The 56,164-nt window shown below is 66.4% G+C and carries 46 protein-coding genes and 3 tRNA genes (2 of these 49 cut by a window edge); 29 read left to right on the top strand and 20 right to left on the bottom strand.

The genetic code is table 11. The annotated features are described in order from the left end of the window. The 7 genes from lolA to J7U46_RS01715 form a co-directional block, all read left to right on the top strand. Positions 1 to 162 carry the 3' end of an outer membrane lipoprotein chaperone LolA gene (lolA, locus tag J7U46_RS01745; protein WP_282823097.1) on the top strand. 459 nt of this gene lie to the left of the window's left edge, so only the last 162 of its 621 coding nucleotides appear in the window; its start codon lies off the left edge, out of view; the stop codon is at positions 160 to 162. 34 nt (positions 163 to 196) lie between these two features. Further along, positions 197 to 1,879 (top strand): cation:proton antiporter, encoded by a 1,683-nt coding sequence (locus J7U46_RS01740; protein ID WP_282823096.1) that lies wholly within the window; start codon positions 197 to 199, stop codon positions 1,877 to 1,879. A gap of 55 nt (positions 1,880 to 1,934) precedes the next feature. Then, positions 1,935 to 3,296 (top strand): replication-associated recombination protein A, encoded by a 1,362-nt coding sequence (locus tag J7U46_RS01735; RefSeq protein WP_282823093.1) that lies wholly within the window; start codon positions 1,935 to 1,937, stop codon positions 3,294 to 3,296. A 204-nt stretch (positions 3,297 to 3,500) separates the two neighbouring features. Continuing rightward, positions 3,501 to 4,430, top strand: a complete 930-nt coding sequence (locus tag J7U46_RS01730) for a branched-chain amino acid ABC transporter permease (protein WP_282823092.1) — start codon at positions 3,501 to 3,503, stop codon at positions 4,428 to 4,430. A 13-nt stretch (positions 4,431 to 4,443) separates the two neighbouring features. Further along, positions 4,444 to 5,526 (top strand): ABC transporter ATP-binding protein, encoded by a 1,083-nt coding sequence (locus tag J7U46_RS01725; protein ID WP_282823091.1) that lies wholly within the window; start codon positions 4,444 to 4,446, stop codon positions 5,524 to 5,526. A gap of 12 nt (positions 5,527 to 5,538) precedes the next feature. Then, positions 5,539 to 6,312 (top strand): ABC transporter ATP-binding protein, encoded by a 774-nt coding sequence (locus J7U46_RS01720; RefSeq protein ID WP_282823090.1) that lies wholly within the window; start codon positions 5,539 to 5,541, stop codon positions 6,310 to 6,312. Between the two features lie 19 nt (positions 6,313 to 6,331). Beyond that, positions 6,332 to 7,060, top strand: coding sequence for an ABC transporter ATP-binding protein (locus J7U46_RS01715; RefSeq protein WP_282824933.1), 729 nt, complete (start codon positions 6,332 to 6,334; stop codon positions 7,058 to 7,060). 60 nt (positions 7,061 to 7,120) lie between these two features. Here J7U46_RS01715 and J7U46_RS01710 read toward each other — a convergent pair whose 3' ends face one another. The 3 genes from J7U46_RS01710 to J7U46_RS01700 all read right to left on the bottom strand — a co-directional run bounded on the left by J7U46_RS01710 (position 7,121) and on the right by J7U46_RS01700 (position 10,163). Next, positions 7,121 to 8,227, bottom strand: a complete 1,107-nt coding sequence (locus tag J7U46_RS01710; RefSeq protein WP_282823089.1) for a Glu/Leu/Phe/Val dehydrogenase dimerization domain-containing protein — start codon at positions 8,225 to 8,227, stop codon at positions 7,121 to 7,123. Positions 8,228 to 8,391: 164 nt separating this feature from the next. Beyond that, complete coding sequence (locus J7U46_RS01705; protein WP_282823088.1) at positions 8,392 to 9,120, bottom strand: 2OG-Fe dioxygenase family protein; 729 nt, start codon at positions 9,118 to 9,120, stop codon at positions 8,392 to 8,394. 5 nt (positions 9,121 to 9,125) lie between these two features. Then, positions 9,126 to 10,163, bottom strand: a complete 1,038-nt coding sequence (locus J7U46_RS01700; RefSeq protein WP_282823087.1) for a CDP-6-deoxy-delta-3,4-glucoseen reductase — start codon at positions 10,161 to 10,163, stop codon at positions 9,126 to 9,128. Between the two features lie 95 nt (positions 10,164 to 10,258). On the opposite strand from J7U46_RS01700, the gene J7U46_RS01695 reads away from it, so the two are divergent. Next, positions 10,259 to 11,149: an NAD-dependent epimerase/dehydratase family protein gene (locus J7U46_RS01695; RefSeq protein WP_282823086.1), complete on the top strand. Its 891-nt coding sequence runs from the start codon at positions 10,259 to 10,261 to the stop codon at positions 11,147 to 11,149. A gap of 4 nt (positions 11,150 to 11,153) precedes the next feature. On the opposite strand, the gene J7U46_RS01690 is transcribed toward J7U46_RS01695, so the two are convergent. Next, positions 11,154 to 11,750, bottom strand: coding sequence for a rhomboid family intramembrane serine protease (locus J7U46_RS01690; RefSeq protein ID WP_282823085.1), 597 nt, complete (start codon positions 11,748 to 11,750; stop codon positions 11,154 to 11,156). 125 nt (positions 11,751 to 11,875) lie between these two features. After that, positions 11,876 to 11,960 (bottom strand) — tRNA-Leu (locus J7U46_RS01685). 75 nt (positions 11,961 to 12,035) lie between these two features. Between J7U46_RS01685 and cysM the strand changes: the two genes are divergently transcribed. From cysM to J7U46_RS01670, 3 genes are read left to right on the top strand one after another with little or no spacing between them, the layout of a single operon-like run. Further along, a complete protein-coding gene (gene cysM / locus J7U46_RS01680) occupies positions 12,036 to 12,956 on the top strand; it encodes a cysteine synthase CysM (RefSeq protein ID WP_282823084.1) in 921 nt (306 codons plus the stop codon). After that, the gene (locus J7U46_RS01675; protein ID WP_282823083.1) at positions 12,953 to 13,498 is read left to right on the top strand and encodes an NUDIX hydrolase; all 546 of its coding nucleotides are present in this window, start codon (positions 12,953 to 12,955) and stop codon (positions 13,496 to 13,498) included. Before cysM ends, J7U46_RS01675 begins: the two co-directional genes overlap by 4 nt. A gap of 31 nt (positions 13,499 to 13,529) precedes the next feature. Next, positions 13,530 to 13,757: a sulfurtransferase TusA family protein gene (locus J7U46_RS01670; protein ID WP_282823082.1), complete on the top strand. Its 228-nt coding sequence runs from the start codon at positions 13,530 to 13,532 to the stop codon at positions 13,755 to 13,757. Positions 13,758 to 14,132: 375 nt separating this feature from the next. On the opposite strand, the gene J7U46_RS01665 is transcribed toward J7U46_RS01670, so the two are convergent. The 3 genes from J7U46_RS01665 to trxA all read right to left on the bottom strand — a co-directional run bounded on the left by J7U46_RS01665 (position 14,133) and on the right by trxA (position 16,437). Then, positions 14,133 to 14,384, bottom strand: a complete 252-nt coding sequence (locus tag J7U46_RS01665) for a type B 50S ribosomal protein L31 (RefSeq protein WP_282823081.1) — start codon at positions 14,382 to 14,384, stop codon at positions 14,133 to 14,135. Between the two features lie 224 nt (positions 14,385 to 14,608). After that, positions 14,609 to 15,871, bottom strand: a complete 1,263-nt coding sequence (gene rho / locus J7U46_RS01660) for a transcription termination factor Rho (protein WP_282823080.1) — start codon at positions 15,869 to 15,871, stop codon at positions 14,609 to 14,611. Between the two features lie 236 nt (positions 15,872 to 16,107). Beyond that, on the bottom strand, positions 16,108 to 16,437 hold the full coding sequence (gene trxA / locus J7U46_RS01655) for a thioredoxin TrxA (protein WP_282823079.1): 330 nt from the start codon (positions 16,435 to 16,437) through the stop codon (positions 16,108 to 16,110). Positions 16,438 to 16,534: 97 nt separating this feature from the next. On the opposite strand from trxA, the gene J7U46_RS01650 reads away from it, so the two are divergent. The 5 genes from J7U46_RS01650 (at position 16,535) to J7U46_RS01630 (ending at position 24,806) form a co-directional block, all read left to right on the top strand. Beyond that, positions 16,535 to 19,156 (top strand): PD-(D/E)XK nuclease family protein, encoded by a 2,622-nt coding sequence (locus J7U46_RS01650; RefSeq protein WP_282823078.1) that lies wholly within the window; start codon positions 16,535 to 16,537, stop codon positions 19,154 to 19,156. After that, positions 19,156 to 22,365, top strand: a complete 3,210-nt coding sequence (locus J7U46_RS01645; RefSeq protein ID WP_282823077.1) for a UvrD-helicase domain-containing protein — start codon at positions 19,156 to 19,158, stop codon at positions 22,363 to 22,365. Before J7U46_RS01650 ends, J7U46_RS01645 begins: the two co-directional genes overlap by 1 nt. Positions 22,366 to 22,379: 14 nt before the next feature. Further along, positions 22,380 to 22,456 (top strand) — tRNA-Pro (locus J7U46_RS01640). A gap of 238 nt (positions 22,457 to 22,694) precedes the next feature. Further along, complete coding sequence (locus tag J7U46_RS01635) at positions 22,695 to 24,674, top strand: OPT family oligopeptide transporter (RefSeq protein ID WP_282823076.1); 1,980 nt, start codon at positions 22,695 to 22,697, stop codon at positions 24,672 to 24,674. Between the two features lie 55 nt (positions 24,675 to 24,729). Then, positions 24,730 to 24,806: transfer RNA gene (locus tag J7U46_RS01630), tRNA-Arg, on the top strand. 74 nt (positions 24,807 to 24,880) lie between these two features. On the opposite strand, the gene J7U46_RS01625 is transcribed toward J7U46_RS01630, so the two are convergent. After that, positions 24,881 to 25,723 (bottom strand): PEP-CTERM sorting domain-containing protein, encoded by an 843-nt coding sequence (locus J7U46_RS01625; protein ID WP_282823075.1) that lies wholly within the window; start codon positions 25,721 to 25,723, stop codon positions 24,881 to 24,883. Positions 25,724 to 25,878: 155 nt separating this feature from the next. Then, complete coding sequence (locus tag J7U46_RS01620) at positions 25,879 to 26,571, bottom strand: glutathione S-transferase N-terminal domain-containing protein (protein WP_282823074.1); 693 nt, start codon at positions 26,569 to 26,571, stop codon at positions 25,879 to 25,881. A gap of 85 nt (positions 26,572 to 26,656) precedes the next feature. Between J7U46_RS01620 and J7U46_RS01615 the strand changes: the two genes are divergently transcribed. Beyond that, a complete protein-coding gene (locus J7U46_RS01615; RefSeq protein WP_282823072.1) occupies positions 26,657 to 27,409 on the top strand; it encodes a hypothetical protein in 753 nt (250 codons plus the stop codon). Positions 27,410 to 27,415: 6 nt separating this feature from the next. On the opposite strand, the gene J7U46_RS01610 is transcribed toward J7U46_RS01615, so the two are convergent. Continuing rightward, positions 27,416 to 28,522 (bottom strand): phosphotransferase, encoded by a 1,107-nt coding sequence (locus J7U46_RS01610; RefSeq protein WP_282823070.1) that lies wholly within the window; start codon positions 28,520 to 28,522, stop codon positions 27,416 to 27,418. A gap of 84 nt (positions 28,523 to 28,606) precedes the next feature. Further along, the gene (locus J7U46_RS01605; protein ID WP_282823069.1) at positions 28,607 to 29,314 is read right to left on the bottom strand and encodes a Crp/Fnr family transcriptional regulator; all 708 of its coding nucleotides are present in this window, start codon (positions 29,312 to 29,314) and stop codon (positions 28,607 to 28,609) included. 88 nt (positions 29,315 to 29,402) lie between these two features. On the opposite strand from J7U46_RS01605, the gene J7U46_RS01600 reads away from it, so the two are divergent. Next, on the top strand, positions 29,403 to 30,176 hold the full coding sequence (locus tag J7U46_RS01600) for a class II aldolase/adducin family protein (protein WP_282823068.1): 774 nt from the start codon (positions 29,403 to 29,405) through the stop codon (positions 30,174 to 30,176). 75 nt (positions 30,177 to 30,251) lie between these two features. Next, positions 30,252 to 32,369 carry a hypothetical protein gene (locus J7U46_RS01595; protein WP_282823067.1) on the top strand — a complete coding sequence of 706 codons (2,118 nt, stop codon included), beginning with the start codon at positions 30,252 to 30,254 and terminating at the stop codon, positions 32,367 to 32,369. A 2-nt stretch (positions 32,370 to 32,371) separates the two neighbouring features. On the opposite strand, the gene J7U46_RS01590 is transcribed toward J7U46_RS01595, so the two are convergent. The 5 genes from J7U46_RS01590 to lptF are packed head-to-tail and all read right to left on the bottom strand — an operon-like array spanning position 32,372 to position 37,075. Beyond that, complete coding sequence (locus tag J7U46_RS01590) at positions 32,372 to 33,517, bottom strand: pyridoxal phosphate-dependent aminotransferase (RefSeq protein WP_282823066.1); 1,146 nt, start codon at positions 33,515 to 33,517, stop codon at positions 32,372 to 32,374. A 13-nt stretch (positions 33,518 to 33,530) separates the two neighbouring features. Then, positions 33,531 to 34,475 (bottom strand): CysB family HTH-type transcriptional regulator, encoded by a 945-nt coding sequence (locus tag J7U46_RS01585; RefSeq protein ID WP_282823064.1) that lies wholly within the window; start codon positions 34,473 to 34,475, stop codon positions 33,531 to 33,533. Positions 34,476 to 34,488: 13 nt separating this feature from the next. Then, positions 34,489 to 34,884, bottom strand: a complete 396-nt coding sequence (locus tag J7U46_RS01580; protein WP_282823062.1) for a CbiX/SirB N-terminal domain-containing protein — start codon at positions 34,882 to 34,884, stop codon at positions 34,489 to 34,491. Positions 34,885 to 34,892: 8 nt separating this feature from the next. Then, on the bottom strand, positions 34,893 to 35,981 hold the full coding sequence (gene lptG / locus J7U46_RS01575) for an LPS export ABC transporter permease LptG (RefSeq protein WP_282823061.1): 1,089 nt from the start codon (positions 35,979 to 35,981) through the stop codon (positions 34,893 to 34,895). Then, the gene (lptF, locus tag J7U46_RS01570; RefSeq protein WP_282823060.1) at positions 35,978 to 37,075 is read right to left on the bottom strand and encodes an LPS export ABC transporter permease LptF; all 1,098 of its coding nucleotides are present in this window, start codon (positions 37,073 to 37,075) and stop codon (positions 35,978 to 35,980) included. The genes lptG and lptF overlap by 4 nt, the downstream gene beginning before the upstream one ends. Positions 37,076 to 37,108: 33 nt before the next feature. Between lptF and J7U46_RS01565 the strand changes: the two genes are divergently transcribed. From J7U46_RS01565 to J7U46_RS01520, 10 genes are all read left to right on the top strand, one after another. Then, positions 37,109 to 38,569, top strand: coding sequence for a leucyl aminopeptidase (locus J7U46_RS01565; protein ID WP_282823059.1), 1,461 nt, complete (start codon positions 37,109 to 37,111; stop codon positions 38,567 to 38,569). Positions 38,570 to 38,583: 14 nt separating this feature from the next. Next, positions 38,584 to 39,009: a DNA polymerase III subunit chi gene (locus J7U46_RS01560; RefSeq protein WP_282823058.1), complete on the top strand. Its 426-nt coding sequence runs from the start codon at positions 38,584 to 38,586 to the stop codon at positions 39,007 to 39,009. Between the two features lie 165 nt (positions 39,010 to 39,174). Then, on the top strand, positions 39,175 to 40,323 hold the full coding sequence (locus J7U46_RS01555) for a branched-chain amino acid ABC transporter substrate-binding protein (protein WP_282823057.1): 1,149 nt from the start codon (positions 39,175 to 39,177) through the stop codon (positions 40,321 to 40,323). Between the two features lie 473 nt (positions 40,324 to 40,796). Then, a complete protein-coding gene (locus tag J7U46_RS01550; protein WP_282823056.1) occupies positions 40,797 to 42,179 on the top strand; it encodes a TIGR03013 family XrtA/PEP-CTERM system glycosyltransferase in 1,383 nt (460 codons plus the stop codon). A 95-nt stretch (positions 42,180 to 42,274) separates the two neighbouring features. Beyond that, the gene (gene prsK / locus J7U46_RS01545) at positions 42,275 to 44,371 is read left to right on the top strand and encodes an XrtA/PEP-CTERM system histidine kinase PrsK (RefSeq protein WP_282823055.1); all 2,097 of its coding nucleotides are present in this window, start codon (positions 42,275 to 42,277) and stop codon (positions 44,369 to 44,371) included. Then, entirely contained in the window at positions 44,368 to 45,729 is a 1,362-nt protein-coding gene (gene prsR, locus J7U46_RS01540) for a PEP-CTERM-box response regulator transcription factor (RefSeq protein WP_282823054.1), read from the top strand. The genes prsK and prsR overlap by 4 nt, the downstream gene beginning before the upstream one ends. Then, positions 45,726 to 48,542 (top strand): XrtA/PEP-CTERM system TPR-repeat protein PrsT, encoded by a 2,817-nt coding sequence (prsT, locus tag J7U46_RS01535; protein WP_282823053.1) that lies wholly within the window; start codon positions 45,726 to 45,728, stop codon positions 48,540 to 48,542. The genes prsR and prsT (J7U46_RS01535) overlap by 4 nt, the downstream gene beginning before the upstream one ends. 163 nt (positions 48,543 to 48,705) lie before the next feature. Continuing rightward, a complete protein-coding gene (locus J7U46_RS01530; RefSeq protein WP_282823052.1) occupies positions 48,706 to 49,998 on the top strand; it encodes a GNAT family N-acetyltransferase in 1,293 nt (430 codons plus the stop codon). Then, positions 49,998 to 50,786, top strand: a complete 789-nt coding sequence (locus J7U46_RS01525; protein ID WP_282823051.1) for a serine protease — start codon at positions 49,998 to 50,000, stop codon at positions 50,784 to 50,786. Before J7U46_RS01530 ends, J7U46_RS01525 begins: the two co-directional genes overlap by 1 nt. A gap of 96 nt (positions 50,787 to 50,882) precedes the next feature. After that, positions 50,883 to 51,884, top strand: coding sequence for a hypothetical protein (locus J7U46_RS01520; protein WP_282823049.1), 1,002 nt, complete (start codon positions 50,883 to 50,885; stop codon positions 51,882 to 51,884). A gap of 129 nt (positions 51,885 to 52,013) precedes the next feature. Here the strand turns inward: J7U46_RS01520 and J7U46_RS01515 are convergent, their stop codons facing one another. From J7U46_RS01515 to J7U46_RS01505, 3 genes are all read right to left on the bottom strand, one after another. Next, positions 52,014 to 52,895 carry a PEP-CTERM sorting domain-containing protein gene (locus J7U46_RS01515; RefSeq protein WP_282823048.1) on the bottom strand — a complete coding sequence of 294 codons (882 nt, stop codon included), beginning with the start codon at positions 52,893 to 52,895 and terminating at the stop codon, positions 52,014 to 52,016. 181 nt (positions 52,896 to 53,076) lie between these two features. Continuing rightward, the gene (prsT, locus tag J7U46_RS01510) at positions 53,077 to 55,866 is read right to left on the bottom strand and encodes an XrtA/PEP-CTERM system TPR-repeat protein PrsT (RefSeq protein ID WP_282823047.1); all 2,790 of its coding nucleotides are present in this window, start codon (positions 55,864 to 55,866) and stop codon (positions 53,077 to 53,079) included. A gap of 110 nt (positions 55,867 to 55,976) precedes the next feature. Next, a protein-coding gene (locus J7U46_RS01505) for a ThiF family adenylyltransferase (RefSeq protein ID WP_282823046.1) crosses the window boundary here: on the bottom strand, positions 55,977 to 56,164 show its 3' portion. It continues 685 nt past the right edge of the window; 188 of the gene's 873 nt are visible here — the last part of the coding sequence; the start codon falls outside the window, past its right edge; its stop codon occupies positions 55,977 to 55,979.

Here is a 56,164-nt window from a genome sequence, read left to right as displayed (position 1 = left end):
CGCATCGGCTTCAAGGGCGGCGAGCTGGCGGCCATCGAGATCCTCGATGCTTTTGGCCAGAAATCGCTGCTCGAATTCGCGGGCGTTGTCTCCAACCCCAGCATCCCGGCCGAGCGCTTTCGCTTCCAGCTGCCGGCCGGTGCCGACCTGATCGAACAGTAAGCAATCCACTCACCTACAAGGAACCCCAGCGACGATGCCCCATGACGTCAGCCTGATCGCCACCCTGGCCGCCGGTTTCGGTCTGGCCTTGATCTTCGGTTATGTCGCACTCAAGCTGCGGCTGCCGCCCTTGGTGGGCTATCTGCTGGCGGGGGTGCTGATAGGCCCGGCCACGCCGGGCTTCGTGGCCGACATGGCCCTGGCCAGCCAGCTCTCTGAAATCGGCGTGATGCTGCTGATGTTCGGCGTGGGCCTGCATTTCTCGATGGGCGACCTGCTCTCGGTCAAGCGCATTGCCGTGCCGGGTGCCATGGTTCAGATCCTCGTGGCCACGGCCATGGGGGCAGGTCTTGCGCTGGCCTGGGGTTGGAGCTTCGGTGCCGCTCTGGTGTTTGGCCTGGCGCTGTCGGTGGCCAGTACCGTGGTGCTCTTGCGTGCCCTGGAAGATCGCGGCCAGTTGGAAACGGCCAACGGCCGCATCGCCGTGGGCTGGCTGGTGGTCGAAGACCTGGTGATGGTCATGGTGCTGGTCCTGCTGCCGCCACTCGCTGGCCTCCTGAGCGGCGAGGCGCTCGGCCCGGGCCTGGCGATGACGGTGTTCATCACGCTGGCCAAGGTCGCTGCCTTCATCGCCCTGATGCTGATCTTCGGCAAGCGCGCCTTGCCGCGCCTCTTGTGGGCCGTGGCGCGCACCGGCTCGCGCGAGCTGTTCACGCTGGGCGTGATCTCGGCGGCGGTGGGCGTTGCCTTTGCGGCGGCCAAGCTCTTTGATGTGTCCTTCGCGCTCGGTGCCTTCTTCGCCGGCATGATGCTGCGCGAGTCGGAATACAGCCACCGCGCGGCCGATGAATCGTTGCCGCTGCGCGATGCCTTCGCCGTGCTGTTCTTCGTGGCCGTGGGCATGTTGTTCGACCCGCGCGTGCTGCTGGACGAGCCGCTCAAGGTCTTGCTGGTCAGCGCGGTCATCATCGTCGGCAAGACGCTGGCAGCCCTGGCCCTGGTCCTGATGCTGCGCTACCCGCTGAACACCGCGCTGACCGTGGGCGCCAGCCTGGCCCAGATCGGTGAGTTCTCCTTCATCCTGATCGGCCTCGGGCGTGGCCTTGGCCTCGTCGGTGCAGAGGCGCAAAGCCTGGTGCTGGCCGGGGCGCTGATCTCCATCGCGCTGAACTCGGTGCTGTTCTCGGCCATCGCGCCGGCCCAGGCCTGGATACTGAAGCGCTCGGCCCATGCCCGCAAGCTGGAGCAGCGCGACGATCCGCTCGCTGAGCTGCCCACCTCGGTGGACCCGGCGCTCTTGCAGAACCAGGTCGTGCTGGTTGGTCATGGGCGCGTTGGCGCGCCGCTGGCTGCAAGCCTGCGTGCCAAGGGCGTGGCGGTTGTCGTGGCCGAGATGCAGCGCGAGCGCGTCGAGGCCTTGCGCGAGCAGGGCCTGCCGGCCGTTTGTGGCGATGCCAGCGAGCCGGCCGTGCTGATCCAGGCCCATGTGGCGCGCGCCGCCATGTTGGTGATCACCGCCGGCGACAGCCTGCAAGCCAGCCGCATGGTTGATACCGCGCGCCAGCTCAACCCCGGCATCCGCCTGCTGCTGTGCGCACGCAGCGAAGACGAGGCGAACCTGCTGCGTGAATCTGGCCTCGGCGAGGTCTTGCAACCCGAGCAGGCGCTGGCCGAAAGCCTGAGTCAGCGCGCCCTCGCGCAGCTCGTCAAGCATTGAGCCAGCACTGAACCTGCGCTGAAGGCAGGGCACGGCGGCTGCGACAATCGCCGCCATGTCCGATGCCATGCCTTCGCTGTTCCCTGACCTGCTGCCCGAGCCTCCATCCGGAGCCGGATCGCGCCCCTCGCCGCAGCGCCCGCTCGCCGAGCGCCTGCGCCCGGCCACGCTCGATGAGGTGATAGGCCAGTCCCATCTGCTCGGCGAGGGCAAGCCGCTGCGCCTCGCGTTCAAGTCGGGCAAGCCGCATTCGATGATCTTCTGGGGGCCACCCGGCGTCGGCAAGACCACGCTGGCGCGGCTCACGGCCACGGCCTTCGGGCGCGAGTTCATCGCGCTGTCGGCCGTGCTTTCGGGTGTCAAGGACATCCGCGAAGCCATGGAGCGGGCGCAGCAGTTTCTCGCCCAGGGCAAGCACACCATCCTGTTTGTGGATGAGATCCACCGCTTCAACAAGTCGCAGCAGGATGCGCTGCTGCCGCATGTGGAATCCGGCCTGTTCACCTTCATCGGCGCCACGACGGAGAACCCGAGCTTCGAGGTCAATTCGGCCTTGCTCTCTCGCGCCCAGGTCTATGTGCTCAAGTCGCTGAACGAGCAGGAATTGCGCCAGCTGCTGAAGCGGGCTCAGGCCGAGGCGCTGGCGCATCTGACTTTCGATGAACAGGCCGTCGCCACCCTGGTCGGCTATGCCGACGGCGATGCGCGGCGCTTCCTGAACCTGCTGGAGCAGTGCAACACGGCAGCCGATGCGAGCAGCATCACGGCGATCACGGCCGAGTTCATCACCAATGCGCTGAGCCTCAACGCGCGCCGCTTTGACAAGGGCGGCGACAACTTCTACGACCAGATCTCGGCCCTGCACAAGTCGGTGCGCGGCTCCAGCCCTGATGGCGCGCTGTACTGGCTGACGCGCATGCTGGACGGTGGCGCCGACCCGCGCTATCTGGCGCGCCGCATCGTGCGCATGGCCTGGGAAGACATCGGCCTCGCCGACCCACGCGCCATGCAGATCGCCAACGATGCGGCCCTCACCTTCGAGCGCCTGGGCAGTCCCGAAGGTGAACTGGCGCTCGGGCAGGCCGTGATCTACCTGGCGATGGCCGCCAAGAGCAACGCCGGCTACAAGGCCTACAACGCGGCCCGCGCCTTCGTGAAGCAGGACAGGAGCCGCGAGGTGCCCGTGCATCTGCGCAATGCGCCCACCAAGCTCATGAAGGAGCTCGGCCATGGCCACGAGTACCGCTATGCGCACGACGAACCGCATGCCTACGCCGCCGGCGAGACCTACCTGCCCGACGGCATGGCCGAGCCGAATTGGTACCAGCCCGTGCCGCGCGGGCTTGAACTGAAACTTGGCGAGAAGCTCAGCTTTCTACGCAAGCTGGATGAAGAAGCCGGGCAGGGCGATTCCTGAGCGGTTACCCCGGGTTACCACCAGGTTCTGACGAACGGGATGGGCCGCAGGCCCTTCTACAATCCCCCCGCCTGCAGGACTGAATGAAGGCTGAGCTGGGCCCGCGCCATACCGAAGACGCGGGCCTTTGTTTTAGGCCCAACCGGCCTGCTTGTGAGAATCTGAGGAGCGGCCACACGAGGGCTGCTCCGTTGGGAGAGTTCGATGGATACCTTGATCCAGCAGGTCATCAATGGCCTGGTACTGGGCAGCATGTACGCCCTGGTGGCCCTGGGCTACACCATGGTGTACGGCATCATCAACCTGATCAATTTCGCCCATGGCGAGATCCTGATGGTCGGGGCCCTGGTGAGTTGGAGCGTCGTCGGCGCGCTGGCCGAGAGCGGCCTGCCGGGCTGGGCCATGATGGCGGTGGCCCTGTGCTGCGCCATCGTCGTCTGCACGATCCTGAACTTCGTGATCGAGAAGATCGCCTACCGCCCGCTGCGCAATGCACCGCGCCTGGCGCCGCTGATCACCGCCATGGGCGTTTCGCTGCTCTTGCAGACGCTGGCCATGATCATTTGGAAGCCCAACCCCAAGGCCTTCCCGCAGCTGCTGCCCGATGTGCAGTACCAGGTCGTGGGTTCGGGCGCCGTGATCACGCTGACGCAATGCGTGATCTTGGGCCTGACCGTGGCCATCCTCGCTGCCCTGCTGTGGCTGGTCCACCGCACCAAGCTCGGACGCGCGATGCGCGCCACGGCGGAGAACCCGCGCGTCGCCGCGCTGATGGGCGTCAAGCCCGACTTCATCATCTCCATGACCTTCGTCATCGGCGCGGCGCTCGCTGCCGTGGCCGGCCTGATGCTGGCGGCCAAGGACGGCTCGGTCACGCACATGATGGGCTTCACGCCCGGCCTCAAGGCCTTCACGGCGGCCGTGCTCGGCGGCATCGGCAACCTGGCCGGCGCCATGCTGGGCGGCCTCTTGCTCGGCCTGCTGGAAGCCATTGGCGGCAACTACCTGGGTGACCTGACCGGTGACGTGCTGGGCAGCAACTATGTCGACATCTTCGCCTTCATGGCCCTGATCCTCGTGCTGACGCTGCGGCCCTCGGGCTTGCTCGGCGAGCGCGTGGCGGACCGCGCCTGAGGAGGCCAGCATCATGCAAACCAAGAACAAATTCGTGCTCTACGCGGTGGTGGCCGTGGCCCTGCTGCTGATGCCCGGTATCTGCGCTTCGCTCGGCCTCGGCAATGGCCCGATGCGCATCATCGATTTGGCCCTGCTCTACGTGATGCTGGCCCTCGGCCTCAACATCGTGGTCGGCTATGCCGGTCTGCTGGACCTGGGCTATGTGGCCTTCTATGCGCTCGGTGCCTACATGTTCGGCCTCTTGGCGAGCCCGCAGCTGAGCACGAACTTCGAGACCTTTGCCGCCGCCTTCCCGAACGGCCTGCACATGCCGCTGTGGCTCTTGATACCAGCCGGCGCGGCGCTCGCGGCCCTGGCCGGTGCGCTGCTGGGTGCGCCCACCTTGAAGCTGCGCGGCGACTACCTGGCCATCGTGACCCTCGGGTTCGGCGAAATCATCCGGGTGTTCATGAACAACCTGGACACCGTCACCAACGGCCCGCGCGGCATCGGCGAGATCGACGGCATCCACTTCTGGGGCTACGACCTCAGCAAGCCGCTGGAGCTGATGGGCTTCACGGTGCCGCCGATCACGCAGTACTACTACCTGTTCCTGGCCTTGGTGCTGGGCAGCATCCTGATCTGCTACCGGCTCGAGACCTCGCGCATCGGCCGCGCCTGGATGGCGATCCGCGAAGACGAGATTGCCGCCAAGGCCATGGGCATCAACACCCGCAACATGAAGCTGCTGGCCTTCGGCATGGGCGCGACCTTCGGCGGCGTGGCTGGCTCGATGTTCGCGGCCTTCCAGGGCTTCGTCTCGCCCGAGTCCTTCAGCCTGCAGGAGTCGATCATGATCGTCGCCATGGTGGTGCTGGGCGGCATCGGTCACATCCCCGGCGTGGTGCTCGGAGCGCTGCTGCTGGCGGCCCTGCCCGAGGTGCTGCGCTACGTGGCGGGCCCGCTGCAGGAGATGAGCGATGGCCGCCTCGATGCCGCCATCCTGCGCCAGCTCTTGATCGCACTGGCCATGATCAGCGTGATGCTGCTGCGCCCGCGTGGCCTGTGGCCCGCGCCTGAGCATGGCAAGGCCGCCCCCAAGGCACAGAACTGAGGGCCGAGAGTCATGACTGAACTTGTGTTGAACGTGAGCGGCGTGTCCAAGCGCTTCGGCGGCCTGCAGGCCTTGTCGGGTGTGGCGCTGCAGATTGGCCGCGGCCAGGTCTATGGCCTGATCGGCCCCAACGGCGCCGGCAAGACCACCTTCTTCAATGTGCTGACCGGTCTCTACACGCCGGACGCCGGCACGTTCGAGCTGGGTGGCAAGGCCTACAAGCCGCAGGCCGTGCACCAGGTGGCCAAGGCCGGCATCGCCCGCACCTTCCAGAACATCCGCCTCTTTGCCGAGATGACGGCGCTGGAGAACGTGATGGTCGGCCGCCATGTGCGCAGCCACTCGGGCATCCTGGGTGCGATCTTCCGCACGCCCGGCTTCAAGGCCGAGGAGGCCGCCATCGCCACCCATGCACAGGCAATGCTGGACTACGTCGGCATCGGCCACCTGGCCGAGTTCAAGGCACGCACGCTGAGCTATGGCGACCAGCGCCGCCTCGAGATCGCCCGCGCCCTGGCCACTGATCCGCAGCTGATTGCACTCGACGAGCCGGCCGCCGGCATGAACGCCACCGAGAAGGTGGTGCTGCGCGAGCTGATCGACCGCATCCGCAAGGACGGCCGCACCATCCTCCTGATCGAGCACGACGTGAAGCTGGTGATGGGCCTGTGCGACCGCGTGACCGTGCTGGACTACGGCAAGCAGATTGCCGAAGGCACGCCGGCCGAGGTGCAGCGCAACGAGAAGGTCATCGAGGCCTACCTGGGCGCCCATGCGCACCACTGACGAGAAGAAGATCAGCAAGATGGCAATCGACGACAGCAACATCCTCCTCGCGGTCAACGGGCTCAAGGTGGCCTACGGCGGCATCCAGGCCGTCAAGGGCGTGGACTTCGAGGTGCGCCAGGGCGAACTGGTCAGCCTGATCGGCGCCAACGGTGCCGGCAAGTCCACCACGCTGAAGGCCGTCACCGGCCTGCAGCCCTGCGCTGCTGGCGAGGTGCGCTACCTGGGCCAGCCGATCAAGGGCCAGGGCGCCTGGGACCTGGTCAAACAGGGCCTGGTGATGGTGCCGGAAGGTCGCGGCACCTTCACGCGCATGACCATCACCGAGAACCTGCAGATGGGCGCCTACATTCGCAACGACAAGGCCGAGATCGAGGCCGACATCGAGAAAGTGTTCGCCCTGTTCCCGCGCCTGAAGGAGCGGGCCAAGCAGCTGGCCGGCACCATGTCGGGCGGCGAGCAGCAGATGCTGGCCATGGGCCGCGCGCTGATGGCCCGTCCCAAGGTCTTGCTGCTGGACGAGCCCTCGATGGGCCTCTCGCCCATCATGGTCGACAAGATCTTCGAGGTGGTGAACGACATCCACCAGCAGGGCGTCACCGTGCTGCTGGTCGAGCAGAACGCCAGCCGCGCCTTGCAGCTGGCCAATCGCGGCTATGTGATGGAGTCGGGCGAGATCACCATGACCGGTGCCGGCGAGCAGTTGCTGAACGACCCCAAGGTGCGCGCCGCTTACCTGGGCGAGTGATCGGCGTCAGCAACAAAAAAGGCGGCCGAGGCCGCCTTTTTGCTTTGCTGACCCGAAGGCTCAGGACGGCTTCACGAGCAGCGAGCGGGCCCAGGCGTCGGCCACGCGGCCGGGCGTCGAGCCTTCGCTTTTCACGCGATCCAGCAGTTCGGCCACGCGGTTGGCGATCAGGGCGACCTCGGCCATCACGGCGTTTTCTTCGCCTTCGCCACGGTACTCGCGGGCCACGCTGATGATGCCGCCGGCATTCACCAGGTAGTCGGGCAGGTAGGTGATGCCACGGGCCTGCAGCGCGTCGCCATCGGCGGCGGTGGCCAGCTGGTTGTTGGCGGCACCGGCGATCAGCTTGGCTTGCAGCGTCGGGATCGACTGGATGTTCAGCGAGGCGCCGAGTGCGCAAGGCGCCAGCACATCGACATCGGCCGACAGGATCTCGTTGATGCCGACGGCCTGTGCGCCCAGTTGCTCCTGCGCACGCTGCACCTTGGCCGCGTCAACGTCGGCCACGACCAGCTTGGCGCCGGCCTTGTGCAGGTATTCAGCCAGATGCCAACCCACGGCGCCGAGGCCCTGCAAGGCCACGCGCACGCCTTCCAGCGAGTCGCGGCCCAGCACCAGCTTCACGCCGCGCTCGATGGACACGAACACGCCATAGGCGGTCTTGGGGCTGGGGTCGCCACCGAAGGCGCCGGCACGCGGGATGCCGGAGACGTACTGGGTCGTGGCCTGCATGCCGAGCATGTCAGCCGTGGTTGTGCCCACGTCTTCAGCGGTGATGTAGGCTCCTGCTAGCGACTGCACGGCGCGGCCGAAGGCGGCGAACAGTGCCGTGCGGTCCTTGATGGCGGCCGGCTTCAGGATCACGGCCTTGCCACCGCCGAAGGGCAGGTTGGCCAGGGCGTTCTTCAGGCTCATGCCTTGCGAGAGGCGCAGCGCGTCGTTCAGCGCGGCCAGCTCGTTGTCGTACGACCAGAAGCGGCAGCCACCGAAGGCCGGGCCGCGGGCGGTGCTGTGCACGGCCAGGATGGCCTTGAGGCCGGTCTCTTCGTCGGCCGCCAGCAGCACGCGCTCATGCGGTTTCTGGTCGGGCAGGCCGAACAGCGAGGAGGGCAGGGAGGCGGTGGGGGCGGTTTGCAGCGCGCGGGCGAGGTCGGAGACGGCGTTCATGGTCGTGCTTGGCATTCGTGATGCGTTCGTGGAGCCAGCCGGGGAGGCCGGGCGGGAGCCGCTTGTGGCAGCGCGCAAATTTTAGGTGCGCCAGGCCCCGACAGCCTTCGCCAGCTGTGCATCAAGCCATGCCAAGCCGGCATGCCTTCACGCAGGACGCGGACTCACGGATCCTGGAAGCCGCCCGCACGCAGGGTCACGACCAGGGTGTCGCGATGGCCATGGCCGCCCTCCGGCTGGATGGGCGTGGTTTCGTGGATCACCCGCTCGTCGTCCAGCAAGAGCAGGGTCCAGGGCTCGGTCATCGTGAAGCGCTGGCCCTGCGGCCCGGCTGCCTCGAAGACACGCGACTCGCCGCCCTTGATCTGATGGCGGCCGATCAGGAACACGGCCACCAGGTCCACGCCGTCACGGTGCGCCCCTTCGGGTGTGGGCCGGCCAATGCCGTCGGTGGTGTCGATGCGGAACTGGTGCGCTTCGACGAACCAGGGCTTGGCACCCTTCAATCCGGAGGCGATGCCGCCAAGACCGCGCAGCAGCTGCTGCCAAGCGGGTAGGGAAGTTGCGGCCGGATCCATGGGCTCAAACAGGCGCTCGATGCCGCCGTGCAGCGCGTTGTAGTCCAGCGGCTGCCAGTGGGCGCGGTGCGGGCATTGGGTGACTGCATCGCCCTCCACGACGAAGCTGCTGTGGCGGCGGAAGCGATAGCGGCCGCCGTCTTTCAGGTAGTTGTCGGGGGGGAGGTCGTTCCAGAAGCCAGCCAGGTCGCTCAACTCGCCCGCCCCGCAGCCCATGGTGGCGGGAAGACTTGCGGGCGCCAGCACGGCATGTCCCAACGCACGCAACTGCTCGGCGCAGTGCGCGGCATCAACATACGGAGGGCTGAACATCATGGCTCTCAGCCCCCGTGCTTGTCCGCTTCCGAGGTGAACGAGTCCGCATAGAACTCGTCCTCGGGCAGTCCGCACTTCGCAATGAAATCGCGCTGGGCCGACTCGACCATGATGGGCGCGCCGCAGGCATAGACCTGGTGGCCGGAGAGGTCCGGCAAGTCGGCCATCACCTGCTGATGAACAAAGCCGGTGCGGCCCGTCCAGCTGTCTTCGGCCTGCGGCTCGGACAGCACCGGGATGTACTCCAGCGTGTCCATCTTCGCGGCGGCGTTCAGCGCCCAATCATGCAGGTAGAGATCGGCCTTGCTGCGGCAGCCCCAGTAGAGCTTGACCGGGCGCGTGAGGCCCAGGTGCTGGATGCGCTCGATGATGGCCTTGATCGGCGCGAAGCCGGTGCCGCTGGCCAGCAGCACGATGGGCTTGTCGCTGTCCTCGCGCAGGAAGAAGCTGCCGAAGGGGCCTTCCATGCGCAGGATGTCTTTCTCTTTCATCGTGCCGAACACATGGTCGGTGAACTTGCCGCCGGCCATGTGGCGGATGTGCAGCTCGATGGCGGCGGGCGTGCCCAGGTTGTGGGGCGCGTTGGCCATGCTGTAGGAGCGGCGTGCGCCATCGCGCAGGATGAACTCCACGTACTGGCCGGCATGGAACTGGAAGTTTTGCGTGGCCGGCAGCTGCAGCTTGATCACGGCCACGTCGGCGGCCGGCTTCTCCATGCTCAGCACGCGGCTCGGGAGCTTCAGCACGGCGAACTCACCGGCGCCCGGCACGGTGCGGGCTTCCAGCACGCAGTCGGTCTGCGGCTTGGCGCAGCAGGTCAGCACGAAGCCGGCGGCTTCTTCCTCGACGCTCAGGGCCTTGTGCTGGTGCTCGCGGTGCACGACCTTGCCTTCCAGCAGCTTGCTCTTGCAGGAGCCGCAGGCGCCGTCGCGGCAGCCGTAGGGCAGGCCCACGCCGGCACGGATGGCGGCGGCGAGCAGGGTTTCATCGCTGTCGACTTCGTAGACGCGGCCGCTGGGCTGGACGGTGACCTGCAGATTCATGGCTGGATTTGTGGAGGCGGTAGGACAGGAAAAACGGCGGCCCGCGCTGGATGCCACGGGCCGTACACTCGGGCGCCATTTTGCCTGAGCCGCCAATGCCCTTGCCCCCGTCTGCCTCGCGCCGGCCGCGCCTCCTGATCATTGGCTGCGGCGACGTGGGCCTGCGCGTGCTCAAGCTGCTGGGCTCGCGCTGGCAGGTGTTTGCATTGACGTCAAACCCAGGGCGGTTTGCCGAGCTGCGCGAAGCAGGCGCGGTGCCGCTGCTCGGCAATCTCGATGAACCGGCGAGCCTGGCGCGCCTGGCCGGATTGGCCGAGTACGTGCTGCACCTGGCGCCGCCGGCTTCGAATGGTGCCGAGGACAGGCGCACCCGCCATCTGCTGCAGGCCCTGGCCTTGCGCCGTGCGCCGCAGTGCCTCGCCTATGTCAGCACGACGGGTGTGTACGGCGATTGCGACGGTGCTCGCTTCGATGAAACGCGGGCGCTGGCGCCGGCCACCGAGCGCGGGCAGCGGCGGGTGGATGCCGAGCAGCAGATCCGCTTGTTTGCGCGGCGCTTCGGCAGCCGCGTGAGCCTTTTGCGTGTGCCCGGCATCTATGCGCCGGACCGAGAGGGTGGACATCCGCGCGAGCGACTGCAGACCGGCGCGCCGGTGCTGCGCCGCGAGGACGATGTCTACACCAACCACATCCACGCCGACGACCTGGCGCGCGCCTGCGTGGCGGCGCTCTTCCATGCGCTGCCGCAGCGGGCCGTGCATGTGTCGGACGACACCGAGCTCTTGATGGGCGACTACTTCGACCTGGCGGCCGATCTCTGTGGCTTGCCGCGCCCGCCGCGCATCAGCCGTGCCGAGGCGGCCGCGCAGATGAGCCCCGTGCGCCTGTCCTTCATGAGCGAGTCGCGCCGGCTCTTGAACACGCGCCTCAAGCGCGAGCTGCGATTGCGGCTGAGCTACCCGACGGTGCGCGAAGGCCTGGTCTGAGGGTTCAACGCAGGCGGCGCGGGCCGCGCGTGCGCCAGTAGCGGATCAGCACATAGGCGCCCAGCATGCCGCCCAGGTGGGCGAAGTGGGCGACATTGGTCGGACCAAAATCGAGGATGCGCGTGCCGAGCAAGAGCTCCAGCGTGCCGAAGATGGCGACGAAGTACTTGGCCTTCATCGGGATCGGCGGTATCAGCGGCGTGATGATGCGGTTGGGGAAGAGCATGCCGAAGGACAGCAGCAAGGCGAACAGCGCGCCTGAAGCACCGACGGTGGGTGCATTCGAGTGCATCAGCACAGAGAACACCAGCTGCGCCAGCGCTGCGGTCAGCGCGCCGGCGAGCAGCAGCTGTGCGTAGCGGCGGCGGCCCCAGACGCGCTCCAGCTCCGAGCCGAACATCCACAGGCCCAGCATATTGAACAGCAGGTGGGTGAAGCCGCCATGCAGGAAGGCATAGGTCAGCGGCTGCCAGGGCATGAAGTTGCCGGACTGCAGCGGCCACAGCGCGAACCAGCCGGCGCCGGGGATGAGCTCGAACAGGAAGAACACGCCCACGCAGGCCAGGATCAGGGCTTTGGTCAGGGGCGGCAGTTGGGGCATGGGTCTCGCTGGCGTGGCTACGTGTGCGTAAGGCCCGAGTGTATGCGGCAGGCGTTCTCGGTACGGGCGCAAAAAAGCCCCGACCTGCGGGGCGTCTTGCACAACACGTTCAGCCGATTCTGTCCTGGTGCCCGGGGCCGGACTCGAACCGGCACACCTTGCGGCGGGGGATTTTGAGTCCCCTGCGTCTACCGATTTCGCCACCCGGGCCGGGAGCAAAACCTGCTGAGTGGCTGGATTATGCCATGCGCGCAGGGGCTTCCCGGGGCTGCCACAATGCGCGCCATGGACAGACCGCAGCACGCCCCCTACCCGACCCTCGAAGACGTGATCGGCAACACGCCGTTGATCCGATTGCAGCGCCTTCTGGGCCCCGATCAGGCCGCGCGCGGCAACGTCATCCTGGCCAAGCTGGAAGGCAACAACCCGGCCGGCTCGGTCAAGGACCGGCCCGCCATCAGCATGATCCGGCGCGCCGAGGAGCGCGGCGAGATCAAGCCCGGCGACACGCTGATCGAGGCCACCTCGGGCAATACCGGCATTGCCCTGGCCATGGCGGCGGCGGTGCGCGGCTACCGCATGGTCCTGATCATGCCGGAGGACCTGTCGATCGAGCGGGCCCAGACCATGAAGGCCTTCGGCGCCGAGCTGATACTCACGCCGCGTTCTGGTGGCATGGAATATGCCCGCGACCTGGCCGAGCAGATGCAGCGCGACGGCAAGGGCCGCGTGCTGGACCAGTTCGCGAATGCAGACAACCCCCGCGTCCACTACGAGACCACCGGCCCCGAGATCTGGCGTGACACGGGCGGCCGCATCACGCACTTCGTCAGCGCCATGGGAACGACCGGCACCATCACCGGCACCTCGCGCTTCCTGAAGGAACAGAACGCAGCCGTGCGCATCATTGGCGCCCAGCCCTCGGAAGGCTCGCGCATCCCGGGCATCCGCAAATGGCCTGAGGCCTACCTGCCCAAGATCTACGACCCGAGTACGGTGGACGAGCTGATCCATGTGAGCCAGGCAGATGCCGAGGACATGGCGCGACGTCTGGCCCGCGAGGAAGGTCTGTTCGCCGGCATCTCGGCCGCCGGTGCCTGCTGGGCCGCGCTGCAGCTGGCGCGCACGGTCAGTGATGCCACCATCGTCTTCGTGGTCTGCGACCGCGGCGATCGCTACCTCTCCACCGGCGTCTTTCCTGCATGAGCAGTGGCGGCGACTACCGCTTCTGCCCGCAATGCGCGGGACCGCTCGCCTGGTTGAGCCAGCTCGAGGACGGTGGCCCCAAGGAGCGGCTGCGCTGCGCCGCCTGCGGCTTCACTCACTGGAACAACCCGACGCCGGTGCTGGCCGCCGTGGTCGAGTGCCTGGACCGCGAGGGTCAGGTCTTGCTGGCCCGCAATGCCGCCTGGCCGGGCCGCTTCTTCGGCCTGATCACTGGCTTCATGGAGGCCGGAGAAACGCCCGAGGCCGGCATCGCCCGCGAGCTGCTTGAAGAGACTGGGCTGGCGGCCGCGGCCGCCCCGACGCTGATCGGTGTCTACGATTTCCAGCGCATGAACCAGGTCATCATTGCCTACCATGTGCCAGCGTGCGGCGAGATTTGTCTTTCGCCCGAGCTGGCCGAGTACAAGCTGCTCGCGCCGGCCGAGGTGCGCTGCTGGCCCGCCGGCACCGGCCAGGCGATGGCGCAATGGCTGCGCTCGCGTGGCATCGAACCCCAGTGGCTGGAGCTGCCCAAGCCATAAAATCCGCAGCAAACCACCGAGACGCCAGCCCATGCAAATCCACAAGGAAATCGACACCCGCGGCCTCAACTGCCCGCTGCCCATCCTCAAGGCCAAGAAGGCCCTGGCCGAGATGGAGAGCGGCCAGTTGCTCAAGGTGGTGGCCACCGACCCCGGCTCCATGCGCGACTTCCAGGCCTTCGCCCGCCAGACCGGCAACGAACTGGTCGAGCAGGCCAGCCAGGCCGATGAATTCATCCACGTGCTGAAGCGCCGTTGAGCACGTAGCGCTGGCAGACCTGTGGCAAGGCTGTTGCGCGTTGCAGCGGGCAAGGTTGATCTGTGAGCTCCCGGTGAAGCTGCAGGCGCTGATGAGGGAGTTTCCGGTAGTAGCGGTTCAGCTCGCGATGGAGGTGCCCGAGGCCAAGACCGTCAGTAACTGCGCTCTGGCGGGCCACTACGTCAGGCGAGCTGACCAAATGTGAGTGAAGCTGGGGTTGTTGCAAGGCTGAACACCTTGCCTGCCCATGTCGGTCTCGCCTGCCGCACCTTGGCTGTGGCGTCCGACGAGTCATCACAAATCAATGCGCGAAGAGCAATAAAAAAAGCAGCCTCGCGGCTGCTTCTTTGTGTGCTGCTGCCGAAGCAGCCGCCATCACTTGCGGATGTGAGCAAACTTGTTGCGGAACTTCTCGACGCGGCCGCCCAGGTTGTCGATGCTCTTTTGCTGGCCGGTGTAGAACGGGTGCGATTCGCTGGTGGTTTCCAGCTTGACCAGCGGCAGGGTCTTGCCGTCGATCTCGATCGTGTCCTTGGTCGAGACGGTCGAACGCGTCACGAACTGGAAGCCGTTGGACTGGTCAACGAAGACCACGTCGCGGTAATTGGGGTGAATGCCGTCTTTCATGGGAACCTCTCGCCGTAGCTGTTTCAGTGCCGGGAGCCACGTTCGCACCATGCGAGCGCACTTTCTGGCGGCGGAAAAACGCGGATTGTAGCCTAGAAATGAGAAACGCCACCTTGAGGTGGCGCTTCGAAGGCCTTCAATCATCGCCAGGCCGGCTCGCGCAGGACGCGAGCCGTCGTTCATGAGGCGTCGGACATGCCGCAGGGCATGTCCTCGGTCCTCACTCACCCACCCCGACGCATCATGTCGAAGAAGTCGTGGTTGTTCTTGGAAGCCTTCATCTTGTCGAGGATGAACTCCATCGCCTCGATCTCGTCCATGTTGTAGAGCAGCTTGCGCAGGATCCAGCTCTTTTGCAGGATCTCGGGCTTGAGGAGCAGCTCTTCGCGCCGGGTTCCGGACTTGTTGATCAGGATGGACGGGTAGACGCGCTTCTCGGCCATGCGGCGATCCAGGTGGATTTCGCAGTTGCCGGTGCCCTTGAACTCTTCGTAGATGACTTCGTCCATCCGCGAGCCGGTGTCGATCAGGGCCGTGCCGATGATGGTCAGCGAGCCGCCTTCCTCGACATTGCGGGCCGCGCCGAAGAAGCGCTTGGGGCGCTGCAGGGCGTTGGCGTCCACACCACCGGTCAGGACCTTGCCCGACGAGGGCAGGACGTTGTTGTAGGCGCGAGCCAGGCGCGTGATCGAGTCCAGCAGGATGATCACGTCCTTCTTCATCTCGACCAGGCGCTTGGCGCGCTCGATCACCATTTCGGCGACCTGCACGTGGCGCGCGGCCGGCTCGTCGAAAGTGGAGGAGATGACCTCGCCGCGCACCGTGCGCAGCATTTCAGTCACTTCTTCCGGACGCTCATCGACGAGCAGCACGATCAGGTGGCAGTCGGGATGGTTGGCCACCAACGCGTGCGCGAGGTGCTGCATCATCACCGTCTTGCCGGTCTTGGGCTGGGCCACGAGCAGGGCGCGCTGGCCTTTGCCGATGGGCGCGATCAGGTCGATGATGCGGCCGACCGTGTTCTCGTCGCCCTTGATGTCGCGCTCAAGCCTGAACTGTTCCTTGGGGAACAAGGGCGTCAGGTTCTCGAACATGATCTTGTGCTTGCTCTCCTCGGGCGTCGAGCCGTTCACGCGGTCGACCTTGACGAGGGCAAAGTAGCGCTCGCCGTCCTTGGGGACGCGCACTTCGCCTTCGATCATGTCGCCGGTGTGGAGGTTGAAGCGGCGGATCTGGCTCGGCGACAGGTAGATGTCGTCGGTCGAGGCCATGTAGCTGGCTTCGATGGAGCGCAGGAAGCCGAAGCCGTCGGGCAGCACTTCGAGCACGCCGTCGCCGAACACCTGTTCGCCGGCCTTGGCGCGCTTCTTCATGATCGCGAACATCAGCTCCTGCTTGCGCAGGCGGGCGACGTTGTCGATCTCGAGCTCTTCGCCCATCTTGATCAGGGCGGAGACGTGAAGCGCTTTCAGTTCTGAAAGATGCATGGAATAACCCTGGTGGGTGGTCCGGAGGCCCTGCCAAGAGCCATGGGACAAATACTTCGGCGACCAGCGCTGCCTATGGAATCAGACCGCAGACATTGCGCGGCAGGAACCAACAAAAAACAAATTCAAGGGAGCTTGGGCGCCGAGTCCACGCGCCGCGAGGGGCGTGTTGGCAGTTCTGCTGTCGCTGCGAGGTGGGCTCTGGCGAGTGCCTCGCGGCGACAGGTTGGAGCGAATTATAGATTGGCGTCCAGGAAGGCCGTCAACTGGGCCTTGGAGAGTGCGCCGACCTTGGTGGCGGCGAGCTGGCCGCCCTTGAACAGCATCAGCGTCGGGATGCCGCGGATGCCGAACTTGGCCGGCACTTCGCGGTTCTCGTCCACGTTCATCTTGGTGATCTGCAGCTTGTCCTTGTAGTCCTTGGAGACTTCGTCCAGGATGGGGGAGATCATCTTGCAGGGGCCACACCATTCGGCCCAGTAGTCGACCAGCACGGCCTTGTCGGCTTGGAGCACGTCGGCATCGAAGGATGCATCGGAAATATGTTTGATCAATTCGCTGCTCATGGAATGTCCTTGGGCGGGCCGAGCCGGCCGGGGTTCAATGCACAATGATTCTGACACAAAGGTCTGAAGCCCTCGGGGCAGAGGGGCAAGGGGAGCGATGGACAGAATGAACCTGCCGCTGGATGGGCAGCATGGGGCGGCGGCAATCTGGGCGCGGGTGGCCGAGCAGGGCATTGGCTGGCTGCGCGAGCGGGGTCTGGAAGCCCGCGATGCCGTGCTGATACTTCCGTTCGCGCAACACCTGGCCCCGGCGCGGCGCTCCTGGATGCAGCAGGGCCGCTGGCTGCCGCGCGTCGAGACCACGCACAGCCTCGCCTCGGCATTGGCGCCGACGGGCCTGGCCGAGGCCTTGCAGATCAGCTTCGACGCCGCCATCGACGCGCTGAGCGCCAAGGCCCTGCTGGCCCAACAATCCTGGGCCCAGGCCCTGCGCCGCCAGGATGGCCGGGCCTTCGACCTCGCCGTCGACCGCCTGGTGGAGGCAGCCCAGCAGATGCTGCGGGCCTCCCACCAGCGTGCGCCGCAGCAGCGTGAGGCCTTCTGGGCCGAGGCGCGCATCGCGGTGCAGGCCGAGACGCCGGGCCGCTTTGAGTCGGCACTGAGCTTGGTCGCGCTGGAATGGGCGGCGTCTGACACTCGGCCTGCCGCCACTGATGTGCTGTTCGCTCTGCGCCCGAGTGCTTGGATGGTGTTGCAGGCGGGCGGCAGTGATCCGCTGGCTGAGGCCCTGCTGGCTGACGCTGAGGCACGCGGCATTCCGGCCCTGGTCTTGAAGGCCGACTTAGAACTGGACGAGGTCGCCCATGCGCCGGCCCTGCTGGAACAGGCCCTGTGCGAGAACTTCGAGGACCAGGCGCAATGCAGCGCGGCCGCCGTGCTGGCCCATCTGCAAGCCGGCCGCGCACCGGTGGCCCTGATCGCGCAGGACCGCGTGCTCTTGCGCCGTGTGCGGGCCTTGCTGGAGCGTCGCGGTGTTGGCCTGGCCGATGAAACCGGCTGGACTCTCGCCACCTCGCCGGCCGCCGCCCACCTGATGAGCCTGTTGCGAGCCGCAGCCCCCCAGGCCACGCTGGACGAATGGCTGGCCTTGCTGAAGAGCGAAACCTGCCGCCAGTTGCGCGCTCACCTCGACGATCAGGCCCTGCCTGTGCTGGAGGCCCTGTGCCGCAAGCGCGGCTGGCGCACGCCGCAGTCGGTGCGTTTCGATGAGTTGTCCGAGGCCAGCCTCAGCCTCTGGCGCCTGGCGCGCAGCGCCGTGCGCCAGTTCACTGAAGGCCCGTCCGAGCGCAGCCTGCAGGCCTGGCTGGATGGCCTGAAACAGCTACTGCAGCGCCTGCAGGCCGAGGAGCCTTTGATCGCCCTCGATGCCGGCCAGCCCTTGCTTGATGCGCTGTGGCTGCAGCGCCAGCCCTGGCCCGGCAGCGCGCATGAACACATGCTGCAGCAGACCTTGCTCGATGCGGCCGGCTTCCTGGCCTGGATAGACCAGACGCTGGAAGCCCAGCAGTACCTGCCCCCCGCGCCCGAACAGGCGCAAGTGCTGGTGACGCCGCTGGCCCGCGCCATGCTGCGGCCGTTCGGTGCCATCGTGCTACCCGGTGCCGATGCGCAACTGGGCGCGGCCACGGCCGGGCCGGCCTTGATCAGCGATCGCCTGGCCGCACGCCTTGGGCTGCCCACGCTGCAGCAGCGCCGCGAAGCCAGCGCGGCAGCCTTCACGCAGCTGCTGCGCGCCGAGGCCCTGACGCTCTTGCGCTGCACCCGGCAGGGCAGCGAGCCGCTGGCCGCCAGCCCCTTGCTCGACCGCTTGTCGCTGGCCCTGCAGCGCGCGGGCCATGTGGGATTGCAGCCCTGGGTCGATCCGCGCCCGCCTATAGAGATCGCGCCGCAAGCGCAGGCGAGGGCGGCCGCCGCGGCGCCCGGCCGTGTGCCGGCCAGCCTGTCGGCCAGCGCCATTGAATCGCTGCGCGACTGCCCCTACCAATTCTTCGCCCGAGTCCTGCTGAAGCTGCAGGAATCGCCCGAGCTGGAAGCCGAACTCGACAAGAGCGACTACGGCAGCTGGCTGCATGCGCTCCTGCATCGCTTCCATCAGGAGCGTGGCGCCAAGCCCGATGCCGAGCTGCTGGCCAGCCTGGCCGACGAGCTGGCGCAAGGCCTGCCACCGGCCGAGTTCCTGCCCTACCGCGCGAGCTTTGACCGCTTCGCCGAGCGCTACCTGGTCTGGCTCGCCGAGCACGAGGCCGCCGGTGCGCGCTACGAGGCTGGCGAGCAGGCGCGCGAGCTGCAGCCATGGAGCGAGTCTGGCCATGCCTTGGCGCCCTTGGTCCTGCGCGGCCGCCTGGACCGCATCGACCGTCAGGCCGATGGCTCCCTGCTCTTGATCGACTACAAAACCGGCAGCGTGGCCGGCCTGAAGGACAAGGTCGCCCGCCCGCCTGAAGACACGCAGCTGGCTGTCTATGCCGCGCTGATGCGCGACGCCGGCGCAGCGCTGCAGGCAGAGTACCTGGCGCTTGACGACAGCAGCGGCATCGTGGCCGTGAGCCATGCCGACGTCGAGCACAGCGCCGCCTTGCTGATCGACGGGCTGGAGCAGGACCTGCTGGCGATGGAGCAGGGCGCGGCCCTGCCGGCGCTGGGCGAGGGCCGGGCCTGCGGCTTCTGTGAAATGCGCGGCCTGTGCCGGCGCGACGACTGGTCCGAGGAGGCCTTGTGATGCAAGCGGCCTACACCGTGGACGCTCGCCTGGTCGAGCGCAGCCGTTTCTATGCCATCGCCTGCGACCCGCGCCGCAGCGTGGTGGTCGAGGCTTGCGCTGGCGCGGGCAAGACCTGGATGCTGGTCTCGCGCATCCTGCGTGCGCTGCTGGATGGCGTTGCGCCGCAGGACATCGTGGCCATCACCTTCACCCGCAAGGCCGCCGGCGAGATGCGCCAGCGCCTGTCGGAATGGCTGCATGAGTTTTCGCATTGCACGGCCGAGCGCCGCGTCAGCGAACTGATTGCGCGTGGCATGGCGGCCGAAGAGGCTCGTGCCGCCGAGCCGCTGCTGGCCGGTCTGCAGGAGCGCTTGCTGGGACAGGGACGCTCGGTCGAGATTCGCACCTTCCATGCCTGGTTTGCGCAGCTGCTGCGCGTGGCGCCGCTGGAGCTCCTGCAGCGCGAAGGCATTTCCGCCGAGCTGCAATTGCTGGAAGACGAAAGCGAGCTGATGCCCCAGCTCTGGCAGCGCTTCAACACCGCTGTGCTCGCCGACGCGGCCTTGCTGGCGGACTACCAGGCCCTGGTCTCCGAGCGTGGCCGCAACACGGTGCAGCGCTGGCTGGAGGCGGCCTTCGACAAGCGGGTCGAGTTGCGCCTCGCCGAATCCTCCTTGATGGATGGCATGCCCGGCGCGGAGGCCATCGGTCCTGAGTTCGACGGCTTGGTGGATCCGCTGCAGCTGTTTGCCGGGCAGCGTCAGCGGCTTTCTGCGCTCGGCGTCCTGCTTGGCGCTGGCAAGACGGCCAAGGCACGCAAGGCCGGCAGCGCTGTCGAGCTGGGGCTGACGCACGAGGCTGAAGACGCTGCATTTGCAGCCGTCTGGGCGGCGCTTTTCACCGCCAAGGGGGAGCCCCGCAAAAGCCTGGGCGATGACCCCGAGATCGGCGCTTGCCTCGACCAGCTTGAGCGTCTGGCGCGAGCCCGTGCCCAGCACCGGGCTCGCGAGGACCACCGCCGCATGTCGCGCCTGGCCCTGGTGCTGATCGAGGCCTTCGAGCGCCTCAAGCGGCAGCGTGGCCTCGTGGACATGAACGACCTGGAGCGTGGCGCGCTCGCGCTGCTGGCCGATCCGCAGCTGTCGGGCTGGGTGCAGCAGCGGCTGGACGCGCAGGTGCGGCACCTGCTGATCGACGAATTCCAGGACACGAGCCCGCTGCAATGGCATGCGCTGTACGGCTGGCTGGCTTCGTATGCCGGTGCGGGCGCCAATGCGCCGGCGGTCTTCATCGTTGGCGATCCCAAGCAAAGCATCTACCGCTTCCGCCGAGCCGAGCCGCGCGTGTTCGCCGCTGCACGCGAGTTCGTGCAGCAGGCGCTGGGCGGCGCGGTGCTGGCCTGTGATCACACGCGGCGCAATGCGCTGCCGGTGCTGAGCGCGGTCAACGAGGTGTTCGAGTCGGCCCGCGCGGCCCTGCAGTACCCGGACTTCCGCGCCCACACGACCGAGGTGGCGGCGCCGGGCGCGCTGGATGGCTTGTTCCATCTTGAAGTGGCGGCGGCCTCAATCAGCAAGCCTGACGACGGCGTGGACGAGGCCTGGCGGCCCTCACTCAGCCAGGCGCGCCGCGAGGCCGAGTTGCACCGCCGGGCGGCCGAGGCGCAGGCCGTGGTGGTGGCGATTCAAGAGTTGCTCGGCCCGGGGCGGTTGAGGCCGGGTCAGATCTTCGTGCTGGCCCGCAAACGCGAGCCGCTGCGCGTGCTGGCCCAGGCCTTGAAGGCGGCCGGCATCGCCCACGCGGCACCCGAGGATCAGGCGCTGCTGGATGCGCCCGATGTGCGCGACCTGATTGCACTGCTCGATGTGCTGGCGTCGAGCAGTCACAAGCTCTCGCTGGCCCATGCCTTGCGCAGCCCGCTGTTCGGCGCCAGCGAGGCCGACCTGCTGTGGCTCGCCGAGCAGTCGGCAGCATTCGATGGCAGCTGGTGGTCTGCGCTGCAATGCGGTGAGGCGCCAGGTGAAGCCTTGCCGCGCGCGGCACGCTTGCTGGCCGCCTGGTCGGCTCGTGTGGGCCGCCGCAGCCCGCATGAGCTGCTGGACCAGATCGTCCATGAGGGCGAGCTGATCCAACGGCTGCTGGCCGTCGTGCCACCGTCGGAGCGGCGCGCGCGGGTGCACGCGATCGAGGCACTGCTGGCGCTCTCGCTCGATCTCGATGGCGGCCGCTATGCGAGCCTCTATGGCTTCGTCCGTGCCTTGAAGAGCCGGGCGCTCACCCTGAGCGCGCCGGCCGAGAGCGAGGCGGTGCAATTGCTGACGGTGCATGGCGCCAAGGGTCTGGAGGCCGATGTGGTGTTCCTCCTTGATGCCGAGGCTGCACCGGCTCGGGCGGAGAGTGCCACGCTCTTGATCGACTGGCCGGTGCAGGCAGAGCGTCCACAGCGCGTGGCCTTCCTCGCCTCGGAAAGCAAGGCGCCGCCGGCACTGCAGGCGCTGCTCGATGAAGAGCGCGAACAGCGCCAGCGTGAGGAACTCAATGCGCTTTATGTGGCGATGACGCGGGCCCGCTCGCGCCTGGTGCTGAGCCGCACGCCCTCGCTGCGTGCCGGCAGCCATGCGAGCTGGTGGAGTCGTCTGCAACCGCTGTCGGCCCCCTGGCTGCCGCCATCCGGGGAAGGGGGGCTGAGTGCGGCGGTGCCGGCTCGCTGGCTGGATCTGCCAGCCGCCCCGCCGCTGCCTGCGCCGCGTCCGGCCGCTGGAGGCGAAGCCGAGGACCCGGCCAGCGCCGCGCTCGGCGAAGCCCTGCATCGCGTGCTCGAATGGGCCAGCGGCCCGGCACCACAGGCCTTGCCGCGATTGCTGGCCAGCGCAGCCCAGATGTATGGGCTTGATGCCAAGCGCAGTCAGGCGCTGGAGCGCAGCGCCATGGCGATTCTTCAAAGCAAGGATTGCGCGCCATTCTTCAAGACGGATCAACTGCTCTGGTCCGGCAACGAAGTGGCTGTCAGCCTCGATGGCATGGATCAGCGCATTGACCGCCTGGTCTGCATGAATGACAGGACCTGGTGGGTGCTGGACTACAAGCTGAACCCGGCGCCCGAGCGGAACCCAGACTACGTTGAGCAGTTGCGCCGCTATCGCCGTGCGGTGTCGGCGCTGCAGCCCGGAGAAATTATTCGCACGGCTTTCATCACTTCTGACGGAAGGCTCGTGGAATCAGGCTAGAATGGCGGTCTTGTCGGAGTGTAGCGCAGCCTGGTAGCGCACCTGCTTTGGGAGCAGGGGGTCCAAGGTTCGAATCCTTGTACTCCGACCAAGATTAAAACTAGCAAGCCCGCATCGAGTTTCTCGCTGCGGGCTTTTGCTTTTTTAAGAGCCGTTTTGTAAGAACCGTTCTGCGGGGGGCGGTCCTCCGGGCAAGTCCGACTGCCTTCCTGACGGCGGCCGGTGAAAATCGCGCGCCGAAAACGCCGGACCCGACCGGTACCTGCCCAAAAGGCACTCCCCGTGGCGACCGAGTTGCCGCCATCGTCACCGACCAAGAAGCGATATCCATGGCCATCCATCAGTTGACCGACGAGCAAACCCGCAACTGGACGCGGGGGCAGAAAGATCAGTGGTGGTTCAGCCAGGTCTATCGTGGCGAGATGGCGCAGCTGACGGTGCGTTCGGCCCTGATGGGCTTCATGCTCGGCGGCATCCTCTCGGCCACCGGCCTCTACATCGGCGCCAAGACCGGCATCACGCTGGGCGTGGGCCTGACCTCGGTGATCCTCGCCTTTGCGCTGTTCCGCATCCTGCACGGCGCGGGCCTGGCGGCCGACTTCACCATCCTCGAGAACAACTGCACCCAGTCGATCGCCACCGCCTCGGGCTATGTGGTGAGCCCGCTGTACGCCGGCCTCGGCGCCTACATGCTGGTGACCGGCAATATCCCGCCCTGGTGGCAGATCATGCTGTGGATGATCGTCGTGGCCATCCTCGGCGTGCTGGTGGCCTTCCCGATGAAACGGCGCTTCATCAATGAAGAGCAGCTGCCGTTCCCCGAAGGCCGGGCCAGCGGCGTGGTGCTGGATTCGCTCTACACCGGCGACGCTGGCGAGGGCATGTTCAAGGCCCGCGTGCTGGGCTTCACGGCGCTGGGCGCCGCGATCTACCAGGCCATCATCAGCGATGGCTGGATGAAGCTGTTGCAGGTCAAGGCCTTTGGCGCGCAAGCCGCCTGGGTGCTGCACGAACGCATCGACACCTACTACTACCAGGCTGCCGCCAAGCTGGACTGGGCCATCCCCAAGATCCTCGGCACCGACTTCCGTGTGCTCGGCCTGCGCGCCACGCTGGACCTGGCCATGATAGGCACGGGCGGCCTGATGGGCATCGCCGTGGCCACCAGCTGCATGATTGGCGCCTGCGTCAACTTCCTGCTGCTCGCGCCGCTGATGATCCAGGCCGGCGATATCGCGCCGCGCGTCGGCATCAATGGCGCGCTGGTGCCGCTGAGCCGCATCGAGATCGTCAACCAATGGTCGCTGTGGTGGGGCGTGACCATGATGGTGGTCGGCGCCCTGGTGAGCCTCGCGGCCAAGCCCGAGCTGTTCACCAATGCCTTCAAGTCCATGTTCGGCAAGAAGCAGGGCGGCGCTGCTGCGTCGGCCGGCTCCGACGTGCTGTCCGGCATCGAGGTGCCGCTGTGGATCTCCTGGGTCGGTGTGCCCATCTTCAGCGTCATCGGCGTCTGGCTCACGCACAGCTTCTTCGGCGTGCCCTGGCTGCTGTGCTTCATCTCGCTGCCGCTGATCTTCGTGCTGACCGTGATCTGCGTGAACTCGATGGCCCTGACTTCGTGGACACCGACCGGCTCGCTGTCCAAGATCACCCAGTTCTCGATGGGCGCGATCGACAGCAGCAACCCGGCCAGCAACCTGGTGCCGGCGGCCATGACGGCTGAGGTGGCGACCAACGCCAGCAATCTGCTGTCCGACATCAAGGCCGGCTACATGCTCGGCGGCAAGCCGCGCCACCAGGTGGTGGGCCACATCATCGGCATCTTTGCCGGCGTGATGGCCTGCGTGCCGCTGTTCTTCCTGCTGTTTCTGCAGCCCGACGCCAATGGCGTGCGCACGACGGCCTCGATGGTCTCCGACCAGTTCGCCATGCCGGCCGTGATGCAGTGGAAGGGCGTGGCCGATCTGATCGCCAAGGGCGTCAAGGACCTGCCGAGCTCGGCCGTGATCGCCATGGTCGTTGCGGCCCTGGTGGCCATCGTGATGGAAGTGACGCGGATCGTCACCAAGGGCCGCTTCAAGCTGTCTTCCGTGGCCATCGGCCTCGGCGTGGTGCTGCCGCCGGAGTCGGTGTTCGCCATGTTCGTCGGCGCGCTGATGTTCTGGGTCATGAGCCTGCGCCACAAGAAGGCGCCGGGCACGCTGGGCCATCGCATCTGGGTGGAATGCTGCGAACCGATCTGCGCCGGCCTGATCTCGGGCGCCGCGCTGATGGGCATCGGCAACGCCATCCTCAACGTGCTGATCTGATGCAGGGCGGGCTGCCAGTACCCAGCTGCAGCCCCATGCGAGAATTCTGCGCTCACTGCCCATAGCTCAACTGGATAGAGCAATTGCCTTCTAAGCAATAGGTCGGGGGTTCGAGTCCCTCTGGGCAGGCCAGATCATCGTTGCCGCAGCAGTCATAAAAAAGGGCCGGTCATGACCGGCCCTTCGTGCGTCTGGCGAATGTTGCCTCAGCGCTGGCGTCGGCGGCTCAGGCCGAGGGCTGCCAGGCCCAGGCCCATCAGGGCCAGCGAGGTCGGCTCGGGCACGCTGCCACCGATGGTGCCAATGGGGTCGTAGCTCGAGTTGAACTGCCAAGCCAGGATGTCGTGGTTGCCGTAGGCCGAGCCCGTGCCCGAGGTGAAGCCGACGAAGGCGTCGGTGGTCAGCAACTGGCCAGGCAGGTCGACCGTGTAGGAGAGCATGGCGGCGCCCGGGCGGGGGCCGAGGCCCTCCAGCAGGCGCACCTCAAGCAGGTCGGTCACGCCGTTGTAGTCGACCCAGGCGCTCCAGATGCTGCCGTTGTTCATGCGCGTGCCCACATGGACCTGGCTGACAGAGTCGATATTGCCGCCCAGGTCGATGCCGACATGGTTGCCGTCGTTGTCGTCCCAGCTGCCGTTGTTCCAGGTGTCGAACTCGATGCCGACGCTCTTGGGCAGGCCCTGGTAGCCGATGCCGCCACCCACGCCACCGGCCGTGTTGGCCACGGTCTGGACCACGAACACGAGGCCGTCGGCGCCGCAGCCATCGCTGTCGCAGATGCCGCCGGAATCCGTGATGCGGAAAGTAAAGGCGCTGCTGAAGGAGGCGTCTGCAGCCAGCGACACAGCCGTGGTCGAGAAAGCCGATCCGGACTGGCTGGTGGTGGCCGGCGTCAGGCGCAATGCACTGCCGACCTTTGCGGCGCTGCCATTGAGCTGCATGCCGGCGACACTGGAGAAGTCGTTGAACAGCAGGGTCGTGGCAGAGGCATTGCCGATGGCGGCAAATGCCAGGCAAACGGGTGCCAGGGCATTCTTGACAAAACGCATGATGAGACTCCGATGGGATTTCTTGGCTGCCGCGAGCAAGCTGCATGCCAGTTCGGACTTTCTGCTTGCGTTTCAGTGGCTTGGCTGGCTCCGAGGCGCGCACTGGGGGTACCGGATGTAAGCCTGGCCGACAGTGCCCCGGCGGGTTGCTCGCATCAATGGCGCTTGTACTGCATGGCGCCGAACAGGTTCTCGCGTGCCTGGTCGTCAAGCAGGGGCTTGCGCGCGCTGGCCAGCACCTCGACGCCGCGCTGCACCGCCGGCCGAGAGGCAATCTCGTCGAACCAGCCTTTGAGGTGCGGATAGTCGTTCATCTCGACGCCCTGGTTCTTCCAGGAGCGCAGCCAGGGGAAGATGGCGATGTCGGCGATGCTGTAGGCCTTGCCGCCGATGTAGGGGCTGAGGCCCAGCCGCTTGTTGATCACGTTGTAGAGGCGGTGTGCCTCGTTGGTGTAGCGCTCGATGGCGTAAGGGATCTTCTCGGGCGCGTAGATGCGGAAGTGGTGGGCCTGGCCCAGCATGGGGCCGACGCCGCCCATCTGGAACATCAGCCACTGCAGCACTTCATACTTGCCATGGGTGTCGGCAGGCAGGAATTTGCCCGTCTTGCCGGCGAGGTAGAGCAGGATGGCGCCCGACTCGAACAGTGAGATCGGCTTGCCATCGGGGCCGGACGGGTCGACGATGGCCGGAATCTTGTTGTTGGGGCTGATCGCCAGGAAGGCTGGATCGAACTGGGCGCCGCCGCCGATGTCCACAGGGATCACCCGATAGGGCAGACCGCATTCTTCCAACATGATGTGAACCTTATGCCCGTTGGGCGTGGCCCACGAATAAACTTCAATCATTTGTCGGTCTCCATCCGGCCAACCGCGAGGCTGCTGAATGGCTCGTCATCAGCGGCATCAACCGGCCAATGCATTGTCCTGACTCATGGTAATTAAGCAAGTCAAAAGCTGGTTCGTCGCCCGTGCCAATGCTGCCCGCTGGCGCAGCGTCGCCGACTGGGCCGACAGCCGCGGCGCGGTCTTCAAGCAGGTGCGCGACGGTCGCGGTTTCGTGATCGAGCAGCCCAAGGCCTCGGTCGGCAACCTGCGCATCGAGTGGGGGCCTTCGCAGCGCAGCTACATCAGCGGCAACGAGCTGCGCATCCGCTGCGAGCTGAAGCTGCACTCCGACCTGCAGATGATGGTGCTGGCGCGCGAGCTGATGGAGTCGCTGGAGAACACCGTCTTCGAGGCCTACACCGACACGCTCAAGACCCGCGTCGACACCGACACGCCGGAAGAGATGCGCTGGCTGGTGATGTTCCCCAAGCTCAGCCAGATCGCCTCCAAGCTGGTGCGCTCGCGTTTCGGCGCGGTGGGCGTCAACAAGGACCTGACCACCGCCTGGGTCGATGGCGACCTGAGTCCGGCCCTGGTCCAGGCCAGTCAGGACTTGCTGCCGGCCAGCCGACCCTTCGTGCTGCTGACCATGCGCGGCAACGCTTACCTGCGCACCTCGATGGAGGAGCCGGTGCTGGAGCAGATCCAGTCTTTCCTGAAGCTGATGGAAGTGGCGGGGCGTGAGGCGCAGCGCGTCAATGGCCGCCTGACGGACGGGCCGTGGCCGACGACCTCATCGATCGCCTGGCAGAGCCAGCCGCCTGAAGAAGAGCCCACCAGCCCGCCGCCGCGCGACTGAGGCTGTTCAGCGCTGCGTTGAGAGGGCGCGCGCGCCCTGCGCGCTTTTCTGTGCGAACTGCCAGGCCAGTTCGGCCATGGGTCGCGCGCCTGCACCAGCCTCACGTGCCTTCTCGCTCGACGCCGTGCCCGCCTCCACACGCTTGGCAATGCCTTGCAGGATGGCGGCGATGCGGAACAGGTTGTAGGCCAGGTAGAAATTCCAGTCGGCCATCACGGCCGCCACGTCCTTGCGGCCGGTGCGCTCGCAGTAGCTGCGCACGTAGCTGAGTTCATCCGGGATGCCGAGCGCTGCCAGGTCGCGCCCGCCGATGCCGCGTGCCGCGCCCTTGGTCTCTATGTGCCAGGACATGCAGTGGTAGCTGAAGTCCGCCAGCGGGTGGCCGAGCGTGGAGAGCTCCCAGTCCAGCACCGCGATCACGCGCGGCTCGGTCGGGTGAAACATCAGGTTGTCCAGCCGGTAGTCGCCATGGACGATGGACACTTCCGCCTCGTCGCGTGCGGAGGCCGGGATGTTGGCCGGCAGCCATTCGATCAGCCGGTCCATGGCCTCGTTCGGCTGGGTCGCCGAGGCCTGGTACTGCTTGCTCCAGCGGCCGATCTGGCGCTCGAAATAATTGCCCGGCTTGCCGTAGCTTGCGAGGCCCAGGGCCGCGAAATCGACTTGGTGCAGGGCGGCGATCACGCGATTCATCTCGGCGTAGATGGCGCCACGCTCCTCGGTGCTCATGCCAGGCAGGCTCTGGTCCCACAGCACGCGGCCGCTCATGAACTCCATGATGTAGAAGGCGCGGCCGATGACTGATTCGTCCTCGCATAGCGCCAGCATCTCGGGCACCGGCACTTGCGTGCCACGCAGTGCGCTCATCACCGCGAACTCGCGCTCGACAGCATGGGCCGAGGGCAGCAACTTGGCCACCGGCGCTGGCTTGGAGCGCATCACATAGCTGCGCTGCGGCGTGACGAGCTTGTAGGTCGGGTTGGACTGGCCGCCCTTGAACTGCTCGACGGTGAGCGGCCCGGCGAAGCCGGCTACATGGGCGCTGAGCCAGGCGGCCAGGGCGTCGGTGTCCATGGCCTGGGAAGGGGCGCGGGTGCCGGTGTTGTCGTCCATCGCTACAGCTTTCAGTGGAAGCGGTATTGTGGAGCGCGGCTTGATCGTCATCAGTCGCTTGCGCGACGGCCCTGAGGTGCTGCCCTACTTGCTCGCAATCGCGAGCAGCTTGTCTTTGCTCAGCACCACCAGGCGCGTCGGCTCGACCCGCACCGCGCCATCGCGCTCGAAGCCCTTGAGCTCCTGGTTCACGCGCTGGCGCGAGGCGCCCAGCATCTGGGCCAGGTCTTCCTGTGCTAGTTGCAGGCCGATGCGGATTTCTTCCTCGCCCTGCGGCACGCCATAAGAGCGCGCCAGCAGCAGGATTTGCTTGGCCAGGCGGGAAGCGAGCGGCCGGGTGTTGAGGTCCTCGACCACGTCAAACATCAGGCGCAGGCGGCGGCAGTTCAGGCGCAGCAGGGCCTCGTAGAGCTCGGCATGCTTGGAGAGCAGGTCCTTGAAGTCGGGCTTGCGCACGACGAGCAGCGTGGTGTCGCCGTGGGCCGTGGCGTCATGCGTGCGCGGCAGGCCATCGAACAGCGAGATGTCGCCGAACCAGGTGCCCGGCTCCACGTAGGTGAGGGTGATCTGCTTGCCCGAGAGCGAGACGGAACTGATGCGCACAGCGCCCTTGGCCACGCCGCACCACTCCTCGGCGGGTTCGCCACGGCAGGAGAGGAGGGCATCGTCGCCCAGGCGGCGCACTGAGGCGCGCGAGAGAATGTCGTTGCGCAGGGCAGGCGAGAGCTTGGAGAACCACGAGCCTGCGTCTATGGTGCTGCGTTCGGATGCTGTAAGAGCCGTGCTGTTCATGGGCTTGTCGCTGACGTGACAGCAAGGGCTTGCCGTCCTTGCCTATTGTCCACGAGCTGCCAACCCTTGCTTTTGAACCGGAGCCACCATGCCGCCGCTGCCCAGCGAAATTCCGTCTCGCCGCGAAACCTGCAGCCCCGAGGAGTGGGCCTTGCGCGTCGACCTGGCGGCCGCCTACCGCCTCGTCGCCATGTTTGGCTGGGATGATCTGGTGTTTACCCACATCAGTGCGCGGCTGCCGGACCGGCACGACGAGTTCCTGATCAACCCCTACGGCCTGATGTTCGACGAGATCACAGCCTCCAGCCTGGTCAAGATCGACATGCATGGCAACAAGCTGGAGGACTCGCCATTCCCGGTCAACCCGGCCGGCTTCACCATCCACAGCGCCGTGCATGCGGCGCGGCCCGATGCGCAATGCGTGCTGCACACGCACACGCTCAATGGTGTGGCAGTGTCGGCCCAGCAGGGCGGTGTGCTGCCGATCTCGCAGCACTCGATCTTCGTCCTCTCCAGCCTCGGCTATCACGACTACGAGGGCGTGGCCCTGCGCGACGAGGAGAAGCCCCGCCTGGTCCATGACCTCGGCAGCAATAACTACCTGATGCTGCGCAATCATGGCCTCCTAACTGTGGGCCGATCGGTGGCCGATGCCTTCCAGGCCATGTATTTCTTTGAGGCCGTGTGCAGCATCCAGATCCGTGCGCAGGCGGGCGGCGGCGAACTGATCCGTATCGACCCTGCCATCATCGCTACGGCCCAGGAGCAGGCACGTCAAGCCACCAGGGGGCAGGGCAGTTCGTTGGCCTGGCCGGGCCTGCTGCGCCGACTTGACCGCCGCATGCCCGGCTACGACCACTGAGTCAAGGGGAGTCCCCCGGGGAGCGCTGTAACTCTCCGTGATAGAGTGCCCGGCATCCAAGCTTTGCCTGTTGGCATGGAGCCCGTCATCCTCGCGCGAACTAGCCAATCAGAAGCTGCCAAGCTCGCCCCGCTGATGCTGGCGGTGCTGCTGCTGGGCGCGCAAAACGGGGCTCAAGCCCTGGGGGTCGGACGGCCGCTGACGCTGTCCGCGCTGGGCCAGCCGCTCAACCTGGTGTTCCCCATCCAGCTGGGCGGCGATGAAGCCCTCACCCCCGATTGCGCACGTGCCGAGGTAATTGCCGGCGAGACCCGCATCCCCGCCGGCCTGGTCCAGGTTCAATTGGAAGGCGAGAGCGACAGCACCGTTCGCGCGGTGCGTGTGCAAAGCCTGGTGCCGGTGGACGAGCCGCTGGTCACCGTTAGCCTGTCGCTGGGTTGCCCGACCCGTTTCACCCGCCAGTTCACCGCCTTCGTCGACCCGCCGGCACTTCGCACCGACCTGCCGCAGGAAGCCCGTCTGCCGGATACCGCTGTGCGCAGCTATTCGCCGCAGCTGCGCGCTGCGCTGTCGACGGCCGACGCCCGGCCCGGTCAATTGCTTGCGCCCACGGCGTCGCCCGCGGCGCCACAACTGGCCCAGTTGCCCGCCGAGGCTGCCTCGGCGCCTGCGCCCAAGCCCGCGTCGGCTCGCCGCCCGCCTCGCAGCAACGAGGTGAGCGTCGCCGCTGCCGGAGAGGCCGAAGCCGCCAGTGCACCTGCCCGTGCGGCCTCGGCTCCCAAACCCGCCGCGAAGCCGCCGCGCAAGCCAGCGGCCACCACCGTGGCCAGCGCCGGCCCGGCCGTCGGCGCCAAACCCGCACCGGCACCCAAACCCCGACTTCAGCTGGAGCCGGCCGAGGCGCTGGAGACGGCGCTGCCCGCCTCCGCGCCGCTGCCCGCAGCCAGCGCTCCGGCTCCGGATGCCGGTGCCGAACGGATCAAGCGCCTGGAAGAAAACCTGCAGCGCATGCAGGCCCAGAGCCGCGAGACCACCGACAAACTGGCCCTGCTGCGCAACCAGTTGGAGCAAGAGCATTCGGCCCGCTACCAGAACCCGGTGGTCTATGTGCTGGCCGTGCTGCTGGCCGGCTTGGCTGCCTTCTGTGCCTACCTGTGGCGAGCCCGGGCGCGCGACCGTGCGCTGCACGAATCCAACTGGTGGAACGAAGTCAAGACTCAGGCCCCGCATGCCAACAAGCGCATGAGCCGCGAACCCGAGGCCATGGGCCTGGCGGGGGCCAGCCTGCCGCTGCCGCTGGACGAAGCGGTGCCGGCGCCGACTCCGGTGCCGACGCCATCAACCCCACCCGAGGCCCAGAGTCTGGCGGCCCGCATCAGCGCCAACCTGGACGACACCCATCTCTTGCGCGCCGTCGAGACGCCCGAGGAGGACCACGGCGGCCACTCCACGGTGCAGATTCCGCAGCTGGGCGATTTCGTCAGCGATTCCATGCTGATGCCGCCGCCCGTCGCGCGCCGCCCGGCCTACAGCGAGCCCTTGTCGGTGTCCTTGGTCGAGCAGACGATTCCGCTCGACGCGCGGGCTGCCTCTGCGGCTGCTCAGAAGCCCTTGTCGGTCGAGAGCCTGATCGATCTCGAACAGCAGGCCGAGTTCTTCATGCTGCTGGGCCAGGATGGTGCAGCCATCGAATTGCTGAGTGGCAGGCTCACCGGTGCCGTCAGCCCCTGGCCTTATCTGATGTTGCTGGAGATCTACCAGCGCCAGGGCGACCGCTCGGCCTTTGAGCTGGTGGGCGAGAGCTATGCCCATCAGTTCGGCGTGCCGACGCTGGATTGGGACTGGCCGCTCGGCGACGGCCCGGGCCTGCCGGCCTGCCCCGAGGTGCTGCATCTGCTGGAGAAGATCTGGATCGACAACGCCGCCAGCATGGATCTCTTGCGCGGCCTGCTGTCGCGCGGCGGCCAGTGGCAGGGCGGCCGGGTCGCCATGGCGCCGGCCGATCTGCAAGACCTGGCCCTGATGCGCGACATGCTGATGCTCTACCTGGTGGCGCGCGACCTGGCCGAGCATCCGGCCCGCACGGCGGCCGAGTCGGTGGACCTGGTGCTGCCGCTGGATGGCGGCTCCTCGAACGGCCTGGATCTGGACCTCGACCTGGACATCACGGGCGACCCCTCCGTCGCCCACTGATTTCAGAGCTGGGCGAGTTTGCCCAGCGCCTGCTGCAGCGTGGCCTCGGTCTTGGCAAAGCAGAAGCGGATCACCCGCTGCACCGGCGCCTCCACGCTGAAGGCCGACATGGGAATCGCCGCCACGCCGATCTCACGCGTGAGCCAGGCGCAGAACTCTGCATCAGCCATGTCGCTGATGGCCGAGTAGTCCACGCACTGGAAATAGCTGCCCTCGGAGGGCAGCAGGCGCAGCTTCGTGGCTGCCAGGCCGGCGCGGAACAGGTCGCGCTTGGCCTGGTAGAAGGCCGGCAATTGCAGGTAGGGCGCCGGGTCGGCCATGTAGGCGGCCAGGCCGTGCTGCATCGGGCTGTTGACCGTGAACACGTTGTACTGGTGGACCTTGCGGAACTCGGCCATCAAGGCCGCCGGCGCCGCCACGTAGCCGACCTTCCAGCCCGTCACGTGGTAGGTCTTACCGAAGCTGGAGACGATGAAGCTGCGCTCAGCGAGGCCCGGGAAGCGGGCCGCGCTTTGGTGCAAGCCACCATCGAACACCATGTGTTCGTAGACCTCGTCGCTGACCACCAGCACCTCGCTGCCGGCCAGCAGAGCCTCCAGTTGGCGCATCTCGGCCTCGGTCCAGACCGTGGCGCTGGGGTTGTGCGGCGTGTTGATCACGATGGCCCGGGTGTCGGGCGAGAGCGCGGCGGCAATGCGTTCGAAATCGGGCCGGTAGCTGCTGCTCAGCGGCACGCGCACCACGCGGCCGCCGGCCAGTTCGATATTGGGCGCATAGCTGTCGTAGCAGGGCTCCAGCACGATCACTTCATCGCCAGGATGCACGACGGCGAGCAGCGCCGTCAGGATGCCCTGGGTGGCACCGGCGGTGATGGTGATCTCACGGTCCGCGTCGTAGGGGTGGCCGTAGAGCGCGGCGATCTTGGCCGCTACCGCCTGGCGCAGTGCCGGCACGCCGGTCATCAAGGGGTACTGGTTGTGGTCGGCGCGCATGGCCGCATCGACCGCATCGATCAGCCGCCGGTCGCAGGCGAAGTCCGGGAAGCCCTGGCCCAGGTTGACGGCCCCATGCTGGGCGGCCAGGGCCGACATGGTGGAGAACACGGTCGTGCCCACATGGGGCAATCGGCTTTGCAGGGTCAGCGGCATCGGGGTGGCAGGTTCAGAGTCCGTAATCGCTGGCCTCGCCGCCCATGGCGCGCTCCAGCAGCGAGCGGTTCAGGCGGTCGGACAGCAGCTCGGCGAAAGCATAAACATAATTTCTCAGATACGCGCCTCGCTTGAAGGCGATGCGGGTGACGTTCTGGCCGAACAGATGGCCCAGCGGCCGCGACACCAGGTCGCCGCCGACCGGGTCTTCGCGAACCGCCATCTCGGCCACGATGCCCACGCCCATGCCGAGGCGCACATAGGTCTTGATCACGTCGGAGTCGATGGCTTCCAGCACGATCTGCGGCGTCAGCTGGCGGCCGGCAAAGGCACGGTCGATGCGGGTGCGGCCGGTGAAGGTCGGGTGGTAGGTCACCAGCGGCTCGGTGGCGAGCTGCTCCAGCGAGATGTGGTCTTCAGCCGCCAGGCGGTGGTCGGCCGGCAGCACCAGCACATGCTGCCACTCGTAGCAGGGCAGGGTGACCAGCTCAGGGATCTGGGCCAGCGACTCGGTCGCGAGACCCACGTCGGCGCTGTCGTCGAGCAACATGCGCGCCACCTGCTCGGGCGTGCCCTGGTGCAGGCTCACGCGCACCTGTGGCAGCTGGCGGCGCAGCTGCGCCACCGGGCCGGGCAGCACGTAGCGGGCCTGCGTGTGGGTGGTGGCGATGGACAGCGTGCCGGTGTCCTGCTTGGAGTACTCCTCGCCGATGCGCTTCAGGTTGTTGACCTCACGCATGATGATCTCGACCGACTTGAGCACCTCCAGGCCCGGCTCGGTGATGCGGCGCAGGCGCTTGCCGTGGCGCGAGAAGATATCGATGCCCAGCTCCTCCTCCAGTTCCAGGATGGCCTTGGAGACGCCTGGCTGCGAGGTGAACAAGGCCTTGGCGGTCTCGGTCAGGTTGAGGTTGCGGCGGGCTGCCTCCTGGACGAAGCGGAACTGGTGCAGGTTCATGGTCGTGGGCTTGTCAGGGTTGGAGCCAGTCCAGCGTGGCGGCGGCCATGGCATTGATCACCAGCGCATGCTCGCCGATGGCCTCGTGCAGGCGCCACTGCACGGCATCTCCATGCTGCAGACGCAGTGCCTCCACCAGCGGCGGCACGTCGCGACGCACGTGGCCGCTGGAGCCGAGGAACAGGGGCACGACGTCGATGCGCGAGCAGCCGGCGTCCACCAACTGACCGGCTGCTTCCTCAAGACCGGGCGACATGAATTCCAGGAAGGCCAGGCGCGTCACCAGGCCCGGCTGCTGCCGGGCCAGCGCGGCCACGACGGCCTCAAAGGGGCCGGCCCAGGCCGGATCGCGCGCTCCATGGGCGAACAGCAGCAGGCCGGCTTTGCCCTTGTTTGTCGCGTCGCTCATGGTGTTGCTCATCGGAAGCGCACCAGCCAGCCGAAGGCCGCCAGCGACATCAAAAGGTAGAGCAGGCTGGGCGCCCCGGCCACGGCCCAGGGGGTCAGGTCTTGCAGCAGGCCCAGATGGCCGGCCAGGCTGTTCAGCAGCGAGAAGCTGATGCCCAGCATGATGCCGCCGAAGACCTTGAAACTGATGCCGCCGCCGCGTGCATGCAGATAGGCGAAGGGCAGGGCCAGGGCCACCATGACCAGGCAGGCCAGCGGCTTGAAGGCGCGCTGCCAGAACTGGATCTGGTAGGCCTGGGTCGATTGCTCCTGCGCCGAGAGATGCTGGGTGTAGCGGTAGAGCTCGGTGGTGGTCATGGTGTTGGGCGGCAGCACGGCGGCGGCCACCACGCCCGAGGTCAGCGAGCTTTGCCAGGTGGACTCGGCCAGCTTCTCGTCGCTGATGGTGCCGGCGCTCCATCGGGTGCGCTGCACGTCATGCAGGCGCCACAGGCCCTTGCCGTCCACATTGGCCGTGGCGGCAGCCAGGCGGCTCAAGAGGCCGCCGGTGGCATCGAACTCGAAGATGCGCACCTGGCGCAGCTCACCGTTGGCGCTCGCCTGCTTCACATGGATGGAATAGCTGCGTTCGCCCTGAGCCTCGCGGTCCTTCAGCCAGGCGCCGCCGCGGCTGGGCGCGATGCTGCCAGTGGCACGCGCACGCGTCAGCTCGGCCTGGCGCTCGAACCAGGGCGCCGCGTAGTCGCCGACCACGAAGGTGAGAGCCGCGAAGGCCAGGCCCAGCGTGGCCAGCAGCGCCAGCGCCCGGCCGGGCCCGAGGCCGCCGGTGCGCAGGATGGTGAACTCGCTGGACTGGGCCATGCGGGCCAGCGCATAGATGCTGCCGATCAGCACGGCGATGGGGAAGAGCTCATAGAAGTGGCCCGGCAGTTCCAGCACCGCGAGCAGGGCGGCCCGGCCGGCGCCGGCGCCGGCCCGGCTCATGCGGTCCAGCTCCTCGACGAAATCGATGAAATAGAACAGCGACAGGAAGGCCAGGGCCACGAAGAACACCGAGCCGACGATGTCGCGGTAGAGCAGGCGGCGGACGGTTTTCATGCAGCAATCACCTTGGCGCGGCGCGCGAAGCTCAGGCGGTTGCCCTGCTCGCGCAGCCAGATCAGGCTCAGCGCCAGCAGCAGGGCGCCGCCATGCACGCCGACCAGGGCTTTGACCATGCTGGCCTTGCCGCTGCCGACCCAGGACTGGCTGAGGTTGATCAGATTGAAATAGACGACGAAGCTCAGCAGCGCGAACAGCATGCTCCAGTTGCTGGGGCGGCGCGGGTTGGTGGCCGACATGCCAATGCCGAGCAGCGTCATGTTGACGCAGCCAAGGATCAGCCCGAGGCGCCAGGTCAGCTCGCCCTGATTCTTTTGCGTGGGTTCGCTGATCAGTTCCAGGGTGCCGCGTGCCTTGGGCGGCAACTGGTCCGCAGCCTTCACCACGCGGCGGTCGGTCAGCACGCGGTATTGCTCGAAGCGGGCCAGCGTCTTGTCGCCGCTGTCCTTGTTGATCTCGTTGCGCTGGCCGCTGTCCAGCACCAGGTAGCGGTCCTCCTCGGTGATCTCGATGCGGCCCTTGTGCGAGGTGGTCACCGATTCACGGCTGGCCTGGTCGGCAAGGATGAAGACATTGCGGCCGGTCTGCATGTCGTCGCCATCGCGTTCGATGAAGAAGACCTTGGAGCCGTCGCGCGAGCTCTGGAACTTGCCCGGCGCCACACGCGAGAGGTCGCTGCGGCGCTCGTAGCGTTCCTTCAGCTGGGCGCTGTTGCGGTTGCCCCAGGGCCAGACGATCAGCTCCAGCACGACGACGGCCAGGATCACTGGCACCGCGAGGCGCAGAACCGGCTTGACGAAGCGTGCGAGGCCGATGCCGCTGGCGAACCAGATCGTCATCTCGGACTCGCGGTACATGCGCCCCAGCGTGGCCACGATGGCCACGAACAGCGACAGCGTCAGCATGGTTGGCAGGTGACCCAGGGCGAGGTAGCCCATCATCAAGAGCACGTCCTGCGGGGCTACGGTGCCCACCGCAGCCTGTCCTATCGTGCGTATCAGCATGATGGTCAGAACGATGGTCAGGATCACGACCAGGGTGACGCCGAAGCTGCGGGCCAGCTCTTTGCGCACAGTGGAATCGAATAACATTCGCGAACTTTTTATCTTCTATACCGAGACATTATGGACTTCCGTACTCTGTCGGCGTCGCAAGACGCCCTGGCCGCCACCAGCGCCGACGCGCTGCTGCTCGTCGTGGCCGGCGACAAGCTGCCGTCAGGCCTGGACAAGGCGCTGGCTGCGGCTGCGGCCGATGCGGTCAAGCTGGGTGATTTCGAGTTCAAGGCCGGCCGCTGCCTGAGCCTGCTGCGTCCGGCGGGCGTCAAGGCGCCGCGCCTGGTGCTGGCGGCCGCCGGCAAGGGCACGCTGAAGGCCGCACGCGCTGCGCTGTCCGCCGCGCTGGGCCAATTGAAGGGTCGTGGTGCTGCGCACGCAGCAGTCGTCTTTGTCGGTTTCGAAGCCGGCGTTGAAGCGCTTGCCGAGCAGACCGTGCAGGCGGTGGCCGAATCGACCTACGTCTACCGTCATACCAAGCCCAGCGCTCCTGCGGCTGGTGCGCTGAGCAAGGTCAGCCTGATCACCTGCAAGGAAGACACCAAGGCCGCCAAGGCCGGCCTGGCGCGCGGCGAGGCAATTGCCGCCGGCATCGAGCTGGCGCGCGAATGCGCCAACCGCCCGGGCAACTACGCCACGCCCACCTACCTCGCCGAGCAGACCAAGGCGCTGACCAAGAGCCATGGCATCAAGGTCGAGGTGCTGGACCAGAAGGCGGTCGAGAAGCTGGGAATGGGTTCCTTCATCTCGGTGGCCAAGGGTTCGGACGAGCCGCTGCGCTTCATCGTGGCTCGCTACGAAGGCGCGGCCAAGACGGTGGCACCGGTGGTGCTGGTGGGCAAGGGCATCACCTTCGACTCGGGCGGCATTTCGCTCAAGCCCGGCGCCGAGATGGATGAAATGAAGTTCGACATGGGCGGCGCTGCCTCGGTGCTGGGCACGCTGCGCGCCGTGGCCGAGTTGAAGCCCAAGCTGAACCTGGTGGTGATCATCGCCGCCTGCGAGAACATGCCCAGCGGCCGCGCGCTGAAGCCGGGCGATGTGGTGACCTCGATGTCGGGCCAGACCATCGAGATCCTCAACACCGATGCCGAAGGCCGCCTGATCCTGTGCGATGCCCTGACCTATGCCGAGCGCTTCAAGCCGGCGGTTGTTGTGGATGTGGCCACGCTGACCGGCGCCTGCGTGATCGCCCTCGGCGGCATCCGCAGTGGCATGTATGCCAGCGACGACGAACTGGCGGCCTCGCTGAGCGCAGCCGGCGAAGCGGCGCTCGACCCCTGCTGGCGCATGCCGCTGGACGACGAGTACGAGGACGGCCTCAAGAGCAATTTCGCCGATGTGGCCAATGTGGGCTCGCGTGCCGGCGGTTCGATCACGGCCGCCAAGTTCCTGCAGCGCTTCGCCTCGAAGTACCGCTGGGGCCACCTGGACATCGCCGGCACGGCCTGGAAGGGCGGTGCCGCCAAGGGCGCCACGGGCCGCCCGGTCGGCCTGCTGACCCACTTCGTGCTGTCGCAAGCCAAGTAAGCCGCGGCCCTCGCATGACCCAGGTCAGCTTCTATACCGGGGTGCCGGACCGGCTGGCCTATTGCTGCCGGCTGCTGCGCAAGGCGCAGCAGAGCGGTGCCAGGGTCGGCGTGCTGGCGCCTGCTGCCATGCTGGAGCGGCTGGATGCTGCGCTGTGGAGCTTCGAGGCCACCGAGTTCGTGCCGCACATGCGCTACCAGGCCGGCAAGCCCGAACTGATGGCCGCCACGCCGCTCTTGCTGGCCGAGCGGGCCGAGCAGCTGCGCGGCTGGCCGGTGCTGCTGAACCTTGGCGCGGAGATGCCAGACCCGATCGAGGCCTTCGAGCGGGTGCTGGAGGTGTTGTCGCGCGACCCGGAGCAGGTGCAACTGGGCCGCCAGCGCTTCAAGCGCTACAAGGAGCTGGGCCACCAGCTCGATCACCACGAGGTGCGTGACTGACAAGGCCGATAGCTTGCGGCTGGCCGCAACTCGCACGGCCGGGACGCAGACTTTCCCCCCTGGAGCAGGCCCGTCATTTCGGGTAAGGTCCGCGCCGCTGCAGTCCCCTTTTATTGATCGATACACAGACTGGGCGCCCAGGCGGCCCATCCCCGGAGGTATTCAATGCATATCAAGATGAACACGAAGCTGATCGTTGGCGCGGCCGCTCTGGCCCTGGGTGGTGTGGCCCAGGCACAGGACCTGGTGGTCAAGATCGGCCACGTGGCGCCGGTCAGCGGTACCGGTGCCCACCTGGGCAAGGACAACGAACTGGGTGCCAAGTTCGCCATCGACGAGCTGAACGCCAAGGGCGTGATGATCGGCGGCAAGAAGGTCAAGCTGGTGCTGCTGGCCGAAGACGATGCCAGCGACCCGAAGCAGGGCACGGCGGCGGCACAGAAGCTGGTCGACTCCAAGGTCAACGGCGTGGTCGGCCACCTGAACTCCGGCACCTCGATCCCGGCCTCCAAGATTTATTTCGACGCCGGCATCCCGCAGGTCTCCCCTTCGGCCACCGACGTGGCCTACACCGCCAAGGGCTACAAGACCGCGTTCCGCGTGGTGGCCAACGACGGCCTGCTGGGCGGTGCCCTGGGCCGCTATGCGGTGAACACGGTGGGGGCCAAGTCCATCGCCGTGATCGACGATCGCACGGCCTACGGCCAGGGCGTGGCCAATGAATTCAAGAAGAGCGTCAAGGCCGCTGGCGGCAATGTCGTGGGCCATGAGTACACGACCGACAAGTCGACTGACTTCTCCATCATCCTGACCAAGCTGAAGGCCAAGAAGCCCGACCTGATCTTCTTCGGTGGCATGGATGCCGTGGGCGGCCCGCTGCTGCTCGGCATGAAGAAGCTGGGCATCGAGGCCAAGTTCATGGGCGGCGACGGCATCTGCTCGGCCAAGCTGCCCGAGCTGTCGGTCGGCTCCATGGGTGACGGCCAGGTGGTCTGCGCCGAGGCCGGCGGCGTCGAGGGCGAGGCCAAGAAGTCCACCGACGCCTTCAAGGAAGCCTTCAAGAAGAAGTTCGGCGTCGAGGTGCAGATCTATGCCCCCTATGTTTATGACGCGGTCAACGTGATGGTGGCCGCCATGGTCAAGGCCGGCTCGGCCGAGCCGGCCAAATACCTGCCGGTGCTGGCCAAGACCACCGATTACAAGGGCATTACCGGCAATATCACCTTCGATCCCAAAGGGGATATCAAGAACGGCGCGCTGACCCTGTTTACCTACAAGGCCGGCAAGCGTGAACAAATTGCGGTGGTGCGCTGATACATCTGCTTGCACCTGCACGCCACGAAAGCCCACTTCGGTGGGCTTTTTTCATGGGCGCGAAATATCAGCGTGAGAGGCCGGCACGGATATCGGAAAGCATTTTCGAATCCCCGTGGAAAACGCCACGAGCCCAGGCGTCATATGCATTCGCGGGAGGGCTTAACTGATATCTACTCGCGGCTCGTTCATCGGCAGGAAATATGTCTTGGGGACACTGCACCGCGAAGCGTTCGGATTGCACGTTTCAAGGGGCAGCGACCCTCTAAACGGGGGGCTTTCAAGACAGGGGCAGGCGGGCATGATCCCGTCCCATATCGAAGCGCTGGAGGCCTTGCCGGCAACCGCAGCTTCTCAGGGGGCCAAGGATCGCATGACTCAGCCGCCAGGCTCAGCAGATGTGTTCGGCAGTATCGACTTCAGACCGTGGCTCGCGAGAGCGACCCCGGGCTACGGACTGATCGGGGAATAGCATGATTCGGATCTTCAATCACTACCTGCACAAGCAGACCTTGCTTCAGGTCTTCTTCGATGTCGGACTGATCGTTTTCGCGGTGATCGCCGTGGTGCTGAGCCAGGGTGGCACGGCCCAGCAAATCATCCCCTTCGCGGCTTCGCACGGCCTGTCGCTGGCTGGCGGCATGTTCGTCATCAACTCCGCCACCGGCTTCTATCAGCATGTGCACAACCGCTCGGTGACGCAGTCCTGTGCCCGTGCGCTGCTGGCCCTGCTGTTCGGGCTGCCGCTGGCCTATGCCATTTTTGGCCTGCTGCCCACCGACGCCAGCAACCGTCAGCTGATGATCTTCGCCGCCATGGCCGCCGTGGCTGCCGTGATGGTGCACCGCGTCTATGCCGCTCACACGGTGGCGCAGTCTCGCAACCGTACCAAGATCCTGATCTTCGGCTCGGGCGCTGCCGCCAAGGCCGTGGGCAGCACGCTGGCCGCTGCTGACCCGCATGCCGAGATCCTCGGCTACTTCGCCGGTCCGAATGAAGAGCATCCCGAGGTCGCGCGTTCGGCCCTGATCGAGCCGCGTGGCTCGCTGACCGAAACGGCCCTGGCCCTGGGCGTGGACGAAATCGTCGTGGCCCTGTCCGAGCGCCGTGGTGGCAGCATGCCGCTGCGCCAGTTGCTGGATTGCAAGCTCTACGGTATCCGTGTTGTCGATATAGCCACCTATTTCGAGAAGACCCTGGCCCAGATCAAGGTCAGCCACGTGAACGCCGGCTGGCTGGTGTTCGGTGACGGCTTCAACCAAGGCGTGGTCCGCACCCTGGTCAAGCGTGTCTTCGACGTGCTCTTCTCCGGTGCCATCCTGCTGCTGGCCCTGCCGTTGATGGCCCTGACCGCCATCGCCATCCGCCTCGAGTCGCGCGGCCCGGTGCTGTACCGCCAGGAGCGTGTGGGCCTCAATGGCGAGGTGTTCAACGTCGTCAAGTTCCGCAGCATGCGCACCGACGCCGAGAAGGATGGCAAGCCCCGCTGGGCCACGCTGAACGACGACCGCGTCACCCGCGTCGGCAAGTTCATCCGCAAGGTGCGCATCGACGAGCTGCCGCAGCTGTTCAATGTGCTGCGCGGCGAGATGAGCCTGGTGGGTCCGCGTCCGGAGCGCCAGTTCTTCGTCGACGACCTGGTCACCAAGATCCCTTACTACGCTGTTCGCCACAGCGTGAAGCCGGGCGTCACCGGCTGGGCGCAGGTTCGCTACGAATACGGCTCGACGATCGAAGACTCGGTTGAGAAGCTGCAGTACGACCTGTACTACGTCAAGAACCACACGCTGTTCCTTGACCTGCTGATCCTGCTTGAGACCGTTGCCGTGGTGCTGACAGGCAAGGGCGCTCGCTGATTTCATCGCTCATCTGGCGAGCCGGGCCCCGGGCGCGGGGCTTCCCTAGCGTTTGCGCCGATTCACTCTGGCGCTCTCGCTTGATCGAATAGCGCATGCTCAATCTTGCTGCGGCGAGCTACGTGCTCGCGGCGCTGGCCTATGGCGCCTTCGCCATCCTCGTCGGAGCCAAGCTGCTCCGGCGGGACGAGACCACCAGCGCCACCTTGTCCCTGCGTCTGCTGGCGGCCCTGCTGGCCAGCCTGTTGTGGGCCGTGCTCGGCCTGCTAGCCCCGCGCACCGGCCTGCATTCCCTTGAAACCATTGCGCTGCCCCTGGTCGATTCGCTGCGCTATGCGCTGTGGTTCGTCTTCATCCTGGGCCTGCTGTCGGTGCCCGGTGCCGGAGATCCGGGGCAGCTGAGGTTGTGGGCCTTGCTCAGCGTGCTGGGGTTGCCGCTGCTGCTGCTCGCCCGTGAGTTGCAGGCGTACCAGCCGGCCAGCCTGCAGCAACAGATGGCCTTTGCCTCGCTTGCCGCGGCAGTCGTCGGCCTTCTGCTGGTGGAGCAGCTATTGCGCAACTCGCGCGGCGATGCTCGCTGGAACGCCAAGCCGGTCTGCCTCGGCCTTGCAGCCGTCTTCGTGTTCGACCTGTTCGTGTTCTCGCAGGCCGCGCTGTTCCAGCATTTCGACAGCGATGCCTTCGATGTGCGCGCCGCCGTCCATGCGATGGCCGTGCCTTTGCTCTACCTGGCCTCGCGGCGCGAGGGTAACTGGCTGGGCAAGCTGCATGTCTCGCGCGCAGCGGTCTTTCATTCGGCCACCTTGCTGCTGGTCGGCGCCTACCTGCTGCTGGTGTCGGCCGTGGGCTACTACGTGCGCTATACCGGCGGCGACTGGGGCAGGGCGCTGCAACTGGCCCTGGTCTTCGTGGCCTTGCTGGCCCTGGCCATGCTGCTGCTGTCGGGCACCTTGCGCTCCAAGTTGCGGGTCTACATCAGCAAGAACTTCTTCAGCTACCGCTACGACTACCGCGAGGAGTGGCTGCAGTTCACTGCCATCCTCTCGAGCACCACGGCGCCGCAGGAGGTGGGCATTTCGGTGGTGCGCGGACTGGCCAATCTGGTGGAGAGCCCCTCGGGCATGTTGTGGATGCTGCGTGGTGACCGGCACGACTGGCGGCAGACGGCGATCTGGAACATGCCCGAGCAGCATGAGACCGAGGGCGCGGATTCTCCCTTGTGCGCCTACTTGCGCGAACGTGCCTGGATCATCGACCTGGATGACTACCGCAACGGCTCGCCCGCCTATCAAGACCTGACCCTGCCGGACTGGCTCACCAAGGAGCCGCGCAGCTGGCTGGTCGTGCCGCTCCTGATGTCGACCGAGCTGATCGGCTTTGTCGTGCTGGGGCGCCCGCGCACGCCGGTAGAACTGAACTGGGAGGTGCGCGACCTGCTCAAGACGGCAGGCAGCCAGGCGGCGTCCTTCCTGGCCCAGATGCAGTCCACCGAGGCGCTGCTGGAATCGCGCAAGTTCGATGCCTTCAACAAGATGTCTGCCTTTGTTGTGCACGACCTCAAGAACATCGTCACCCAGCTTTCGCTGATGATGAAGAACGCCAAGCGCCTGCGCGACAACCCGGAGTTCCAGCAGGACATGCTGGACACCGTGGAGAACTCGCTCGAGAAGATGCGGCAGCTGATGCTGCAGCTGCGCGAGGGCGGCAATCCGCATGGCGTGGCCGGCGGCGTGGACCTTGCGGCCATTGCCCGGCGGCTGGCAGCCGCGGCGACCAGCAAGGGGCGTCAGTTGGAGCTGCAAATCCAGGCCGAGGTCAGCACGCGGGGCCATGACGAGCGCGTGGAACGTGTGATCGGCCACATGGTTCAGAACGCCTTCGATGCAACTCCGGTACAAGGTCGCGTCTGGCTCGTGCTCGATGCCGGCGGCAGCAATGCGCGGGTTGAAGTGGGCGATACTGGTTGCGGCATGTCACGCGACTTCATTCAGAACCAGCTGTTCAAACCGTTCAGCAGTACCAAGTCCAGCGGCATGGGTATTGGCGCCTACGAGAGCTACCAGTACATCCAGGAGCTGGGAGGAAAGATCAATGTCGAAAGCGAGCCCGGCCAGGGCACCCGTATCACCTTGCTGCTGCCGCTGTTTCATGCGACAGCCGCGTCCGATCTCGGCCTGATGAACGCCCGATGAGTGTCGAACGCCTGCCCAGCCTGCTGATCGTCGAGGACGATCTGGCCCTGCAAAAACAGCTGAAATGGTCGCTCGACCGTTTCGAGTCGGCCCTGGCCAGCGACGCGCCCAGCGCTCTGCTGCAGTTCCGCCGTCACAACCCGGCCGTGGTCACCATGGACCTGGGTCTGCCCCCTGATCAGGATTCGGTCACCGAGGGTTTTGCCCTGCTGGAGAAGCTGATCGAGCTGGACCCGACGGTCAAGGTCATCGTGCTGACTGGCCAGAACGACCAGAGCAATGCGCTGCGGGCCATACGCCTCGGCGCCTACGACTTCCTCGCCAAGCCGGTCGACCCGGATCAGCTGGCGCTGACCGTGGAGCGCGCCTTCCGTCTGCACGAACTGCAGCAGGAAAACCGCCGCCTGCAGATGCAGCAGCACGCCGAGGTGCTGGGCGGCCTGGTGACGCGCGACCCCGGCATGCAGAAGATCTGCCGCACCGTCGAAAAGGTGGCCCCCACCGATGCCACCGTGCTGCTGCTCGGTGAGAGCGGCACCGGCAAGGAAGTTCTGGCCCAGGGCCTGCACGATGCCTCGCGCCGCAAGGGCCGCTTCATCGCCATCAACTGCGCGGCCATCCCCGAGGCCCTGCTCGAGAGCGAGCTGTTCGGCTATGAGCGCGGCGCCTTCACCGGCGCGACCAAGACCACCGTCGGCAAGATCGAGACTGCCAATGGCGGCACGCTGATGCTGGACGAAATCGGCGACCTGCCGATGCCGCTGCAGGCCAAGCTGCTGCGCTTCTTGCAGGAGCGCTGCATCGAGCGGCTGGGCGGCCGCCAGGAGATCGCGGTCGATGTGCGCATCGTTGGCGCCACCCACCAGAACCTCAAGGGCCTGATCGCCGACGGGCGGTTCCGCGAGGACTTGTACTACCGCCTTGCCGAGATCGTCGTCGACATCCCACCGCTGCGCGACCGGGCCGGCGACGCCGTGTTGCTGGTGCATGCGATGCTGCGCCGCTATGCCTCCGAGATGCGCCGGCCGGTGCAGGGGCTCAGCGACGACGCCGTGCGTGCCATCGAGGCTCACAACTGGCCGGGCAATGTGCGCGAGCTGCAGAACCTGGTCAAGCGCGCCTCCATCATGGCCGATGGCGACCGCATCACGGCCGCCGACCTGGGCCTCGCCGTGCCGCCTTCCGCCGAGGGCGACGAAGAGTCGCTCGACCTTCGCACCGTGCGCGAGCGTGCCGAGCGCGCCGCCGTCATCTCTGCGCTGTCACGCACCGACGGCAATATGGTCAAGGCATCGGAACTGCTGGGTGTCAGCCGCCCGACCTTGTATGACCTGATCAACCGACTGCAAATCAAATGAACAAGATGCAAGCCAAGAAGACGTCGCGCCGCCCGGGCGCTCTGGGTGCCGGCATGGCCCTGGCCCTGTCGGCCTCGCTCTTGAGTGGCTGCTTTGGCGAATCTGCCGAGCAGCAGGTGGCCTCGGCCAAGAAGCTGCTGGAGAAGAATGACGCCAAGGGCGCCGTCATCCAGTTGAAGAACGCGCTGCAGCAGAATGCCTCGCAGCCGGAGGCGCGCTTTCTGCTGGGCAAGGCCTTGTTCCAGTCGGGGGACGTGGCGGGCGCCTTGATCGAACTCGACAAGGCACGCCAGGGTGGCTTCAGCAATGACGAGATGAGTGCGCTGACCGCCAAGTCACGCCTGGCCAAGGGCGAGCTGGACCGCCTGCTGGCTGACTTCAGCGATGCCAAGCTGCAGGACCCGTTGCTGCGCTCGGAGGTGCAGGTGGCGCTGGCCAGCGCCCACCTGGCCAAGGGCAATGTGGATGCGGCCCGCACCGCGATCGATGCCGCGCTGCGCGACGATCCGGGCAGCGCCCCGGCACAGCTGACGCGGGTTCGCCTGCTGGCCGGCACCAAGGACATGCCAGGTGCTTTGGAGGCGCTGCAGAAGTTGCTGCAGGCCCAACCCAAGAACTCGCAGGCCTGGCGCACCAAGGCCGAACTGCTGCAGGCCTCGCAGCGCGACGCCAAGGAAGTGATCGAGGCCTACCAGCAGGCATTGGCGGCCGATCCCAAGGACGTGGCCAGCCATGCAGGCTTGATCACCGTCTACATGCAAAAGCGTGACGCGGACGCGGCCGCCAAGCAGCTGGAGGCGCTGCATGCCGTCTCGCCCAACCATCCGATGACGCGCTACCACAGCGCCATGCTTGCCCTCGAGAAGCGCGACCTGAAGGTGGCAGAGGAACATGCAACAGCCCTGCTGAAGATGACCCCCGAAAGCGCCCAGGCCCTGCACCTGGCCGGCATGGTGGACTTTCAGCTGGGGAACTATCAGAAGGCCGCCACCGAGCTGAGCATGGCTCTGCAAGCCAGAGCCAGTGCTCGCGGCGTGCGCATGCTGCTGGCGCAGACCCACCAGCGCGCTGGCGACAGCGCCAAGGCCTTGGCCACGCTGGAACCATTGCTGGCCGAATCGCCGGGCCTGCCAGAGGCCTATGCCCTGGCGGCCGAGGTGCACCAGCAGGCCGGCGAGACGGCCGCAGCGCAGGAGATGTACGCGAAGCTGGTCAAGCTGGATCCGCAGAACACACCCGGCCGGATCGCCGTGGCGATGACGCAGATCGAGCGTGGCAATGCCCAGCAGGGTCTCGATGCCCTGCGCGCCCTGGCCAAGGGTGAGGCCGACACCCGTGCCGACATGGCGCTGATCAATGCGCTGTTGCGCCGGCGTGAGTTCGACAAGGCCCTGGTGGCCATCGAGCTGCTGGAGCACAAGCAGCCCGACAAGCCCCAGGGCGCTACGCTGCGCGGTCGCACCGAGGCCCTGCGAGGCAAGGCCGACAAGGCCCGCGAGGCCTATGAGCAGGCACTGAAAATCAGCCCGGCCTATCTGCCTGCCGCCACGGCGCTGGCGGGCCTCGACATGCTGGACAAGAAGCCCGACGAGGCCATCAAGCGCTTCGAGGGCGTGGTCAAGGCCAATCCGGCCTCTGTGGATGCCAAGCTGGCCATCATCGGCTTGCGCGCCCAGAAGGGTGAGTCGCGCGAGGTGTTGACCAAGGCGGTCGAAGCCCTGGTCAAGGAGTTCCCGCGCGAACCGGCTCCGCTGCTGGCCCTGGGGAGCAGCCAGTTGGACGCCGGCCACGCTGCCAAGGCCATCGAGGTCGCCCAGCAAGGCAAGGCGGCCTTCCCGGCCAATGTGGGTTTCATTGACCTGCTGGCGCGGGCCTACGCTGGCAGCAACGACCTGAACCAGGCCGTCAATGCCTACACCGAGCTGAGCCGCTTGCAGCCGCGCGCCGCGGCACCGCTGATGTACTTGGCCGAGGTTCACGTCAAGCGCAAGGACCTGCCGGCAGCGATCGCGCAGCTGAAGAAGGCCTTGAGTCTGAACGACGACTACCTGCCTGCCAAGATGAAGCTGGTGCCGCTGCTGGTTGAAACTGGCCAGGCCGGTGAGGCTCGCCAACTGGCCAAGTCGGTTCAGCAGCGCTATCCGAACGAAGCCATCGGCTGGATGCTGGAAGGCGATATCGAGATGGCGGCCAAGAACGTGGCCGGCGCTGCCTCCGTGTACAAGACCGGCTTGGGCAAGCAGGAGTCGAACGAGCTTGGTATCAAGCTCTACCGCGCCTACCGCCTGCTGGGCAAGGACAAGGAGGCTGCCGCTCACGAGGCTGCCTGGCTGGACAAGCATCCCAAGGACGTGACCTTCCAGGCCGCCATGGCCGAATTCGCCATGGTGTCGGGCGATCTGCCCAAGGCCATCCGCCTGTACCGTGGCGTGATCCAGTTGCAGCCGAACAGCGTGCTCGCGATCAACAACCTGGCCTTCCTGCTGAACCGCACCGGCGACCCCGAGGCGCTGGCAATGGCCGACAAGGCCGTGGCCCTTGCGCCCGAGGCTGCACCCATCCTCGACACGGCGGCCGGCGTATATTCCAAGGCGGGCAAGCATGACCGGGCGATCGAGCTGCAGCGCAAGGCGCTGACGGTGGCGCCCGAACTGCATGTGCACCGCCTGCACATGGCCGAGATCTACCTGGCTGCCGGCAAGAAGGACGAGGCCCGCAAGGAGCTGGCGCAGCTGTCGGCCCTGGGTCAGGCCTTCGCCCAGCAAGCCGACGTGCAGCGCCTGCTGACACAGCTGGGTAACGCCAAGCGCTGAACATGTCCGCCTGCGGCCGCCCGCTGCGGCGGCCGCCCACCGCCCATCCTGCGTGCAGGTGTGGCGCCCCTTGCCTGTCACCGTCTTTCGGGCTTTGCGCTGCCGGGTAGCTCTGTTAGCCTCCCGTGGGCGGTTACAAGTCAGCGGCCGTCCAAGACAACACATGAGCAAAATCAAGCGTTCCAGCTTGCGTAAGAGGTTTCACCTGCTGTTGCGCCAGCTCTTTGGCGTTTTGCCGCGCGGTGTTCGTTTCGCGCTGATGCGCCTGATGGTCCACTGCGACCCACGGCCCGACCCCCGGCTCGAACTGAAGATTGCGGAGACCAAGGAGGAGCTGGAAGCCTGCTTCCGCATCCTGCATGACGCCTACGTGGGCGCCGGCTTCATGAAGCCTGATCCCAGCGGTATGCGCATCACGATCTACCACGCGCTCCCGACCACGACCACGCTCTGCGCCAAGTACGACGGCGAGGTGGTGGGCACCATCTCGATGATCCGCGAAGGCGTGTTCGGCTTTCCGCTGCAGGCCATTTTTGACCTGGAGCCGGTGCGCGCCCGGGGCGGCCAGATCTGCGAGGTCTCGGCCCTGGCGGTCTCGCCCACCATGCGCAAGACCGGCGGCGCAGTGCTGTTCCCGCTGATGAAATTCATGCGCGAGTACACCCAGCGTTATTTCGACAGCCGCCACCTGGTGATTGCCGTCAACCCGGATCGCATCGAGATGTACGAGGCGCTGCTGACCTTTGAGCGCCTGGTCGAAAAGACGGTCGACCACTACGACTTCGCCAATGGAGCGCCGGCTGTTGGCGCGAGCTTCGACCAGGATCGTGCGCCTGGCTTGTTCAAGAAAGCCTATGGCGACCGGCCGGTACACAAGAGCCTGTACAAGTATTTCTACGATCTCGAGATGAGCAACATCAGCTGGCCGGCGCGGACCTACCACACGACCAACGACCCAGTGATGACGCCGGCCCTGCTGGACCACTTTTTCAACAAGCTCAGTCCCGTGTTCGACACCATGGACGACCGCAAGAAGGCGCTGCTCTGGACCATTTATGACCAGCCCGAGTACCGCAGCGTGCTGCCCATGGTGGCTGCGACACCTGAGGTCGCCCACCATCCGCTGCGTCGGCATCGCCGCTTCTCCATGCGCTGCCCTGGCCAGTTCGAGATGGGAAATGGGGCAGGTGCCCAGGTCTTTGTGCTGGATGTGATTGAGATCTCTTTCTCCGGCTTCCAGGCCGAATGCAAGCATGCGCTGCCGCTGGAACAGGATGGCGTGGCAAGGATTGAGCTGGGCCAGGGGCGCCGCTCACTGCTGCATGCTCGCGCCGTCCGCGTGAAGGAAACCGAGGCAGGGTGCTTCTACGGTTTCCGCTTCGAGGAGTCTGACCGTCCCTGGCGCGAATGCATCTCGGCCTTCGAGATGGGTCAGACCTACCAGGACCTGAGCTGATGCGCCGGCGCGAACTGCTGGGCGCTGCTGCGGCTCTGATGGCCGCGGCCGGTGTGGCTTCGGCAGCCGAGGTCGACCGCGTCGCCCTGGTGGCGCGCAGCCGGGCGGCGGTGTTTCCCATCGGTACTTATTCGCCCACCGACAGCCCGCGCTTCGGCTTCTCTGGCACCGCATTCGCGGTCAGCGACGGGCGCTTGCTGGTCACCAATGTGCATGTGGTCCAGCCCGGCCAGGACAGTGGCAAGCGCATGGCGATCCGCATCGAGCGAGCCGGCAGCCGCGAGGAGTATCGCGAGCTGGAACTGGTGGCCATGGATCGGGCCAACGACCTGGCCCTGCTCAGGCCGGTCGTGCCCGGCAGGTTGCCGGCCACACTGGAACTGGGCCCGGATACGATGGCGCCCGAAGGCACGGATGTGCTGCTGCTGGGCTACCCGCTGGCCGGCGCTCTGGGTTTCTCGCAAATTGCCCATCGCGGCATGATCGCCGCGATCACGCACATGGCGCTGCCCAGCCCGTCGGCGCGAGGGCTCAATGCCGCCCTGGTCAGGCAGTTGCGCGCTGACCCCATCGACATTCTTCAGCTCGACGCGACCGCCTATCCCGGCAACAGCGGCGGCCCACTGCTGGACCAGCAGACCGGCCAGGTGGTGGGTGTGGTCAGCATGGTGTTCGCCAAGGCAGGTCATGAATCGGTGATTGGCCAGCCCAGCGGTATTTCCTACGCCATCCCAGCCGCGCCCTTGCGACGCCTGGTGGCACGTGTCGAGGCCGAGTCGGCTCGCTGAGTTCGGGCTCAAGCCATCGATCTACTTTCCCCGAGGAACCCCATGCCGGATCTTGCCCTTGCCGCTGACGACCCACGCCTGCAGCGCCTGCTGGAAGTGGCCGTCCAGGCACCCTCGGCCGACAACCACCATCACTGGAAGCTGCGTTGCAGCGCCGATGCGCTGGAACTCGCGCTGGCAGCCGACCTGCGGCAGATGGCTCAGACTCGCCGCCTGCTGACCCTGATTTCACTGGGCGCCGTGGCGGAAAGCCTGTGTGTCGAGGCGACGGCCCTGGGCTGGCGCTTGCTGCCCGAACTTGATCTTGGTAATCCCGCCGTGCCAGTGCGTTTGCGCCTGGCCCCTGGGGCCGTCGAGCCAGATCCCTTGGCCGGTGCGGCACTGCGTCAGCGTCATAGCAACCGGGAGCTTCGTTTCACAGGACCGGCACTGGACGTCGCTCAGCAAAGCGTTTTGTCCCTAGGTCTGGGCGTCGTTCCCGGCACCCAGTTGGGCTGGCATGACGGCAAGCCACAGCGCCGCGCCTTGCTTGCCTTGCTGCGTGCCGCGGAGACCGAACGATTTGCCAATCCTGCCCTGCATCAGGAACTGTTTGAAGCTGTGCGCTTCGATCTGGGCTGGTCGCAGGGCGCGACCGAAGGCCTGGCGCCGGCTTCGCTGGGCGTGGCTCCTTGGGAGCGTCCGGGATTCTCGTCATCACGCCACTGGGGCCTGCAAAAGTTCCTGAACCTGATTGGCATGCACAAGATGCTGGGCGCCCGCGCCGCCGATCTGCCTTGCCGGCTCGCGCCGCATGTGTGCAGCATCGCAGCAACCGGGTCGGTGGAGCAGGGCGCCTTCAGTGCGGGCCGGGCGTTGCTCCGGGTTTGGGCGGCTGCCAATGCCAATGGCTTGGCTGTCTCGGTGTATGCGGCTGCGCCTCTCTATGCACTCGTCGGCGCCACCGACGTGCGGGCTGATCTCCAGCAGCGGCTGCAGGCGGGCTGGCGCGAACTCAGCCCCGGCGCTACGCCCTTCATGGTCCTGCGCCTGGGCCATGCTGCCGCACCCAAGGTGCGCAATGGCCGGCCGCCGGCCGCCAGCTTCCTGCTGAACTGATACGCAGCCTCCGGTCTGGTTGATACTGATCAGGCCACTTTGGCCGAACAAAAAGAAAAGGCGCCTGAAATCAGGCGCCTTTTTGTTTGCGTCTCCGCCTGAACAATCAGGCGGAGAGCAGAGGGCAAATTACTGCTTCTTGCTGCGGCGGGCGGTTGCGCCCAGACCCAGCAGAGCCAGGCCAACCAGGGCGATGCTGGCAGGTTCCGGCACGCGGTTGGCGGTGAAGTTCACGTCGTCGAAGATTTCGTACGGGCCGGTCGAGTCACCGATGTCGCGACCGGAAGCGATGATGCTGCCTTGGCCGCAGAAGTCCACCACCGAGATGGCGAACGTGGTCAGGTCAACGCACTTGACCTTGTTCCAGGTGAAGCCAGTGTTGTTGGTGATGAAGTTCATGCCGATGCTGAACTGGCCCAGGGGCGTGGTCAGCGGCAGGGAGGCGCCAGCGCTCGGGACGCCAGCAGCACCAGCAGCGGTCCAGAAGCCGCCAGAGAGGCCGAACGAGGCCCACAGCGTACCGCCGGTAGCGGTAGCTTCGCAGTCAGCGTAGGTGCCGGCGGTGCCGCCAGCGCCGCAGTTGGCACGGCGGAAGTCGTTGGCGCTGTCTTCGAAGAACAGGCCGACGGTGCCGGCAGTGGCGCCCTTGGAGGCGAATTCGGCGGCGAAGGCCGGGTCAGCAGCGAAGGTGTAGTCGAAGCGGCCGCTGCCTGCAGGCGTCATGGCGGTCACGACGGTCTGGAAGATGGCGGTCAGTTCGTTGTAAGCGGTATTGCCGCCGATCAGGGTGGCCGGAGCGCTGCCGCTCTGGTTGATCGTGACGATGCCACGCAACTTGTCGCCAATGTCCAGCAGGCCATTGTTGTTCACATCGATCCAGCGTTCGGCGCTGTCATCCGACAGCAGCACGTTGCCGGCGGGGATGGCATTGGCCACCGAGGTGCCTGCCAGTGCGCCAACGCTAGCGGTCAGCAGGGCAGCCATTGCAATCGCGGTCTTGATCAGTTTCATCATGAGCTCCTGTCGGATTCGTCTTGGTAGTTGGCCTTGGTAGGCGGACGTACGTTCAAAAGCAATCCGTGTGCCAGCTATCTCATTTCTTTTTAAATCAACAACTTATTTGATTTGCTGTGGCGTAGTTTCAGTTACCTGTAAAGGCTGTCGACAGGCTTGGGGAGGTGTTTACCCCGATTCAGAGTCCCTGGAGCAGGCTCGCCAGTTGCTCCTTGCCTGCAAAAGCCTCCTTGATGCTGGTCAGCGACAGCAGTTCGGCCTTGGCTGCCGCCTTGTCACCCGACTGCAGCAGCAGCTTGGCGAGGCCGAAACGGAAGTTGGGTCGGCCGCCCGAGAGTCGGATGGCTTCACGCTGGCTTGCGATCGCTTTGGGCAGGGAGCCATCGGCCGCCAGGGCCTGGGCCAGCATCTGGTGATGATTGGGGTCTTGGGGGGCGATTTGCAGGGCCTTGCCGGCGGCTTCTTGGGCGCCGGGCTTCTTTTGCTCGAGCAGGCAATAGGCCAGGCTCGACCAGGCGTTGGCCCGGCCCGGTACCAGTTTCACAATCTCGCGCAGCAGCGCTTCGGCGTCCCCATAGCGGCCAGCCGTCATGGCTTGCTCACCGAGGTAGGAGATGAACTGCACGTCGTTCGGATGGGTCTTGCGCCAGCTGCTTTCGAACTGTGCCGCAGCTGCAGCATTGCCTGCGTTGATCTGCAGCTGGTAGAGCTTGGAAGCCACCTCGCCGCTGGCGCGACGGTCCAGGGCGTTGCGATAGGCTGCGCCTGCGCCGGACCAGTTCTTGCGCGAGGACTCGATGTCGCCCTCGAGCAGGAAACCGATGTCTTCCTTGGGGCGCTGGCTCTGTATGGTGCGAGCCAGCTTGAGGGCGCCGGCTGCGTCGCCGGAGCGCAGCATGATGGCGGTCAGGGCGCGCTGCGAGGCCAGGTAGTTCGGTTGCAGCTCAAGCGAATGCCTGAGCGAGGCCATGGCCGCCTTCTGCTGGCCAGCGCTCAGCTGGGCTTCGGCGAGGCGGAAAGGCGGGTATGGTTCCTTGGGGCTGAGGTTGCTCAGCTTGCCGAAGCTGCCAATGGCCAGCTCCACGTTGCCGGAGCGCATCTGGGCTTCGCCCAGCATGCCGTAGACGCGAGGGTCATTGGGCAGGGCGGCCGCGGCAGCTTGGGCGGCATCGAGCGCCTTGGCGGTTTGGTCCTGACGCATCAGTTCCTCGACCAGCTTGACTCGGGCGACTGCATTGCTCGGGTCGTCGCGCACGGTGGCTTCCAGCAGGTTGACCAGCTCCTCGGGCTTGGCGCCGGCGCGCCGCTTGAAATCGACCACGGCCAGCCGCGCCGGCGTGTGATTGGCATCGGACTTGAGCAGGTTGTCGAAGCGTTTGACCGCTGCGTCGTAGTTGCCGGCTAGGGCGTCGTAGGCGGCCAGGCGGAGTGCGGCGCGGAAATGCAGGGGATCCAGCTGCAGGGCACGCTCCAGCGATGCCTTGGCATTGGTGGCATCCGATTTCAGCTCGTAGATGCCGGTTTTCAGGACCCAGGGTGCTGCCTTGTTGGGCTGCTTCTGCGTCATGGCGTCGGCGGCCTTCATGGCGCCGTCAAGGTCCTTCAGGCGCAAGCGGGCATTGAAAAGCGCCATCTCGGCGAACACGTCCGTGGGTTTGGACAGCCGGCCCAGCGACTCCAGCTCGCGCAACTCGCTCTCGCCGGCGCCGCGTGCCAGCCGGGCGGCTGCCAGGGCGACCTTGGTGCGGCTGCTTTCCGGGGCCAGGCGGGCGGCGGTAACGTACAAGGCCTCGGCCCTGGTCATGTCGCCCATGTGCATGTAGATGTCGGCGGCAGCGCCTACGGCCTCGGCCAGTGGTGGCTTTTGCTCCAGTAGGGGGGCGAGCACGTTCAGCGCCTTCTCGGGCTGGTCGCGGCGCATGTACAGGTCGGCCAGGATAAGGCGCGGCTGAGTTTCTTCGGGCAGCAGTTGCAGGCCCTTGGTCAGATGAGTTTCAGCCTTGAGCAAGGAGTTGGCGTTGAACTCGATCAAGCCGGCAAGCAACTGCAGCTGGCCGCTGCTGTTGTTCACCTTGAGCAGTGGCTGCAAGGCTTCGCGGGCGCGCGGCATGTCGCCTTCGGTGAAGGCGGTGAGGGCGGTCATGTAGAGCGTGGTCGAATGCTTGGGCGCGGCCTTGCGGGCCTCGGCCAGGCGCTTCTTCATGCCCTCGACGTCATTGGCTTCCAACCGGTAGACCAGCAAGGACTTCTGCGCTTCGAGAAAGCGGGGCTCGACCTCCACGGCGTGCAGCAGCGTCTTCTCGGCTGCGGCGGCATCGCCCTTGCCGTTGCGTTGGAACTGCGAGAGCAGCAGCATGGCCTGCAGGTCCTTGGGGTTGCGCTGCAGCAGCCAGTTCATCAGCTCGATGGCGCCGTCGATGTCGCCCTTGCTCGCGGCGATGTTGGCCTTGAGCATCAGCGCATTGCTCTGCACCGGCGCTGCTTCCAGGGCACGGGCTACGGCGGCCTCTGCCTCGGCCTTCTCTCCGAGCTGCCAATAGGCAATGCCCAGGCTGGCTTGCAGCGCGGCCGTGGCGGCCGGCGTTTGCATCTTCAGCTTGGCAAAGCGTTCGACAACGACTTTGGGTTTGCCGGTTTGGAGAATGGCGGTGGCCAGGGCGGGTACGACTTCGTCCGGGTTGAACTGGGCGGCGTAGGCCTTCTCCAGTTCAACAGTTGCGCCGGCTGCATCGCCGGTGCGCATGAGCGCATAGCCGAGCAGGGCGCGGGCCTCCCAGCGGCTTGGATCCTTCTGCAGCGCGGCCTTCAAATGAATGATGGCCGTGGGGGTCTCGGCCTTGGCCATGCTGTCCTTGGCCAGATCGTAGTCGTCGCCGCTGGTCTTGCTGCAGGCGGCGAGCAGGAGTGCAACGGCCAGTGCCGTGCCGCCGAGGAGGCGCTGAGATGGGGAAACCGGTTGACGAATCACGTATCACTCCCTGGCGCCGGCTACGCCGGCTGTCAATTCAATGAACTCGGTGGACGGCCGCAGCAGCCTGCCGCCTTCGGACGCCGGCCCTTGGCCGTCTTGCGCAGGCGCTACTTCGAGCGGCTGACCTGGCCACGCAGCAAGGGACGCACAAACAGCAGCAGCAGTTGCTGCAGCGGATTGGCATTGCCCCAGGGGCGCCAGTTGAAGGTCAGCTTCTGTCGGTAGGCGTCGAACTGCATGGACCACGGTGCCGCCCGCAGCTTGCCACGCCCCAGCATCAGCTTGAGCACGGCCG

The sequence above is a fragment of the Pelomonas sp. V22 genome (assembly GCF_030014915.1).
GTDB lineage: Bacteria > Pseudomonadota > Gammaproteobacteria > Burkholderiales > Burkholderiaceae_C > JAUASW01.
This window is presented reverse-complemented; position numbering and strand designations above follow the sequence as displayed.

What these genes read in the sequence shown, in the direction of transcription:
- J7U46_RS01645 (WP_282823077.1), top strand. Translation starts at nt 19,156, where the DNA reads ATGCAAGCGGCCTACACCGTGGACGCTCGCCTGGTCGAGCGCAGCCGT.
- J7U46_RS01730 (WP_282823092.1), top strand. Translation starts at nt 3,501, where the DNA reads ATGGATACCTTGATCCAGCAGGTCATCAATGGCCTGGTACTGGGCAGC.
- J7U46_RS01670 (WP_282823082.1), top strand. Translation starts at nt 13,530, where the DNA reads ATGCAAATCCACAAGGAAATCGACACCCGCGGCCTCAACTGCCCGCTG.
- J7U46_RS01665 (WP_282823081.1), bottom strand. Translation starts at nt 14,384, where the DNA reads ATGAAAGACGGCATTCACCCCAATTACCGCGACGTGGTCTTCGTTGAC.
- J7U46_RS01650 (WP_282823078.1), top strand. Translation starts at nt 16,535, where the DNA reads ATGGACAGAATGAACCTGCCGCTGGATGGGCAGCATGGGGCGGCGGCA.
- J7U46_RS01695 (WP_282823086.1), top strand. Translation starts at nt 10,259, where the DNA reads ATGCCCTTGCCCCCGTCTGCCTCGCGCCGGCCGCGCCTCCTGATCATT.
- J7U46_RS01620 (WP_282823074.1), bottom strand. Translation starts at nt 26,571, where the DNA reads ATGATTGAAGTTTATTCGTGGGCCACGCCCAACGGGCATAAGGTTCAC.
- J7U46_RS01715 (WP_282824933.1), top strand. Translation starts at nt 6,332, where the DNA reads ATGGCAATCGACGACAGCAACATCCTCCTCGCGGTCAACGGGCTCAAG.
- J7U46_RS01635 (WP_282823076.1), top strand. Translation starts at nt 22,695, where the DNA reads ATGGCCATCCATCAGTTGACCGACGAGCAAACCCGCAACTGGACGCGG.
- J7U46_RS01690 (WP_282823085.1), bottom strand. Translation starts at nt 11,750, where the DNA reads ATGCCCCAACTGCCGCCCCTGACCAAAGCCCTGATCCTGGCCTGCGTG.
- J7U46_RS01580 (WP_282823062.1), bottom strand. Translation starts at nt 34,884, where the DNA reads ATGAGCGACGCGACAAACAAGGGCAAAGCCGGCCTGCTGCTGTTCGCC.
- J7U46_RS01525 (WP_282823051.1), top strand. Translation starts at nt 49,998, where the DNA reads ATGCGCCGGCGCGAACTGCTGGGCGCTGCTGCGGCTCTGATGGCCGCG.
- J7U46_RS01735 (WP_282823093.1), top strand. Translation starts at nt 1,935, where the DNA reads ATGTCCGATGCCATGCCTTCGCTGTTCCCTGACCTGCTGCCCGAGCCT.
- prsK (WP_282823055.1), top strand. Translation starts at nt 42,275, where the DNA reads ATGCTCAATCTTGCTGCGGCGAGCTACGTGCTCGCGGCGCTGGCCTAT.
- rho (WP_282823080.1), bottom strand. Translation starts at nt 15,871, where the DNA reads ATGCATCTTTCAGAACTGAAAGCGCTTCACGTCTCCGCCCTGATCAAG.
- J7U46_RS01550 (WP_282823056.1), top strand. Translation starts at nt 40,797, where the DNA reads ATGATTCGGATCTTCAATCACTACCTGCACAAGCAGACCTTGCTTCAG.
- J7U46_RS01560 (WP_282823058.1), top strand. Translation starts at nt 38,584, where the DNA reads ATGACCCAGGTCAGCTTCTATACCGGGGTGCCGGACCGGCTGGCCTAT.
- J7U46_RS01720 (WP_282823090.1), top strand. Translation starts at nt 5,539, where the DNA reads ATGACTGAACTTGTGTTGAACGTGAGCGGCGTGTCCAAGCGCTTCGGC.
- J7U46_RS01585 (WP_282823064.1), bottom strand. Translation starts at nt 34,475, where the DNA reads ATGAACCTGCACCAGTTCCGCTTCGTCCAGGAGGCAGCCCGCCGCAAC.
- J7U46_RS01705 (WP_282823088.1), bottom strand. Translation starts at nt 9,120, where the DNA reads ATGATGTTCAGCCCTCCGTATGTTGATGCCGCGCACTGCGCCGAGCAG.
- prsT (WP_282823053.1), top strand. Translation starts at nt 45,726, where the DNA reads ATGAACAAGATGCAAGCCAAGAAGACGTCGCGCCGCCCGGGCGCTCTG.
- J7U46_RS01625 (WP_282823075.1), bottom strand. Translation starts at nt 25,723, where the DNA reads ATGCGTTTTGTCAAGAATGCCCTGGCACCCGTTTGCCTGGCATTTGCC.
- J7U46_RS01600 (WP_282823068.1), top strand. Translation starts at nt 29,403, where the DNA reads ATGCCGCCGCTGCCCAGCGAAATTCCGTCTCGCCGCGAAACCTGCAGC.
- lptG (WP_282823061.1), bottom strand. Translation starts at nt 35,981, where the DNA reads ATGAAAACCGTCCGCCGCCTGCTCTACCGCGACATCGTCGGCTCGGTG.
- J7U46_RS01615 (WP_282823072.1), top strand. Translation starts at nt 26,657, where the DNA reads ATGGTAATTAAGCAAGTCAAAAGCTGGTTCGTCGCCCGTGCCAATGCT.
- J7U46_RS01555 (WP_282823057.1), top strand. Translation starts at nt 39,175, where the DNA reads ATGCATATCAAGATGAACACGAAGCTGATCGTTGGCGCGGCCGCTCTG.
- J7U46_RS01590 (WP_282823066.1), bottom strand. Translation starts at nt 33,517, where the DNA reads ATGCCGCTGACCCTGCAAAGCCGATTGCCCCATGTGGGCACGACCGTG.
- J7U46_RS01605 (WP_282823069.1), bottom strand. Translation starts at nt 29,314, where the DNA reads ATGAACAGCACGGCTCTTACAGCATCCGAACGCAGCACCATAGACGCA.
- J7U46_RS01725 (WP_282823091.1), top strand. Translation starts at nt 4,444, where the DNA reads ATGCAAACCAAGAACAAATTCGTGCTCTACGCGGTGGTGGCCGTGGCC.
- J7U46_RS01565 (WP_282823059.1), top strand. Translation starts at nt 37,109, where the DNA reads ATGGACTTCCGTACTCTGTCGGCGTCGCAAGACGCCCTGGCCGCCACC.
- J7U46_RS01610 (WP_282823070.1), bottom strand. Translation starts at nt 28,522, where the DNA reads ATGGACGACAACACCGGCACCCGCGCCCCTTCCCAGGCCATGGACACC.
- J7U46_RS01675 (WP_282823083.1), top strand. Translation starts at nt 12,953, where the DNA reads ATGAGCAGTGGCGGCGACTACCGCTTCTGCCCGCAATGCGCGGGACCG.
- prsR (WP_282823054.1), top strand. Translation starts at nt 44,368, where the DNA reads ATGAGTGTCGAACGCCTGCCCAGCCTGCTGATCGTCGAGGACGATCTG.
- J7U46_RS01530 (WP_282823052.1), top strand. Translation starts at nt 48,706, where the DNA reads ATGAGCAAAATCAAGCGTTCCAGCTTGCGTAAGAGGTTTCACCTGCTG.
- J7U46_RS01700 (WP_282823087.1), bottom strand. Translation starts at nt 10,163, where the DNA reads ATGAATCTGCAGGTCACCGTCCAGCCCAGCGGCCGCGTCTACGAAGTC.
- J7U46_RS01710 (WP_282823089.1), bottom strand. Translation starts at nt 8,227, where the DNA reads ATGAACGCCGTCTCCGACCTCGCCCGCGCGCTGCAAACCGCCCCCACC.
- cysM (WP_282823084.1), top strand. Translation starts at nt 12,036, where the DNA reads ATGGACAGACCGCAGCACGCCCCCTACCCGACCCTCGAAGACGTGATC.
- trxA (WP_282823079.1), bottom strand. Translation starts at nt 16,437, where the DNA reads ATGAGCAGCGAATTGATCAAACATATTTCCGATGCATCCTTCGATGCC.
- J7U46_RS01740 (WP_282823096.1), top strand. Translation starts at nt 197, where the DNA reads ATGCCCCATGACGTCAGCCTGATCGCCACCCTGGCCGCCGGTTTCGGT.
- J7U46_RS01515 (WP_282823048.1), bottom strand. Translation starts at nt 52,895, where the DNA reads ATGAAACTGATCAAGACCGCGATTGCAATGGCTGCCCTGCTGACCGCT.
- lptF (WP_282823060.1), bottom strand. Translation starts at nt 37,075, where the DNA reads ATGTTATTCGATTCCACTGTGCGCAAAGAGCTGGCCCGCAGCTTCGGC.
- J7U46_RS01595 (WP_282823067.1), top strand. Translation starts at nt 30,252, where the DNA reads ATGGAGCCCGTCATCCTCGCGCGAACTAGCCAATCAGAAGCTGCCAAG.